Source organism: Listeria cossartiae subsp. cayugensis (assembly GCF_014229095.1).
GTDB lineage: Bacteria > Bacillota > Bacilli > Lactobacillales > Listeriaceae > Listeria > Listeria cayugensis.
Genome location: NZ_JAARZC010000002.1, coordinates 346,028 through 403,698, shown reverse-complemented (window position 1 = coordinate 403,698; position 57,671 = coordinate 346,028). Strand labels below are relative to the sequence as shown.

57 protein-coding genes and 1 riboswitch (1 of these 58 cut by a window edge) are annotated in these 57,671 nt (G+C 39.4%); of the genes, 9 read left to right on the top strand and 48 right to left on the bottom strand.

The features are described 5' to 3' along the window. The 10 genes from dinG to HCB49_RS09050 all read right to left on the bottom strand — a co-directional run. Positions 1 to 1,954: the 5' portion of an ATP-dependent DNA helicase DinG, 3'-5' exoribonuclease type gene (dinG, locus tag HCB49_RS09095; RefSeq protein ID WP_185604748.1), read on the bottom strand. It extends 833 nt beyond the left edge of the window; the window shows 1,954 of its 2,787 coding nt (coding positions 1-1,954); its start codon is at positions 1,952 to 1,954; the stop codon falls past the left edge of the window. A 96-nt stretch (positions 1,955 to 2,050) separates the two neighbouring features. After that, on the bottom strand, positions 2,051 to 2,434 hold the full coding sequence (gene panD / locus HCB49_RS09090) for an aspartate 1-decarboxylase (protein WP_185604747.1): 384 nt from the start codon (positions 2,432 to 2,434) through the stop codon (positions 2,051 to 2,053). A 3-nt stretch (positions 2,435 to 2,437) separates the two neighbouring features. Then, positions 2,438 to 3,295, bottom strand: coding sequence for a pantoate--beta-alanine ligase (gene panC, locus HCB49_RS09085; RefSeq protein ID WP_185604746.1), 858 nt, complete (start codon positions 3,293 to 3,295; stop codon positions 2,438 to 2,440). A gap of 3 nt (positions 3,296 to 3,298) precedes the next feature. Continuing rightward, positions 3,299 to 4,132 (bottom strand): 3-methyl-2-oxobutanoate hydroxymethyltransferase, encoded by an 834-nt coding sequence (panB, locus tag HCB49_RS09080; RefSeq protein WP_185604745.1) that lies wholly within the window; start codon positions 4,130 to 4,132, stop codon positions 3,299 to 3,301. Between the two features lie 172 nt (positions 4,133 to 4,304). Beyond that, positions 4,305 to 4,772 carry a thioredoxin family protein gene (locus tag HCB49_RS09075; protein ID WP_185480882.1) on the bottom strand — a complete coding sequence of 156 codons (468 nt, stop codon included), beginning with the start codon at positions 4,770 to 4,772 and terminating at the stop codon, positions 4,305 to 4,307. Positions 4,773 to 4,919: 147 nt separating this feature from the next. Continuing rightward, a complete protein-coding gene (locus HCB49_RS09070) occupies positions 4,920 to 5,897 on the bottom strand; it encodes a biotin--[acetyl-CoA-carboxylase] ligase (protein WP_185604744.1) in 978 nt (325 codons plus the stop codon). Beyond that, positions 5,887 to 7,068 carry a CCA tRNA nucleotidyltransferase gene (locus tag HCB49_RS09065; RefSeq protein WP_185604743.1) on the bottom strand — a complete coding sequence of 394 codons (1,182 nt, stop codon included), beginning with the start codon at positions 7,066 to 7,068 and terminating at the stop codon, positions 5,887 to 5,889. The genes HCB49_RS09070 and HCB49_RS09065 overlap by 11 nt, the downstream gene beginning before the upstream one ends. Positions 7,069 to 7,083: 15 nt before the next feature. Next, the gene (gene mgsA, locus HCB49_RS09060; protein WP_185604742.1) at positions 7,084 to 7,488 is read right to left on the bottom strand and encodes a methylglyoxal synthase; all 405 of its coding nucleotides are present in this window, start codon (positions 7,486 to 7,488) and stop codon (positions 7,084 to 7,086) included. A gap of 15 nt (positions 7,489 to 7,503) precedes the next feature. After that, on the bottom strand, positions 7,504 to 8,295 hold the full coding sequence (gene dapB / locus HCB49_RS09055) for a 4-hydroxy-tetrahydrodipicolinate reductase (RefSeq protein ID WP_185480885.1): 792 nt from the start codon (positions 8,293 to 8,295) through the stop codon (positions 7,504 to 7,506). Beyond that, positions 8,292 to 8,627, bottom strand: a complete 336-nt coding sequence (locus HCB49_RS09050) for a nucleotide pyrophosphohydrolase (RefSeq protein WP_185480886.1) — start codon at positions 8,625 to 8,627, stop codon at positions 8,292 to 8,294. Before HCB49_RS09050 ends, dapB begins: the two co-directional genes overlap by 4 nt. A gap of 140 nt (positions 8,628 to 8,767) precedes the next feature. Here HCB49_RS09050 and HCB49_RS09045 point away from each other — a divergent pair, with 140 nt between their 5' ends. Further along, complete coding sequence (locus HCB49_RS09045; protein WP_185392075.1) at positions 8,768 to 9,634, top strand: YitT family protein; 867 nt, start codon at positions 8,768 to 8,770, stop codon at positions 9,632 to 9,634. On the opposite strand, the gene HCB49_RS09040 is transcribed toward HCB49_RS09045, so the two are convergent. Further along, positions 9,624 to 10,730, bottom strand: coding sequence for an NAD(P)/FAD-dependent oxidoreductase (locus tag HCB49_RS09040; RefSeq protein ID WP_185604741.1), 1,107 nt, complete (start codon positions 10,728 to 10,730; stop codon positions 9,624 to 9,626). The genes HCB49_RS09045 and HCB49_RS09040 overlap by 11 nt on opposite strands. A 319-nt stretch (positions 10,731 to 11,049) precedes the next feature. On the opposite strand from HCB49_RS09040, the gene HCB49_RS09035 reads away from it, so the two are divergent. The 7 genes from HCB49_RS09035 to pflB all read left to right on the top strand — a co-directional run bounded on the left by HCB49_RS09035 (position 11,050) and on the right by pflB (position 20,306). Next, entirely contained in the window at positions 11,050 to 12,186 is a 1,137-nt protein-coding gene (locus HCB49_RS09035) for a GGDEF domain-containing protein (RefSeq protein WP_185604740.1), read from the top strand. 25 nt (positions 12,187 to 12,211) lie between these two features. Next, positions 12,212 to 13,339 carry a GGDEF domain-containing protein gene (locus tag HCB49_RS09030; RefSeq protein WP_185480889.1) on the top strand — a complete coding sequence of 376 codons (1,128 nt, stop codon included), beginning with the start codon at positions 12,212 to 12,214 and terminating at the stop codon, positions 13,337 to 13,339. Beyond that, the gene (locus HCB49_RS09025) at positions 13,336 to 14,340 is read left to right on the top strand and encodes a glycoside transferase (RefSeq protein ID WP_185604739.1); all 1,005 of its coding nucleotides are present in this window, start codon (positions 13,336 to 13,338) and stop codon (positions 14,338 to 14,340) included. Before HCB49_RS09030 ends, HCB49_RS09025 begins: the two co-directional genes overlap by 4 nt. Before the next feature lie 18 nt (positions 14,341 to 14,358). Then, complete coding sequence (locus HCB49_RS09020; protein ID WP_185604738.1) at positions 14,359 to 15,042, top strand: EAL domain-containing protein; 684 nt, start codon at positions 14,359 to 14,361, stop codon at positions 15,040 to 15,042. Positions 15,043 to 15,153: 111 nt separating this feature from the next. Further along, the gene (locus tag HCB49_RS09015; RefSeq protein ID WP_185604737.1) at positions 15,154 to 16,797 is read left to right on the top strand and encodes an NAD-dependent malic enzyme; all 1,644 of its coding nucleotides are present in this window, start codon (positions 15,154 to 15,156) and stop codon (positions 16,795 to 16,797) included. A 2-nt stretch (positions 16,798 to 16,799) separates the two neighbouring features. After that, positions 16,800 to 17,807 (top strand): serine hydrolase domain-containing protein, encoded by a 1,008-nt coding sequence (locus HCB49_RS09010; protein WP_185604736.1) that lies wholly within the window; start codon positions 16,800 to 16,802, stop codon positions 17,805 to 17,807. Positions 17,808 to 18,026: 219 nt separating this feature from the next. Next, complete coding sequence (pflB, locus tag HCB49_RS09005) at positions 18,027 to 20,306, top strand: formate C-acetyltransferase (RefSeq protein WP_185604735.1); 2,280 nt, start codon at positions 18,027 to 18,029, stop codon at positions 20,304 to 20,306. A 46-nt stretch (positions 20,307 to 20,352) separates the two neighbouring features. Here the strand turns inward: pflB and HCB49_RS09000 are convergent, their stop codons facing one another. The 26 genes from HCB49_RS09000 to HCB49_RS08875 form a co-directional block, all read right to left on the bottom strand. Then, on the bottom strand, positions 20,353 to 21,618 hold the full coding sequence (locus HCB49_RS09000; protein ID WP_185604734.1) for a BaiN/RdsA family NAD(P)/FAD-dependent oxidoreductase: 1,266 nt from the start codon (positions 21,616 to 21,618) through the stop codon (positions 20,353 to 20,355). 111 nt (positions 21,619 to 21,729) lie between these two features. Further along, entirely contained in the window at positions 21,730 to 22,413 is a 684-nt protein-coding gene (locus HCB49_RS08995) for a zinc metallopeptidase (protein WP_185604733.1), read from the bottom strand. Positions 22,414 to 22,498: 85 nt separating this feature from the next. Beyond that, complete coding sequence (locus HCB49_RS08990; protein ID WP_185604732.1) at positions 22,499 to 23,095, bottom strand: DUF1405 domain-containing protein; 597 nt, start codon at positions 23,093 to 23,095, stop codon at positions 22,499 to 22,501. An 88-nt stretch (positions 23,096 to 23,183) separates the two neighbouring features. Beyond that, the gene (gene reoY, locus HCB49_RS08985; protein ID WP_185604731.1) at positions 23,184 to 23,729 is read right to left on the bottom strand and encodes a proteolytic degradation factor ReoY; all 546 of its coding nucleotides are present in this window, start codon (positions 23,727 to 23,729) and stop codon (positions 23,184 to 23,186) included. Between the two features lie 35 nt (positions 23,730 to 23,764). Beyond that, the gene (locus tag HCB49_RS08980; protein ID WP_061665367.1) at positions 23,765 to 25,018 is read right to left on the bottom strand and encodes a tetratricopeptide repeat protein; all 1,254 of its coding nucleotides are present in this window, start codon (positions 25,016 to 25,018) and stop codon (positions 23,765 to 23,767) included. 129 nt (positions 25,019 to 25,147) lie between these two features. After that, complete coding sequence (gene aroA, locus HCB49_RS08975) at positions 25,148 to 26,434, bottom strand: 3-phosphoshikimate 1-carboxyvinyltransferase (protein ID WP_185604730.1); 1,287 nt, start codon at positions 26,432 to 26,434, stop codon at positions 25,148 to 25,150. Positions 26,435 to 26,447: 13 nt separating this feature from the next. Beyond that, positions 26,448 to 27,551: a prephenate dehydrogenase gene (locus HCB49_RS08970; RefSeq protein WP_185604729.1), complete on the bottom strand. Its 1,104-nt coding sequence runs from the start codon at positions 27,549 to 27,551 to the stop codon at positions 26,448 to 26,450. 20 nt (positions 27,552 to 27,571) lie between these two features. Then, on the bottom strand, positions 27,572 to 28,654 hold the full coding sequence (hisC, locus tag HCB49_RS08965) for a histidinol-phosphate transaminase (protein WP_185604728.1): 1,083 nt from the start codon (positions 28,652 to 28,654) through the stop codon (positions 27,572 to 27,574). Continuing rightward, a complete protein-coding gene (gene aroH / locus HCB49_RS08960; protein ID WP_185480903.1) occupies positions 28,654 to 29,028 on the bottom strand; it encodes a chorismate mutase in 375 nt (124 codons plus the stop codon). Before aroH ends, hisC begins: the two co-directional genes overlap by 1 nt. After that, positions 29,025 to 30,122 carry a 3-dehydroquinate synthase gene (gene aroB, locus HCB49_RS08955; protein WP_185604727.1) on the bottom strand — a complete coding sequence of 366 codons (1,098 nt, stop codon included), beginning with the start codon at positions 30,120 to 30,122 and terminating at the stop codon, positions 29,025 to 29,027. The genes aroH and aroB overlap by 4 nt, the downstream gene beginning before the upstream one ends. A 2-nt stretch (positions 30,123 to 30,124) precedes the next feature. Continuing rightward, positions 30,125 to 31,291 (bottom strand): chorismate synthase, encoded by a 1,167-nt coding sequence (gene aroC / locus HCB49_RS08950; protein ID WP_003723911.1) that lies wholly within the window; start codon positions 31,289 to 31,291, stop codon positions 30,125 to 30,127. 204 nt (positions 31,292 to 31,495) lie between these two features. Then, positions 31,496 to 31,939: a nucleoside-diphosphate kinase gene (gene ndk / locus HCB49_RS08945; protein ID WP_185480905.1), complete on the bottom strand. Its 444-nt coding sequence runs from the start codon at positions 31,937 to 31,939 to the stop codon at positions 31,496 to 31,498. 18 nt (positions 31,940 to 31,957) lie between these two features. Further along, a complete protein-coding gene (hepT, locus tag HCB49_RS08940; RefSeq protein WP_185604726.1) occupies positions 31,958 to 32,923 on the bottom strand; it encodes a heptaprenyl diphosphate synthase component II in 966 nt (321 codons plus the stop codon). A gap of 10 nt (positions 32,924 to 32,933) precedes the next feature. Then, entirely contained in the window at positions 32,934 to 33,647 is a 714-nt protein-coding gene (menG, locus tag HCB49_RS08935) for a demethylmenaquinone methyltransferase (RefSeq protein WP_185480907.1), read from the bottom strand. A gap of 22 nt (positions 33,648 to 33,669) precedes the next feature. After that, the gene (locus HCB49_RS08930; RefSeq protein WP_185604725.1) at positions 33,670 to 34,437 is read right to left on the bottom strand and encodes a heptaprenyl diphosphate synthase component 1; all 768 of its coding nucleotides are present in this window, start codon (positions 34,435 to 34,437) and stop codon (positions 33,670 to 33,672) included. 58 nt (positions 34,438 to 34,495) lie between these two features. Beyond that, entirely contained in the window at positions 34,496 to 35,065 is a 570-nt protein-coding gene (folE, locus tag HCB49_RS08925) for a GTP cyclohydrolase I FolE (protein WP_008948265.1), read from the bottom strand. A gap of 234 nt (positions 35,066 to 35,299) precedes the next feature. Then, entirely contained in the window at positions 35,300 to 35,575 is a 276-nt protein-coding gene (gene hbs / locus HCB49_RS08920) for a non-specific DNA-binding protein Hbs (RefSeq protein WP_003720260.1), read from the bottom strand. Between the two features lie 402 nt (positions 35,576 to 35,977). Further along, complete coding sequence (locus HCB49_RS08915; protein WP_185604724.1) at positions 35,978 to 36,958, bottom strand: tyrosine-protein phosphatase; 981 nt, start codon at positions 36,956 to 36,958, stop codon at positions 35,978 to 35,980. A 102-nt stretch (positions 36,959 to 37,060) separates the two neighbouring features. Beyond that, the gene (locus HCB49_RS08910) at positions 37,061 to 38,077 is read right to left on the bottom strand and encodes an NAD(P)H-dependent glycerol-3-phosphate dehydrogenase (RefSeq protein WP_185392097.1); all 1,017 of its coding nucleotides are present in this window, start codon (positions 38,075 to 38,077) and stop codon (positions 37,061 to 37,063) included. A 22-nt stretch (positions 38,078 to 38,099) separates the two neighbouring features. Beyond that, the gene (der, locus tag HCB49_RS08905; protein ID WP_185392098.1) at positions 38,100 to 39,410 is read right to left on the bottom strand and encodes a ribosome biogenesis GTPase Der; all 1,311 of its coding nucleotides are present in this window, start codon (positions 39,408 to 39,410) and stop codon (positions 38,100 to 38,102) included. A 143-nt stretch (positions 39,411 to 39,553) separates the two neighbouring features. After that, complete coding sequence (gene rpsA, locus HCB49_RS08900) at positions 39,554 to 40,699, bottom strand: 30S ribosomal protein S1 (protein WP_185392099.1); 1,146 nt, start codon at positions 40,697 to 40,699, stop codon at positions 39,554 to 39,556. Positions 40,700 to 41,058: 359 nt separating this feature from the next. After that, the gene (gene cmk, locus HCB49_RS08895) at positions 41,059 to 41,733 is read right to left on the bottom strand and encodes a (d)CMP kinase (RefSeq protein WP_185480911.1); all 675 of its coding nucleotides are present in this window, start codon (positions 41,731 to 41,733) and stop codon (positions 41,059 to 41,061) included. Between the two features lie 15 nt (positions 41,734 to 41,748). Continuing rightward, positions 41,749 to 42,711, bottom strand: coding sequence for an asparaginase (locus tag HCB49_RS08890; RefSeq protein ID WP_185604723.1), 963 nt, complete (start codon positions 42,709 to 42,711; stop codon positions 41,749 to 41,751). 80 nt (positions 42,712 to 42,791) lie between these two features. Next, a complete protein-coding gene (locus HCB49_RS08885) occupies positions 42,792 to 43,514 on the bottom strand; it encodes a LysM peptidoglycan-binding domain-containing protein (protein WP_185480912.1) in 723 nt (240 codons plus the stop codon). Between the two features lie 319 nt (positions 43,515 to 43,833). Continuing rightward, complete coding sequence (locus HCB49_RS08880; RefSeq protein ID WP_185604722.1) at positions 43,834 to 45,237, bottom strand: RecQ family ATP-dependent DNA helicase; 1,404 nt, start codon at positions 45,235 to 45,237, stop codon at positions 43,834 to 43,836. Then, positions 45,234 to 46,241 (bottom strand): YpbB family protein, encoded by a 1,008-nt coding sequence (locus tag HCB49_RS08875; protein ID WP_185604721.1) that lies wholly within the window; start codon positions 46,239 to 46,241, stop codon positions 45,234 to 45,236. Before HCB49_RS08875 ends, HCB49_RS08880 begins: the two co-directional genes overlap by 4 nt. A 155-nt stretch (positions 46,242 to 46,396) precedes the next feature. Between HCB49_RS08875 and HCB49_RS08870 the strand changes: the two genes are divergently transcribed. Next, positions 46,397 to 46,621, top strand: a complete 225-nt coding sequence (locus HCB49_RS08870) for a ferredoxin (protein WP_185392104.1) — start codon at positions 46,397 to 46,399, stop codon at positions 46,619 to 46,621. A gap of 42 nt (positions 46,622 to 46,663) precedes the next feature. Here the strand turns inward: HCB49_RS08870 and ribU are convergent, their stop codons facing one another. The 11 genes from ribU to xerD form a co-directional block, all read right to left on the bottom strand. Then, positions 46,664 to 47,275: a riboflavin transporter RibU gene (ribU, locus tag HCB49_RS08865; protein ID WP_185480916.1), complete on the bottom strand. Its 612-nt coding sequence runs from the start codon at positions 47,273 to 47,275 to the stop codon at positions 46,664 to 46,666. A gap of 188 nt (positions 47,276 to 47,463) precedes the next feature. Then, a riboswitch (FMN riboswitch) is annotated at positions 47,464 to 47,586 on the bottom strand. A gap of 131 nt (positions 47,587 to 47,717) precedes the next feature. Next, entirely contained in the window at positions 47,718 to 48,236 is a 519-nt protein-coding gene (locus HCB49_RS08860) for an acyl-CoA thioesterase (RefSeq protein ID WP_070234200.1), read from the bottom strand. 15 nt (positions 48,237 to 48,251) lie between these two features. After that, positions 48,252 to 50,042, bottom strand: a complete 1,791-nt coding sequence (locus HCB49_RS08855) for an ATP-binding protein (RefSeq protein WP_185604719.1) — start codon at positions 50,040 to 50,042, stop codon at positions 48,252 to 48,254. Between the two features lie 100 nt (positions 50,043 to 50,142). Next, positions 50,143 to 50,859 (bottom strand): response regulator transcription factor, encoded by a 717-nt coding sequence (locus HCB49_RS08850; RefSeq protein ID WP_008948281.1) that lies wholly within the window; start codon positions 50,857 to 50,859, stop codon positions 50,143 to 50,145. 172 nt (positions 50,860 to 51,031) lie between these two features. Continuing rightward, entirely contained in the window at positions 51,032 to 51,766 is a 735-nt protein-coding gene (locus tag HCB49_RS08845) for a pseudouridine synthase (RefSeq protein ID WP_008948282.1), read from the bottom strand. A 2-nt stretch (positions 51,767 to 51,768) separates the two neighbouring features. Further along, a complete protein-coding gene (gene scpB / locus HCB49_RS08840) occupies positions 51,769 to 52,365 on the bottom strand; it encodes an SMC-Scp complex subunit ScpB (RefSeq protein ID WP_185392108.1) in 597 nt (198 codons plus the stop codon). After that, positions 52,362 to 53,111 carry a segregation/condensation protein A gene (locus HCB49_RS08835; RefSeq protein ID WP_008948284.1) on the bottom strand — a complete coding sequence of 250 codons (750 nt, stop codon included), beginning with the start codon at positions 53,109 to 53,111 and terminating at the stop codon, positions 52,362 to 52,364. The genes scpB and HCB49_RS08835 overlap by 4 nt, the downstream gene beginning before the upstream one ends. Before the next feature lie 15 nt (positions 53,112 to 53,126). Further along, on the bottom strand, positions 53,127 to 54,437 hold the full coding sequence (lysA, locus tag HCB49_RS08830; RefSeq protein ID WP_185392110.1) for a diaminopimelate decarboxylase: 1,311 nt from the start codon (positions 54,435 to 54,437) through the stop codon (positions 53,127 to 53,129). Positions 54,438 to 54,617: 180 nt separating this feature from the next. Then, entirely contained in the window at positions 54,618 to 55,436 is an 819-nt protein-coding gene (locus tag HCB49_RS08825) for a purine-nucleoside phosphorylase (RefSeq protein WP_185604718.1), read from the bottom strand. A gap of 18 nt (positions 55,437 to 55,454) precedes the next feature. After that, entirely contained in the window at positions 55,455 to 56,639 is a 1,185-nt protein-coding gene (gene deoB / locus HCB49_RS08820; protein WP_008948287.1) for a phosphopentomutase, read from the bottom strand. Positions 56,640 to 56,667: 28 nt separating this feature from the next. Continuing rightward, entirely contained in the window at positions 56,668 to 57,561 is an 894-nt protein-coding gene (gene xerD, locus HCB49_RS08815) for a site-specific tyrosine recombinase XerD (protein ID WP_008948288.1), read from the bottom strand. Positions 57,562 to 57,671 lie beyond the last annotated feature (110 nt).

Genomic DNA, 57,671 nt, shown 5'->3' with positions numbered 1-57,671 from the left:
CTTTCAGACGTATACTCGATATCGAATGATTTTTATCAGCTTGCAAATAAATCGTCAAAATAGGCGATTTTTTATGCAACATTTGTTCCAGCTGCTTCACCATATTTTTCCAATCTAGTAAAAAAGCATACATTTCTTCTAAAAAGGCACTTTCTGCCTCGCCTAGCTCATTTTCTTCTCGTTTGCCTTGCTCTAATAATGTTTCCATGTTTTTTTCAGATTCTTGCAGTAAGTACAACACTTTTTCAGCAGCGTAGTATACGTTGTCATTCCAAGCATCTTTTTCACTGTTTTCCACTAAGACCACTTCTTGCAAGTTTTTACGCGCAACGTTCAACTGCATTTTTAGGAGCGCAAAAAATTCTTCTACAGCTTCACCTAGCTTCATCGCTGCAATATCTAAATCATACAAACTATCCGCTTCTGGAAAAGCCATCGCTAACCTTGTTAAAAGAGAATATTTTTCTAATGAACCTAACTGATTCAAAAAGTATTTTAATTTTCGGTAAGAAAGGATAAAGCTTCCTTGCGTGCGGGCACTATCTGCAAAATGATGGGCTTCATCAATTACGGCAAAAGCATACTTAGGCAACGTTTCCCTTCCAGAAAAATGGTCGTTAAGTAGTAAGGCATGATTGACGATGACTAAATCAGCATTTTTCGCTTGTTTAATGTTGAATTTATAGAAATCGTGTACAAGCCACGGGTCATGTTTTTCCGATAAAAACCAGCCAGTGTGCTTCATTCGATTCCAGAATAGCTCGCCGCCACTGGATAAATTCACTTCATCAATATCGCCAGTCGTTGTTTCCGTCAGCCAAACAAGTAACTTTAGCTTCGTAACAACGACATCATATTGCGTGTCACCTTCTTGCAGCAACTGCTCAAATTTAAATAAATTCAAGTAGTGGTCGCGCCCTTTAAGTAAGCTTGCTTTTACTTTGAAGCCTGTTAATTTCGTTAAAAGTGGCACGTCTTTTTCATACAATTGGGCTTGGAGTAAGTTCGTATATGTACTAATGACGACCGGTAATTCGGCTTGTTTTGCTTGGTAAATCGCTGGTAAAAAATACCCTAACGACTTCCCAATTCCCGTTCCTGCTTCAATCAGCGCATGCTTGCCTGACTTCATCGCTTGGAAAACAAGGTTCATCATTTCAAATTGGCCACTTCTAGCGTAAAGCGGCGCCCCAGCCTTTTTGAATAAAGCCATCTTAGCCTCATCTGTTTCCGGAAATTCGAGTAAATCCGCTCTGCTATATGTCGGCTTTTGGACTTCTTTTTTGCGAATTACTAACCCGCGATGCTCTACAAAAGCTGGATCAAGTGGCTGATTAGCTCGTTCTTTTCTCATTTCGATTTCAAATAACAGTTCCGGTAAATAACTTTTTAGACTACCAGAAATAGTCGTCATTTGTCGAATAACTGGTAATGGTAAATTTTCTAGTTTTGCTAATAATAAAAGTAGCAAATCAGCCGTTACTTCCGCATCACTATCCGCGCGGTGCGGTTTGTCATGACCCAAATTAAATTCGTCCGATAAATCTTGTAATTTATAACTATCAATACCCGGATACATTATTCTAGCTAATTCCACGGTATCCAGTTTTTTCATTTTGCCAAGTGATATTCCCGCACGCGTCATTTCTCTTTCTAAAAAGGTCCAATCAAAAGAAACATTATGCGCCACAAAAATAGTATCTTCGAGTAAATTTGCAATAATCGGTGCGACATCTTCAAACAGTGGCGCATTTTTCACATCTTTTGGAGAAATCCCCGTTAATTCTTGAATAAAAGCAGGAATCGGTTTTTCTGGATTTAAAAAGGTGGAGTATGTTTCCAGCCGTTTTCCGGACTCGACAAAGCAAGCAGCAAACTGGATTATCCGGTCCTCGCGTGAAGCTTGATTTCCTGTTGTTTCTAAATCGACGACAATATAGCGTTTCTGTTTCATCTGCTTCACCTCTTTCTTTCACTGCTTTTATTCAAAAATAACGTTTCAAACAAACGAGTAGCTTGAGCAGAAATCCACTCAAGCTCCCCGAACTGATTATAAAGTCGTATGCGCTTTTTCTTCTGGAAGTACCATTTCAATATGATTTTTTTCATCTAATACGACGATTTTTGGTTCATGTGCTTTTGCTTCTTCCGCAGTAAACATGCCGTAGCTCATGATGATAACTACATCGCCTACTTGGACGTGTCTTGCGGCAGCGCCATTTAGACAAATTACGCCACTACCCGGCTCCCCTGGAATAATATAGGTTTCAATTCTTGCACCATTATTATTATTTACAATTTGGACTTTTTCATTTGGAAGCATATCCACCACTTCTAAAATAGCAGAATCAATCGTAATACTTCCTACATAATTCAGATTGGCTTCTGTTACAGTCGCTCGGTGAATTTTGCCATTCATCATTGTTCTAAACATTTTTTACCGCCTCTTCACATTTATTAATTCATTATCGATTAAACGAGCTTTCGAGTACTTCACTGCCGCCGCAATAATTATCCCTTTGGACCAATCTGTTACTGGTGTAAATTCGGGATAAGCATATAACGCCAAATAAGCAATTTTCTCGTGGGATGTTTGCTCGTTGATTTTGTCTGTCATTACTTGCACGATTTTTGTTTCATCTGTTTCACCGGATTCAATAAGCGCTCGGCCCAATTGTAAAGCGGCGTGGATTACTGGAGCTTCTTTGCGTTCTGTTTCTGTTAGGTACACATTGCGCGAGCTTTTGGCAAGTCCGTCCGCTTCCCTTACAGTAGCAATAATTCGCAAGTTCACTGGGAAAAAGTAATCTTCTACTAAGCCAGAAACAACTGCTACTTGCTGGGCATCTTTTTGACCAAAGTAGGCATTGTCTGGATTAACTAAATGAAACAGTTTCGTTAAAACCGTTACTACGCCGTCAAAATGGCCTTCTCGGTCAGCACCGTCGAGTACGGAAACACGCTTAACGACGTGCAGTTTCGTTGCTAATTCAGTCGGATAGATTTCTTCTACAGTAGGTATAAATAAAATATCTACACCACCTTGTTCCGCAAGTTCAGCATCGTGCGCTTCATCTCGTGGATAGGCATCAAAATCTTCATTTGGACCGAACTGGGTTGGGTTGACGAACACGCTCATAACGACAAAATCGTTCTCTTTTCTCGCATGGCTGACAAGTGTCATATGTCCTTCATGTAAAAAGCCCATTGTTGGCACGAAACCAATCGTTTTATTCGCTTGTTTTTGTTTTAAAATCGCTTCTTTGAGTTCTTGTTTAGTTCGAATGATTAACATCTGCTATTCCCTTCCATAAAGACCTTTTAAGTCTTCTTCGGCCATCGTAAAGCTATGTTTCACTTCTGGAAATGCTTGTGCTTTTACTTCTTTGACATAGCTTGCAAGAGCTGGTTCGATAGTTTCGTCAATATCCGCATAAGCTTTCACGAATTTGGCACGGCGAGTAATTCCATAACCGATAATGTCATGATAAACAAGGACTTGACCATCTGTTTCCACGCCTGCTCCAATACCAATTGTTGGAATAGAGAGTGCTTTCGTTACTTTTTCCGCTAGCTGACGAGGAATGGCTTCTAAAACGAGTGCAATTGCTCCAGCCGCTTCAACCGCTAACGCATTATCAATTAACTCTTGCGCTTCTTGTGTCGATTTGGCACGAACTTTATAGCTTCCTGTTAAACCAACGCTTTGTGGCGTTAAACCAAGGTGCGCAACAACCGGAGCACCGGCTTCTGTTAAACGAGCAATTTTGTTCACGACTTCGCCTGCGCCTTCTAATTTGACTGCATGCGCGCCACTTTCTTGAATAATTTTACGTGCGTTTTGGATTGTTTCGTCTACTGATCCGTGGTAAGTCATGAACGGCATATCGGTGACAACAAACGTATCCGGAGCCCCACGCTTCACGGCTTTTGTATGATGAATCATGTCTGCAATCGTGACTGGCACGGTTGAATCGTAGCCTAATACTACCATTCCAAGTGAATCACCGACTAAAATCATATCTGCCTCTGCTTGTTCTACATTCTTAGCAGAAGGATAGTCATAAGCGGTAATCATCGTGATTTTCTCTCCGTTTTCCTTCATAGCAAAAAAGTCTACTGGTCTTTTCATTTTCTTAGCTCCTTTTCGTCCCTGTTAAATTACTTTAATCAAGGCAAAAAACATATTTTATTAGTAGCATTAGTATGATCCAATAAAGGTATCATCCATTCATTGCTACCATATGTATAATAACATAAATAGATGCTTACTTAAAGTATGCAAATTGAAGAGAGGTCTATGCTCAGACCTCTTTACTTACTTTATCCATCCATTTGGTTAATTTTTCTGGTTCATCTGTTGCTGCATAGGTTGAAACCACTTTTCCGTCCTTTAAATAGACCATTGTTGGGACAGAATCAATATCCATCTCTTTTAAAAGGGCAATCATGTCATCTCGGCTTTTTTCGGATGCTTTATCTGTGTTGTAGTAAGCCATTTTTTGATCTGGTTGTCTTTTTTCCAGTTCTTTCTTTAGGATTGGTTGGAACGCTTGGCAATCCTCGCATGTTGGGCGGCCAACGTAAACGAATCCAGTTGTTTTATCGGCCATTTTTTGTTTGAAATCTTTGGTTGAAATGGTATTTAAAAAGGTCGAACTTTCTTTTTCGGTTTGGCTCGCCTTCTCTTCGGTTTCTTTTTTATTATCGCCACATGCTCCGAGCGTAAGAACGACGGTAATCAGCGCTAATAGTAATAGGATTTTCTTCATCAAAACAGCTCCTTCGTGTTTATTATACTTGATTTTTTTCAAAAAAGAAAAACTCGAAAAAGTGATTTTCACACTGTGTTTTCGAGTTAAAAGATATGTTTTCGGTTACTTTTCTATGGTTAAAACATGCTTTTTCAGGCAGTTTCGTTATTTTTCATTATCTAGCAAAATATCTGCAGAATAGATGGAATGCACCTCGCCCAGTGAATCTTGTAGTAAAAGGACGCCTTCATCAGAAATACCTTTTACTTGTCCGTGGATTTTGCCTTTTGTTGTACTGGCGGTTAGCTTCTCGCCAAAGGGAATTGCTTTTGTTTCCCAAAGTAGCTTGATTGGCGCAAATCCTTTATCAAGGAAAAGTTCATAGTATTTCTCTAAAGCTACTAGAATTTCTTGTAATAGTGCTTTTCTGGATATACTTTCGCCAAGTTCCAGTTTCAGTGAACTAGCTTTGTCTTTGATTTCTTCGGGGAATTCTTGTTGATTTACGTTGATACCCATGCCAATAATGACAGCATGAATAGTTTCTGCTTCGGCTTGCATTTCTGTTAGCACACCGCAGATTTTACGTTTACCGATGTAAATGTCATTGGGCCATTTGATTTTCGGTTCTAGTTTTGTGACATTTTCAATCGCTTCTGTGATAGCCAGCGAGGCGATAAAAGTGAACTGCGGTACTTTTTGGATTGGGATTTGTGGTTTTAAAATCACGCTCATCCAAATGCCTTCCCCTTTTTTAGAACTCCAAGGGCGAAGTAAGCGACCTTTTCCCGCGGTTTGCTCATCGGCTACAATGACGGTTCCTTCTGGGCTTGCTTCGATTTGTTGGTGGGCGATGATTTGTGTCGAACTCACCGACTCATGTATTTCTAAATGCTGGCCGATGAATGTTGTCTCTAAACCGAGTAGGAGTGCATCTTTCGTATACTGTTCTGCTGTTGCGGATAAACGGTAACCACGATTTCTGACTGCTTCGATTTCAAAACCTTCTTTGCGGAGCGCCTCCATTTGTTTCCAAACAGCAGTACGCGAGCAACCTAGGCTATCCGCAATTTCTTGCCCGGATAAATAAGTGCCCGTACTTTCGGTAAATAATGCGAGCAATTTTTCCCGATTATTCTTCATGATAGCCTAGCCACCTTTTCAGTTGATTTTTTTCATTGTTAACTTCATTTAAAAGAACCACACGCTCCACGTTAGCGAGCGTTTCCTTTACCCAAGGACCAGCGTTTTTTCCGGACCATTTTAGCAAATCAGCGCCCGTTATTGCGAGGTCTTTTTTGGAGTGAATTGGTAGGGCTTCGTATGCTTTTTTGAGCGCTTGTTGCTTATCTTCTTGCCCACGAAGGACATTTAGCTCATTCACTAAGGAAAAGACTGATTGCCCAGCATGGTAAAGTTCCTCTGTTTGCCATGTTTCTTTCATATCAAGCGCATCTTGATAAGCTTTGTTTACAAGTTGAATAGTTTTATTTGGCAGTTTCCAAGCTTTCAAAAACGAGGTAACATTGCTTGGCTTCACGGCAACGACAAGTCCAAGCCAAATAGCCTCCTCGGTTGTCCGTTTTGCCCAGTTCCAGCTAGCAAATTCGGTCAGCGCGGCTTTTTCCCCTTGTAAGCCCGGCAAATATGTTTCCATTTCGACTTTTACAAGTAAATCTATCGCTCGTTTTATAGCTGGACCTTTAATCATTTTGATCCATTCAACCGTGATTCGTTCGACGGAAGTGTGCTGTAATAAGGATATTTGGCTTCCTAAAGCATTTTCCGTTTCTTTATCAAGCTCAAAATCAAGCTGGCTCAAAAAGCGTACGGCACGCATCATTCGCAAAGCATCTTCATGAAAACGTTCGGAAGCTTTACCAACTGCTTTGATTTCTTTATTTTGAATTGCTAATTGTCCGGCAAATGGATCGTGTAAATCGAAATGTTCGTCCATCGCTATCGCATTCATCGTAAAGTCGCGGCGTAGTAAGTCTTCTTTTAACGAGCGAATAAACGTTACTTCACTTGGACGCCTAAAATCCTCATACGTTCCTTCTGTTCGAAAAGTGGTTACTTCATAACATTCTTTATTTTCTCTAACGGTAACCGTCCCGTGCGCAATCCCGGTATCGTAGGTTGATTGGAAAATTTCTTTTACTTCTTCTGGGAAAGCACTGGTTGCAATATCCACATCGGAAATCGTTCTATTTAGCAAGTAATCTCTGACAGATCCGCCAACAAAATACGCTTCAAATCCCGCTGTAGTTAATTTTTGCAATACAGGAAGCGCTTTTAGAAAAACGTCATTCATCTGTCATCGCTCCTTTTATTCATCATTCCGTCTTAAATCTCGCCAATCGAGGAAACCTGCTCCTAATCCGCGAATTAAAATTTCTGCTGTACCAATATTTGTTGCTAAAGGAATTTCGTATACATCGCATAATCGAATAAGCGCCGTCACATCAGGTTCATGTGGCTGGGCGGTTAATGGATCGCGCAAGAAAATAACGAGGTCCATTTTATTTTCGGAAATACGCGCGCCGATTTGTTGATCTCCACCAAGCAGGCCTGATTTAAAACGATGCACCGTTAAGCCTGTTGCTTCGATAATTCGTAAACCTGTAGTCCCGGTTGCATATAATTGATGCGGTTCAAGCAAATGTTTATATGCCGTTGCAAATCCAACCATCAAATCCTTTTTTTCATCGTGCGCGATTAATGCGATATGCATCTCATTCACCTATCCTTAGTCTAAAATATTTTCTAAGCCATAAATAAGTGTTTCTAATTCTTTTGTTTTACGAACCGAAAGTGCTACGCCAGACATAAAGGAAATTCGGTCATAAGAGTCATGACGAATCGTTAGACCTTGTCCTTCTGCTCCGAAGATCACTTCTTGGTGCGCCACAAGTCCTGGTAAACGGACACTATGGATACGCATGCCTTCATATTCGGCTCCTCTTGCACCTTCAATAAGTTCTACTTCATCTGTTGCACCTTGTTTAACAAATTCGCGAGTTTCTGCCATCATTTCTGCTGTTTTTACAGCTGTACCACTTGGCGCATCTAATTTATTATCATGATGTAACTCAATAATTTCGACGTTCGGAAAATACTTAGCTGCTTTTTGCGCGAATTGCATCATTAAAACCGCACCTACAGCAAAGTTTGGCGCGATTAATGCACCGATTTTTTTCGATTCTGCAATTGATCTTAGTTCGCTAATTTGTTCTGGTGTAAAGCCTGTTGTACCAACAACCGCACGTACGCCGTGTTCTAGAATTGTTTTCGTGTTACTATACCCTACTTTGGGTGTTGTAAAATCAACGACGCAATCTGGTTTTATTTCTTCTAACAGCTCGCTTAAATCAGCATAAACTGGTACGTCTAATGAGCTAAACTCGACGATTTCGCGGATATTTTTTTCTTTCGGCTCGTGGTCAAGTACCGCCACTAATTCCAAATCTGCTTCTCTTAAAACGGTTTTAACAACCTCATGTCCCATTCTTCCTTTAAATCCAGATACTGCTACTCTCATTTTGTTTTTTCCTCCTTTTTTGTCCAACGATCTTTATCTCGTTCTTTAAACTTCGCCATAACCGTGTCATGTGCTTTTTCCATATCGATATCAAGTGAGTTGGCCATACACGTAAGGACAAACAGGCAATCGCCCAGTTCCTCTGCAACGGTTTTGGTTGGTTCACTTGTTTTCTTCGGTTTTTCGCCATAATAATGATTGATTTCTCTGGCTAATTCTCCCGTTTCTTCTGTAATTCGAGCCATCATTGCTAGTGGGGAAAAGTAACCTTCCTCGAACCCACCAATGAAATCATCCACTTCTTTTTGTATTTCTGCTATTGTTTTCGCCATCGGTTTTCCCCCTTTTTGTGGTAAACTAAAATTGATTTTACGACTAATTGTTAACTTCATTTCATTATACCTAAACAAATACATCCAAGTCCATGATTTTTTACTTACATATTAAATAGGTTCCAGAGAGGGGAAAAGCTATGCTAAAAACATTACGCACGAAAAACATTTGCTTTATTATGCTTGGTACGGCGATTTACGCATTTGGCTTAGTTAATTTTAACATCGCTAATAATCTCGGAGAAGGCGGACTAGCTGGGGTGACTCTATTCCTGCTCCACTTTTTCCAAATTGATCCTGCTTACTCTAACTTAATCTTGAACATCCCTTTGTTTATTTTAGGTTGGCGGGTGCTTGGTAATCGTTCGCTTATTTATACTGGTATTGGCACAGTGAGTTTGTCGCTATTTTTATGGATTTTCCAGCGTATTCCTTATACGTTAGATTTACATAGCGACTTGCTACTCGTAGCCCTATTTGCTGGTGGTTTTAGTGGTATCGGGCTCGGGCTTGTGTTTCGTTACGGCGGGACAACTGGCGGCAGTGACATTATCGCTAAGTTGCTTAACCATACGAAAGGAATTAGTATGGGACGAACGTTGTTTGCAATTGATGCAATCGTGCTCGTAGCCTCGCTTTCCTATTTGGATGTCCGCCAAGTGATGTACACGCTTGTTGCAGTATTCATCGGTTCGCGGGTAATCGATTTTGTCCAAGAAGGAGCTTATGCGGCTCGTGGCGCACTGATTATTTCCAAAGATAATGACGCGATTGCTTCCCATGTGATGCTAGCGATGAACCGCGGTGTGACGGTACTTGAAGGCCGCGGCGGTTTTTCGAAAAATGAGCAAGATGTCCTTTATATTGTTGTTGCGAAAAATGAAATTATCCAATTAAAAAATATTGTGCAGGCGATTGATCCGCACGCTTTTGTTTCGGTGAGTGTCGTTCATGATGTAATGGGTGAGGGCTTCACGCTGGATGAAAATAAAAATCCTATTTACTAATGTATTTACTTGGTTCGTAGTTTTCTAAAGCTAAATCAACTGTGTTCCCAAGAGCCAAGTTTGCCAAAAGTTTACCGACATATGGTCCAGTTGTTAACCCAGACGCACCCAACCCGTTCGCTAAAAAGACCGATTCAAAACCCGGTAACTGACCAATTAGCGGCGCGAAATCTGGTGTATACGGTCTCGTTCCAACAGCGACATGCGCAACTTTATGTGCCAAATCGCCTTCCATAAATTGACTAACTTCTGTTATTATTTCTGCTTTACCTGCAGCTGTTGGCTCTGTATTGAAGCCAGCAGCTTTTTCATGTGTTGCGCCAACAATAACTTTTCCATTATCAAAAGGAACAATCGATTTTGCGCTAGGCGGTAATATCACTGGCCAATCATCCGTTTCAAACTCGCTAAAATCAAGTTCCAACAACTGTCCTTTTTGTGCTAAAACCTCTGTATGAAAACCTGACTCCGCTAGCAAATCTGCCAACCAAGCGCCCGCTGCAATAATTAATTTATCGTAACTTTCTTTTTCCCCGTCTACAAACACTTCTCCATTTGCTGTAAATCGAGCCCGACCTGATTTGATTTTCACGCCATTTTCTTTCGCAGCGGAAAGTAACGTTTCACAAAATAAGCCGCCATTCACGCGCGCTGCTCCACTAACATAAACTGAACCAAAGCCCGGCTTAACAATTGGAAATTTTTGCTTTGTTTCTGCTTCCGATAATCGTTCAATCTCACCCATGACTTCCGCGTCCAAACGTCTTTCCTTTGCGAGGTTAAACAGCTCGGTTACTTTTTCTTCTGTCTGCCGAAGTGCGAGTACGCCGACTTGCTTGTAACCCGAATCACGTCCCGTTTCATGTTCGAGCATTTGCGCTATTTCCTTATAAAAAGCCGCACTATTTTTCGCCAGTTTATACCAATATTTATTCCGTCTTTTGGAAAGCCACGGGCAAATAATTCCCGCCGCCGCACGGGTTGCTTGCCCCGGTTCACCGGAATCAATTAATGTTACTTCTACCTGTTCTTTTGATAATAAATATGCTGCGCTGGCTCCAACAATTCCTCCGCCGATGATGACTATTTTTTGCATGCTTACACCCCTCTATATCAATTGTGACACAAGTTGACTTTTTCAAGACTCTTTGTAATAATATGTGAAAATAGTTAAGTTTACAAACTACTAAAAATCCTCTACTTCATTCTATCCATTGTACTGAAATCCAGCTTTAATTACAAAAAGGCAGATTTTGGCTTATCTCGTTGTCATTACCACATATCCTCTTAGAGATCGCTTTCGCCTATTGGTTGGTTTTTTGCACTGCGTCTCAGCTAAAAATTCATTTCTTTTTTATTCTGCCTATATTAACTGTTCAGCTGATTAATTATGCTGAGATATGGGAGATTTTTTTATGCCAAATATTCTTGATTCATTATGGAACAGCATGGCGCTTTTTTTATCAGCGCTTTTTTTTCACGGAATGGCGCTTCGGTCAATTAGAGAAAAAAAGCCCGCTTGGTTCCAAATAAAATTTGCTAATGAAATTATTAATTACGCACTGGGCATTTACTACGGCCTTCTAGGTGTTTATTTTATTATCCGCGGATTGCCTGGTACGGACTCGGGTATTTATACAGATATGCTACTCAATATTTTAATCGTGTTGCATTTGTTCTCCTCGGCCGGTCCAGCTACTATCGCCCTATTACTTATCGTCATAGGAAAACTGTTTCTTGGTGATGCGCTATTCGCCAATTTTATTTATGTTTTTTTAATTATCGGCTTTCACTTTATTTGTATGGAAGTGGCCAAATTACGCCTTAGTTCCGTGCAAAAAGTCGTCTTAGTCAAACTCAGTGCCATCCCGCTAATGTTATTTTATTTACATCAAAAAATACATTTAGCCTATACGCTAGAAGATTTACCAGTTTGGATACTCTACTTTGTGGTTTCTTTTTTTATTACCTTCATTATTATTTCAGCATCTTATTATATCGATACGTCCAACAAATTAATATACGACTTGCAGCAATCCACCATTCTTGATCCGCTTACCGGTTTGACGAACTTCCGCCACTTTGAAAAAACATTTGAAGCGGCTTTTAACTATGCTACTTTAAAAAAATCGAATTTAAGTGTCATTATTATTGATATTGATTATTTTAAACGGGTAAATGATACATATGGCCATTTAGCTGGAAATGGTGTTTTATCTACTTTTAGCCAAATGCTGTTAAAGATTAGCTTCCCGCCGAATACGGTTATTTCAAGGATTGGCGGCGAGGAATTTGCGATTGTTTTGCCGAATATTAATGTCAGTGAAACACAGCATTTAGCAGAAAAAATCCGCCGAAAAGTGGAGAAAATCGATGTACCGATTGTTGCTTCTGGTTCGGTTATTACTATTTCTGCGGGAATTGCGAATTATGATGGTGAAAATTATCCGAGCGCAAATGAACTACTTCATGCCGCCGATCAAGCCCTTTATAACGCAAAACGAAATGGACGAAACCAAGTACATATTCGCGAAACAGAGCCAATTATTTAAGAGAGTAAAAAGGAGATGAGTCCATTTGTTCGAGCTAATTAATTCATACATAGATAGTTTAGCGCTCTTTCTTGCTATCCTTTTTATCCAAGGGATGTCTTTTCGGAAAATCAGACAATATCGTCCAAATTGGTTCCAAAATGGCAGTAGACGACTATTTCTTTCTATCCTCCTCGGTGTCTATTATGGTTTAGCCGGTATTTACTTTATTTATGAAGGTGCCTATGAAAATAATCCCGTTATTTATACGAATATGCGGATTTTGATTTTAATGGTTACAAGTGTTTTCGGTGGTCGTGTGCCACTTATTTTTGCTTATTTGGTTATGCTTTTTGGGCGAATTAGTTTTGATATCGCGTCCCCGATTACAAGTCGCTATATTATTTTAATGACGTTGATTTTCGCCGCTTGTTTACTTATTACCTTTTGGAAAAAACAGCGCTTTTCGAAATTTGTCGCGTTGATTATTCTAAATTTCCCGGCCATCCTGTATTATTTCGTGAACAATTTTGACGAAGGGCGGATTTTGCGTGGCTTTGAAATTCTCGAATACTTCTTGTTGTTCTTCGTAACCGCTTTGCTAGTATTTTATGCGTGTAACTATATCGATAAAAGTAATCTGGTCATTCAAAATTTGACCGAAACAGCGATGACCGATAGTTTGACAAATTTACCAAATATGCGTTTTTTCACGCAACAATTTGCATGGATTTTCGCTAAATCGCAGAAACGAAAAAAAGCATTGTCACTCTTCATTATTGATATTGACCATTTTAAAGAAATTAATGATTTTCATGGGCATCAAGCTGGCAATACCGTCCTTGCGCAGTTTAGTAGCATTCTTAAAAATCGAACCTTTCCACCAAGGACGATGTTTGCGCGAATTGGCGGCGAAGAATTCGCTGTTTTACTGCAAAATGTCGGTACCGAGCAAGCGGCACTCATTGCTGATTTTTTCCGGGAAGAAATTGAACGGGCCAAGTTCCCTTACAATCCGGCTAGTGGCAAAGTAACGGTATCCATCGGAGTTGCTTCTGCCAGTTCCAAATTTGCAACTACAGAATCTTTATTTGAAGCCGCCGACCAAGCGCTTTATCAAGCAAAACAAAGCGGCCGCAACCAAATCGCTGTTCATCAGGGGGAAATCGAATGAAACGAATGATTCTCATCTTAATTTTACTCATCGCACTCGGCACTGGTCTCTACTTTTCCCTCCGAACCGAACCGAAAGAAACCTTAAGCGCACCAAAAGAAACAACGCCCACTTCAACTGCCGTACAAAAGTATGTAAAAGAAAACTACACCGCCAAAAACGGTTTGATTATTGATTATAAAAATGCCCAAGAACCGCATTATTTAGCCGAGAGCATCGGGCTTTACATGGAATATTTAGTCGAGGTTAACGATAGCAAAACTTTCCAAGAACAAGTAACTAGCTTGCAAAAAAACTTTATAACGAACGATAACTTTATCAAATGGGAAGCGACAGACTCGACCACGACCAATGCGATTGTAGACGACTTCCGTATCACCGACGCCCTTTATCAAGCGAGTGACAAATTCGAGCATGATGCCTATAAAAAACTAGCAGACAAACTGCTAACCAACACGAAAAAGTATAGCGCTGTTCAAGGTACACCAGTAGATTTCTATGATTTCGTTCATAAGAAAAAAGCAGATACACTCCATTTAAGCTATTTAAATATCGAGGCGATGCAACACATTAACTACCGCGACAAAGCTTATCTACCCATTCAAACCGTGAACGCCGAACCATTTTTTACAGAAGTGTTTCAAAATGGACAATTTCACTATGCTGATGCAAATGAAGTTAATATGATTGATCAAATGCTCATCGCGATTGCTTACTACGACGAAAATGGTGATATAGAGCCAAATTTCGATAATTTTTTACAAACCGAACTCGCTTCTAACGGGAAAATTTATGCGCGTTACCAACGAGAAACAAAGAAACCTAGCTCAGAAAACGAATCCACCGCCGTTTACGCCTTTTTGACACAGTATTTTAACAAGACAAATCAAGCTAAAAATGGTAAAATCACCAAAGAGTTATTAGAGAAAATGGACACGTCGAATCCTGAAACGACCCATTTTTTCGATTATATAAATAAAGAAATAACTCTAAAGAAATAACGGAAAGAAGTTGGACAAATGAAAAAGCCCTCTGTAAGTGAGATTATTGATCAAAATCATTTTGATACAATATATGAACCGATTGTTGCTGTTGAAAATACGGAAATTTTCGGCTATGAGTCACTCACCCGCTTGAAAACAGATCACTGGAATGCAATTAGTGATTTTATTGAAGAAGCGGAACAGGATGGTCTGCAAAAAGCATTTGAACTGCTCACGCTTCATAATGCAGTGAAACGCTTTAACAAAAGTGGAGATACGCCATTATTTGTCAATATTTCCTATGATACCTTTTTAGAAAATCAAGAAGAACTGCATGATACCCTTCTTGATAACGGGAAAATAGTTTTTGAATTTTTGGAAACATCCAAGTTACCACAAGAGCGAATGAACGACTTAGACAAACAACTACAGCTATTCCAGAAAAAACACGAGACTAAATTTGCTATTGATGATTTTGGCTCCGGATATGCGGACTTGCATCGTGTCTTTGCGCACCATTCTGATTTTGTAAAAACCGACCGCTTACTACTTCGGGATTTATTCGAAAGCGACGGCAAAAAAATCTTCTTTGAGCAACTGCATAATTACGTCAAAAAACATCACAAGTCCTTGATTGTCGAAGGTGTCGAAACAAAAGAACAGCTCAAATTCCTCCAAGAGATTGGCATTCCTTACGCGCAAGGTTATTATTTTCATTAAGTTTAACAAAAGAAAATCTGATTGTTTTCAGGTTTTCTTTTTATTTTGAATCAGTTGTTATTCCTCTGTCGCCCATGTAAAATAGAATAGAATGAAAAAGGAGTGCTGAAAATGACTTTAAAATCAGGTTTTGACTATCTGAATAATCCATTATTAAACAAAGGAACCGCTTTTACAAATGAAGAACGGGTAAGCTATCACTTAGACGGATTACTGCCGCCATTTATCGAAACAATCGAACAACAAGCGGCGCGCATCGAAACACAAATAGAAAATTTAGAAACAGCTTTACATAAACATCAACTTTTAACCAACTTATATAACGAAAATCGTACACTTTATTATTATGTTGTTACCAAAAATGTCACCGAGTATCTGCCACTTATTTATACGCCAACCATTGGCGATGCTGTCATCCATTATCATACAGACTACACTGCTCCAGATGAAGCATTATTTATCGATGCCTTTGCTCCAGAAAAACTACGCACATCGATTGAAAACTATGCTAAAAACAATCCAAATATCGATATGATTGTCATTACAGATGGTGAAGGCGTGCTCGGGATTGGCGATTGGGGCGTGAATGGCGTGAAAATTGCAGTTGGCAAATTAGCTGTTTATACAGTTGCCGCTGGACTTGCACCAGACCGCGTGCTCCCTGTTGTGATTGATGCAGGTACTAACAATGAAACACTCCTTGAGGATCCACGCTATTTAGGCAATAAACGCCCCCGACTTTCAGAAAATGAATACGATACATTTATCGCTCAATTGGTCGATGCAATGACAAGCGTTTTCCCCAAAGCCATCCTTCACTGGGAAGACTTTGGTCGCGCAAATGCAAGTCGTATTCTGCATAATTATCGCGAGGAAATTTGTACTTTTAATGATGATATTCAAGGAACCGGTGCGATGGTCGTTGCCGCCGTTCTTGCCACGATTCAAGTTTCCCACATTCCACTAAGCGAACAAAAAATTATTATTTTCGGCGCTGGAACTGCTGGTATCGGTATCGCTGACCAACTGAGCGGACAATTAATGCGTGAAACTGGCCTTTCTTTTGACGCAGCTAGAAAACACTTTTATTTAGTCGATCGAAATGGTTTAGTGCTTGATCACATGACTGATTTAACTGCTGGCCAAAAGAAATATGCGCATCCCGCTTCTGACTGGGAAAATACGCCGGTAGATACATTAGAACATTTAGTTGAAGCTGTTCATCCAACCATGCTAATCGGCTGTTCTGGCGTTACTGGTGCGTTTAAAGAGAGCATCGTCAAAAAAATGGCGGAGCATACCGAACGACCAGCTATTTTACCACTTTCTAACCCAACAAAATTAGCCGAAGCAACTGCCGCAGATTTGATTCAGTGGACTGGTGGAAAAGCACTTATCGTCACAGGTAGTCCCTCAAAACCAGTAGAGTATCAACATACTACCTATGAAATTGGCCAAGCAAACAATGCGCTACTTTATCCAGGACTTGGACTAGGTGCGCTTGTTACTCGCGCCAAATATATTACCGACGGCATGCTCGCTGCTGCATCCATGGCTGTCGCTAACCAAATTTCGCCAAACGAACCCGGTGCTGCTCTTTTACCACATGTCCGCACCCTTCGTGAAACATCCCGCGCAGTCGCGATTGCAGTTGCCAACCAAGCTATAAAAGAAAATATCCACCAAACGAAATTAACCAACGTCACCGAAGCCGTAGAGCTTGAAATGTGGCAACCTACTTATAAAGGAGTTTAGTTATGTTCTATAAAACGAAGCAATCACTAGATCAACTCGTCCAAAATGGCTCCACTCCCGGAATTAGTTATCAAATTAAAACAAACCAACTAGAAGAAAATAACATCATGGGATTAAAAGCTGTTTTTCCAGAAGCAGAAATTTTACCACGAACAACAGAAAACATTTATGACATCGCTTCTTTGACCAAAGTAATTGCTACGACTACTCGTATTTTGCAACTTATCGAACAACAAAGATTCCAATTAAACGACCCTATTCAAATGTATTTGCCAGATTTCCGATACAAAAACGTCACGATTTTACATTTGCTAACACATAGCTCCGGCCTTGCCCAAAACATCCCTAACTTCCAAATGACTGCACCCGAAGATGTGATGCGTTATGTTTACGCTACTAAACAAATTAATCCACCCGGAACGGAAGTCACTTATGCGGATGCTAACTTCTTACTACTAGGTTATTTAATTAGCAAAATCGACGGCAATTATGAACAAACCATTCAAAAACATATTCTAGAACCCCTAAAAATGACTCAATCAGGGTTTCAGCCAACAAATAAAAAACAAGTCATCCCGACCGAACTTGATCAAACACGTGGCTTAATCCAAGGCGATGTCCATGATTTCAAAGCTTGGACCGCCAAATCAGGCACCGGTCACGCTGGGCTTTTTAGCACGCTAGCTGATCTTTCCAAGTTCCGCGATGCACTTATTTTACAGCACGGGTCACCAATCCTTTCTGAACAAATGTTGGCGCTCATGCAAATAAACCATACTCCTGGTCTCAACCGAAGTCGCGGACTAGGCTGGGACCTACGCGGCGATTCTGTTTTATATCACACCGGATTCACTGGAACTTTCATGGTGCTCGATTTAAAACACCAAGCCAGCTTAATCGTCCTTTCTAACCGCGTCCATCCAAGCCGAGCCAACCCAAATTTCGTTGACAAACGTGACAGCATTGTCGACACTTTTTTAGAAGAAGTTGCCAACATAACGGAAGTCTAGCACACTAGCTAGGCTTCTTTTTTATCCGTTCGTTCCTAAAAAACTGTATTAACACAGCATTTGAAAGCCTTTTCTAGTTATATAAAAGAAATTTATTTTCTTTCTCGTTTTATATTGTTTTCATTTTCACAAAGGAGTATGCTGTTCAATGAAGAAAGATTCTAAAGACTAGTTTCTGGCTTTAAGTGAAAAGAAACACAATTGAAGGAGGAAATTATAATGACAAAAGCATGGGATGGTTTTAAAGGAACCGCATGGCAAGAAAGCATTAGTGTAGGACAATTCGTCCAAGATAACTACACTCCTTACGATGGCGATGAAAGCTTCTTAGAAAAAAGTACACCAAGAACAACTAAACTGAACGAAAAAATAAATAAATTAGTAGAAGAAATGGATGCAAAAGGTGGCGTGCTCGATATGGATAACGCTATCGTTTCCAACGTTGCATCTCACAAAGCAGGCTACGTTGACCAAGAAAATGAAGTCATCGTTGGTTTACAAACAGATAAACCATTCAAATTAGCTTTCATGCCAAACGGTGGTCTTAGAACTGCAGAACAATGTTTGACTGACAACGGCTACTCAATCGACCAAGAATTGCACGATTTTTACGTAAAAAACCGCTCAACTGCAAATGATGGTATTTTCAGAGCATATACAGACGATATCAAACGTGCGCGCCACTCCCATATCGTTAGTGGTCTTCCAGATGCATACTCGCGCGGAAGAATCATCGGCTTGTACCAAAAACCAGCACTTTACGGTGTGGATCGTTTAATCGCTGAAAAACAACAAGACTTGAAAAAAATTGCCATTTCTTCTGATGAAAATATTCGTTTACGTGAAGAAATTTGGTTACAAATCAAAGCACTTAAAGACTTAATCATTTTAGGTAACGAGTACGGTTTAGAACTTGGCCGTCCAGCTGAAAATGCAACCGAAGCTGTACAATGGACTTACATGGGCTACCTCGCTTCTATCAAACAAGCAAACGGTGCTGCAAGCTCATTCGGTCGTATTCCGATTTTCCTTGATATCTACATCCAACGCGATTTAGAAAAAGGCATTATCACCGAATTCGACGCACAAGAATTAATCGAACAATTAACCCTTAAATTAAGAATGGTTCGTTTTGCAAGAACAGATGGTTATAATGAACTTTACGCTTCCAACCCTACTTTCGTTACAACATCTATGGCTGGTATGGGTGCAGATGGTCGTCATCGTGTCACAAAAACAGACTATCGTTTCTTACATTGCTTAGACAACCTAGGAAACTCCGCAGAACCAAACTTAACGGTCCTTTGGGATGCTCGTTTACCAGAAAGTTTTAAAGAATATTGTATGAAAATGAGCGTGAAACATTCCTCCATTCAATACGAAAATGATAAATTAATGCAAGAAGAAGGCTACGGCGATATGCAATGTATCAGCTGTTGTGTTAGCCCACTTAACCCAGAAGCGGACAAAGACAAAGGCGAAACACATAACCTGCAATATTTCGGCGCTCGTGTTAACGTCCTTAAATGTCTTCTTGGTGCGATTAACGGCGGTAAAGATGACCTTCACAAAAACCAAGTATTCGATGTAGTAGAACCAATTACAACCGAATACCTTGAATACGAAGAAGTACTAGAAAAATTCGATAAATCAATGGACTGGTTAACAGATACTTACGTAGATGCAATGAACATCATTCACTTTATGACAGACAAATACAACTACGAAAGCATGCAAATGGCCTTCTTACCATCTAAAGTAACAGCCAACATGGGCTTCGGTATTTGTGGATTCGCTAACGTAGTAGATAGCCTAAGTGCCATCAAACACGCCAAAGTAAAAACTATCCGCGACGAAGACGGTTTTGTATATGACTATGAAGTAGAAGGCGACTTCCCTCGTTACGGTGAAAATGATGACCGTGCCGATGATATCGCTGTAATGGTTCTTAAAATGTTCAAAGACAAATTAGATTCCCATAAACTTTACAAAGATAGCGAAGCAACCGTTTCTGTTCTAACAATCACTTCCAACGTTGCTTACTCTAAACAATGTGGTAACTCCCCAGTGCATAAAGGACCTGTATTCGATGAAAATGGTAAAATCATCAAAGAACCAGAATTCTTCAGCCCAGGAGCTAACCCTTCTAACAAAGCAAAAGGTGGTTTCTTAGATAACCTTGCAAGTCTTTCTAAATTACCATTCCACTATGCTAATGACGGAATTTCCTTAACTATCCAAGGAGCTCCAAAAATGTTCGGTAAAACAACTGAAGAACAACATCATAATCTAGTTGGTATTCTTGATGGTTACTTTACAAAAGGTGGGCAACATATCAACTTGAACGTTCTTAACCACGACGAAGTAATCGAAAAAATAAAAGCCGGCATCCCAGTCATCTTACGTATCAGCGGCTACTGCTTAAATACGAAAGATCTAAACGAAGAACAAAAAATGGAACTTTGCCAAAGAATGTTCCACGAAAAATTAATCGGTTAATAATGAAAAAGGACCAAATCTGCGAATAACAGATTTGGTCCTTTTTTTACGCGTTCGAAACTTCCGCCGCGTAAGCTCCTGCCGTATGTCCAGTCACTAGCGCACACGTAATATTATATCCACCCGTATAGCCATTGATATCCAGTATTTCCCCGCAGAAAAATAATCCTTCCATCAACTTCGACTGCATCTCTTTCGGTTTGATTTCCTTCACAGAAACCCCACCACCAGTCACAAATGCCTTTTCAAAATCAAGCGTACCATTCACTTCAAAAGTAAAATCTTTTAATAACTGAATAAACTGCTCGATTTTTTTCGGACTAACTTGCTTATATTCAGCCGTTTCATCCAGTTCAGCCTTTTCCAGTAAAAATAACAACATTTTCTCTTGTAAAAGCGAACTTAACGAATTTTTCAACGCTTTCTTCGGATTTTCCTCTAATAATTTATACACGTCTTTCGAAAGTTCCCCAGCTGATACATTCGGGAATAAATCAAGACGCATCTTCACTGTACCAGCGCCCGTTTTCTTCAATTCACGAAGCACAAACATACTACAACGAAGTGCTGCTGGTCCTGACACACCAAAATGCGTGAAAATCATATCCATTTGATGCGTAATAATCGGCTTCCCTTTTGCATTTAAAACAGAAAGGGCCACATCACGAAGCGACGTTCCTTGTAGCACTTTTTGCTTAATAAAAGGTTCGCTCGAAGTAATCGGTACTTCTGTTGGATATAGTTCTGTGATAGTATGCCCCGCTTTTTTCGCCCAAGCGTAGCCATCTCCAGTCGAGCCTGTCCGAGGAACAGATTTACCACCCACGGCAACAATCACCGCGCTTGCTGAAATTTCTTGACCATCTTTGAGCGTCACGCCTTTGACATGTCCATCCTCGTAATCGACTTGTTTCACAGGTGTTTGCATGTAGATTTTCACGCCAAGTTTTTCCATCCGCTGAATCATCGCCTCGGCAACAGAACGCGCGCTATTCGATACAGGAAACATTCTGCCGTGGTCTTCCTCTTTTAAAGCCACGCCCAATTTTTCAAAAAAGCGAATAATATCTTCATTATCAAACGCATGAAACGCACTATATAAAAAGCGACCATTGCCGGGAATATGCTTTATAATTTCTTCTGCTGGTCGTCTGTTCGTTACATTACAACGCCCGCCACCTGACATAATTAATTTACGTCCCAGTTTCGGCCCTTTTTCAATTAATAGTACTCGTTTATTTTTCTCTGCTGCACTGATTGCCGCCATAAGTCCAGATGGCCCGCCACCAATGACAATTACATCATAATCCATTGTCCCGCTCCTTTACTTTATCCGTGTATAAGTATAGCAAGCATTCGGCTCACTGCCAAGCCTTTTTCACCAAACAAAAACCTGAGATAGCTCTCAGGTTTGTTTTAAAATCTAATTTCGATTCATATTCGTAAAAATAAGTAATAATCTTAGAAGTTCCAGTACAGCTACGGCCATCGCAGCAACATACGTCATTGCAGCGGCACTTAATACTTTTTTCGCTTGTGGAAGTTCTGATGATGCGACCAGTCCACCGCTCTCTAATTGAACAAGTGCCCGTTTACTAGCGTCAAATTCAACTGGCAATGTAATTAATTGGAAAAGTACGCCTACTGCCATCAAAATAATCCCTAGTAACATCAAACTAGCAAAGTTCGCGAGCATTCCGATAATTAAGAACACCCAAGAAATATTGGAACTAAACATTGTTATCGGAACAAGTGCCGAACGAAAACGCATAAACGCATAATCTTGTTGATCTTGAATCGCGTGTCCTACTTCATGGGCTGCAACTGCTGCCCCGGCGATAGAACGACCGCGGAAATTAGCTTCAGAAAGAAAAACCGCTTTTTTACGAGGATCATAATGGTCACTTAATACTCCTTTTGTTTCATGAACAGGAACATTGGTTAATCCATTGGTATCCAAAATACGACGTGCAACCTCGGCACCAGTTAAACCATTTGCCACACCAACTTTGGAATAATGTGCATAGGTAGTTTTTACCCGATATTGTGCCCAAAGTGGGATTGCCGCGACGATAATAAAATAAATAATATACTGACTAAATGACATCTAATCATCTTCCTCCTACTACTTTTTTTCAGTGAATATCCTTATCTCTTAGTATAAATTAACTACCATTAAGACTCAACCTCTTTCACTCATCATGAGGAAATTCTAATGTAAAGTGCCCTTTTTTTATGGTTTTTTCATATACAAACCATAAAACTACTACTGTTAGCCAAAAAGTCGCGTAACCAATTTCCGGTAAGAATTTTTCTAGTCCCATATAAATCGGCATTTGACCAAATAAATAATCAATCACATCATTATGAAAAACCCAAACAGCCGCAATCATAAAATGACCCAGTCGAAAACGATAAAACGGAGCATAAAGAATACCTTCCACAGCCATAAAACCATGCGTCAAAATTAGCGCTACTGAGCCCCAAACTAGTATTCCTTGATCCACCATATAAAAAATATTCATCCCAACTGCCCACAAACCATACTTCACTAAACAAACAAATCCTAGTGCCTCCATTAAAGGCCAATGCTTTTTCCCAAGAAAAGCAACTAGTGCTAAAGTGAAAAACAACATCGCAGTTGGACTATCTGGCACAAATAGCCAAAAACGCGGCTCTGTTATTTGTAATTGCGGCAAATACCATATGTATCCATAAATCACGCCAAGTAAATTCCCGAAAAAAAGTACTCGTAAAAAGGTTCGATTAGCGAGTAAACTATATAACAACGTATTCCAACTCCCTTAAAAAAATCCTAGCAAAGCAAGGAAATGATGCGATTTCCACACCATTCCCCTACCAACTAGGATTTATTCCTTATTCTTTTTCCGTATCCATTTGTTGTAAAATACGAACTAACTTATGAAAAGCTACTTCATCACGCGAATCAAGTGCCTCATCAATTTGTTGCAATACTTTCTCTCTTGAAAATTGGTGCACAGATTGATAAATAAGTGCATCTGCCATTTCCTTTTCCTCATCAGCGAGTTTCAGTGCTGTGAAAGGATTATCTTCACGAACAAGCGCGTATTCTGGAGAGCTCATTGCATCCTCAAAATGAAGTTCAACATACAATTCTTCATCCCAGTTCAACCGAATATCGTGAAATGCTTTTTCTGGATCAGTCGTCATAATGTTACCTTTAAAAAATAGGAATGGCTCGGATTCAACGCCGTGAGCACTAAGTGAAAGCCCACGCGCACACCCTTCCAAATTATCAACAAAATGAACATATTTTACAATTTGATCATGGCCAGCAATGTAATTTAAAACCCACATTGCTTCTCTAGTTTTCATCTGGTGTTTATTTAAAAACCAGCGAATAAAATCTTTCTTCTCGTCTATTGAAATGGATGCCTTCATCTTTCCTCAGTCCCTTCCTTTATTCTTTTTAGCGTTTAATCAAATAATGATAAGATCTCTGTGTCTTCTGGCTCTAGTTCCAAATAATTACGCAAAATTTCTTGTGATTTTGCGTGTTCGCCTTCTTCTCTTAAAAATAAACCATATTCTTTTAAGAAGGTAGGATTATTTGTAAAGTGCGAATAAGCCAGTTCATAATTTGCTTTTGCTTTATTATATTGTTCTGTTTCCTGATATGCAACACTTACGTCCCAGAAAATTTGTGGTTCAGAAACAACTTCTTCCCCAAGGCCTTCTACTAATTCGATGACCCCTTCATAGTCTTCCTTCGCAAGTAATAATTTGTTCAGCTGCATAATTGCTTCCGAGTACTCCTCATCCAGCACAATCGCCTGACGATAAAATTCTTCTGCTTCTTCTGGCAAACGTAACGTAACAGCCAGTTTCCCAGCTTCAAGGAACATTTCTTTATTAAATTCATCTTGCGTTAAACCGTCTTTAAGTACCGCAATTGCTTTTTCCGGTTCGCCATTTTCTTCGTAGCTTTTTGCTAAATAAGAATAGAGCGTTGTGTAAGAAGGATCGTGTTCACGCAAATGTTCCAGCGCATGAATCGCTTTCGTGTAATCTTTGGCCTGATAAGCCGTTAATCCCATCCCGAAAAGAGTATCGACCGACTCTTTATCCTCAAGTGCCCGCTCGTAGTAAGACAGCGCTTCTTCAAACGCTCCACTAGCAGCAAACGCCTCGGCAATCCGTTCATAAACAGACACCGCACCATTCGAAATAATCGTTAACCCAGCTTCAACAGCCGTTTGATAAGACTGCACAGCGGACGCGAATCTTGCTTGCGATAAATAATATTCCCCAAGTGCAAAATCAATAATCGGCTCATTTGGCGCCATTTGTTTGGCTTCTAGTAATTTTTGCTCACTTACTTCAAACAACCCTTGCATTTGATATAAATCAGCTAATACGAGTAAACTTTCAATATATGCTTCATCTTCTTTGTTTACTTTTTCTAAATAATCTTGCGCAGAATCGATATCATCTTTTTCAAGTGCGACCTCGGCTGCTCGGACAAGTAACTCGCCCTCATCCTTATATTTTGCTAACAGAAGCTCGTATAAATCCTCTGTTTCATCTAAAAATCCGAGGGAAAATAATTCTTCTGCTAAATAGTATTGTTCCTCATCTGTCCCCGCTTGCACAACTTCATCAAAATACTTCTTCGCAAGCGCCATATCTTCATGCTCTAATGCATGTAACATTTTATTAGCTAATTCCATTTCTGCACCTTCTTTAATAATAAGTCGTTTTTCTATTATACCATTACTTTACTTATAAGAAAAAGTGATTGCCTCTCTGAAATAAAATACCAGCGCCGATATTTTCGTATTCAGCACTGGTAGAAATTATTATTTTAAAAGGGAACGAATATCTTCAAAGAAAGTCGGGTAAGAAACAGAAACTGCTTCCGGACGTTCTAACTCCACATCGCCTTCTTCCACAAGAAGTGCTGCGATTTGAAGCATCATACCAATACGGTGATCGCCGTAACTCGTTACATTAGCCGCATGAAGTGGTGTTTTTCCGCGGATAATTAAGCCGTCTTCTGTTGGCGTAATATCGGCACCCATTTTATTTAGCTCTGTAGCCACAGCATCAATCCGGTTCGTTTCTTTGACTTTTAATTCAGCTGCATCTTTAATGATTGTCGTTCCTTCTGCTTGCGTTGCTAAAAGCGCGATAATTGGAATTTCATCGATTAAACGAGGGATAATATCTCCACCGATTTCAGTTCCTTTTAACTCGCTCGTTTTCACAACAACTGTACCTGCTAATTTTCCGGTACTTCTGCTGGAATCTTTGACAACTAAACTGCCGCCCATTTGCTCGACCACATCAAAAATTCCCGTTCTAGTAGGATTTAAGCCAACATGTGTTAGTTCAATTTCACTTCCTGGCGTGATTAAACCAGCGACGATAAAAAATGCTGCGGAAGAAACGTCACCCGGTACAGTCATTTCTTGCCCCGTGAATTTTTGCCCACCTTTTACACGAATAGTTAAGCCGTCCATTTCGATCTCACCGCCAAATTGGCGAATCATGTGCTCGGTATGGTCACGCGTTTTTTCTTTTTCATGGATAATTGTTTCGCCTTCTGCTTGCAAGGCTGCGAAAATAATCGCACTTTTCACTTGCGCACTAGCAACAGGCATATGATATTCCATGCGTTTTAGCGTTTGCTTGCCATTAATTGTAATCGGCGCAAATTCCGAGCCATCTTTGCCATGCATTTTTGCCCCCATTTGTTGTAGCGGCAGCATGACGCGGTTCATTGGACGTTTCGCAATCGATTCATCGCCTAAAATGACAGTATCAAAATCTTGTCCAGCTAAAATCCCCATCATTAAACGAATTGTTGTTCCCGAGTTACCAATATCAAGTGGGCCATCCGCTTGTTTTAAGCCATCAAAGCCAGTACCGTGAACAATAATTTCTTCTTCGGTTTCTTCAATTTTTACGCCTAGTGCTTTAAAAGCTTTAATAGTTCCAAGGCAATCATCTGCACGTAAGAAATGACGAATGACCGTTTTTCCTTCTGCAATTGCCCCAAACATAATGCTGCGGTGGGACATCGATTTATCTCCAGGGACTGTGATTGCACCAACCAGCCCTTGTTTATTTGTAATTAATTTCATCGTCATTTCGCTCCTATTCGTAATGGCATGTATAGTTACTTCTCGTTTCAATGCAACGTTTCGCCCGGTCCCTGTCTTCATCCGATTGGAAAGTAATTTGTAATACACCGAAAATATCTTCGCGTGTTTCCAAAATCTTGATGTTCGTTAAACTAATTTCTTCTTCACCGAGATACCTAGTCACCTCAGAAATAACCCCGGGATAATCTGGTACATCAACAAATAAATCATAAAAAGAAGGAATCGCGCCCCCTTGATGAACGGGCAAGGAATCGCGAAATTCTTTTGCGTCATCAAAAAAGGTATAAATCGAAGTAGCATCTTCACTTTTGAGCATTTCTAGTGCTTGGTTCATACTATCGCGCCAAATCGTCAGCTGCTTCGTTAACGTTTTTTGGTTGCTGATAGAAATGTCCGTCCACATTCTCGGATCAGAAGAAGCAACCCGCGTGATATCACGAAAGCCTCCTGCCGCCAGTCGAAATGCCGCTGGATGTTCTTCTGTAAAACTTTGCGTCTGATTAACTAAAGCAGCCGCCACAATATGCGGTAAGTGACTCAGCATCCCTGTAATTTCATCATGTTCATTCGGTGATAACACCAAAAATTTAGCATTCGTTCCAGACAGCCACGTTCTAAGCTCCGCGACTTTGTCTTCTGCGACATCTTTCGTTGGTGTTAACAAGTAATAGGCATTTTCAAACAACAATTCTTTAGCAGCGCGGACACCACTTTTATGCGAGCCTGCCATTGGATGGCCACCGATAAAAGTAATACCACTTTCCCGAAGTGCCGTGGATGCTTCCATAATTGTTCCTTTTGTACTACCTGTATCAGTTACAATCACATTTTTCTTTAAAGTAAGTCCTGGTAAGCGTGTGAGTAATTGTTCTGTTTCTTTTACTGGACAACAGAAAATAAGTAAATCTGCTTTTGGTCCATCTATTAAAATACTTTCGCCAATTTCATCAATGACGCCAAGAGACTTCCCAACTTCTAACGAATGATAGGAAACGTCAATTCCGATGATATGCGCTTCTGGATGTTTGGCTTTAATTGCCAGAGCAATAGAACCACCAATCAACCCTAGCCCAACAATAACTACCGTCCCTTTCATTCAAAAACGCCTCCAAACACTTACAATAATTTTTCTAAAAGTGCAATTACCGCACTATTTTCTTCTTCTTTTCCGATCGTAATTCGGACAGCAGTTGGAAAACCAAGCGCTGCGCCGGAACGAGTAATATAGCCGTTTTTTTCCAAGTAGCTAAAAATAGTTCCTGCTTCGATTCCTAAATCTATTAAAACAAAGTTACCTTTCGCCGGATATAGTTTCACTTGTTCAAACTGTTTCGCGAACGCTTCGTATTGTTTAATTCCGTTTGCATTGGAAATTCGACATGCTTCTATAAAAGCTTGATCTTTTATTGCTTCAATAGCTAATTTTTGACCGATACTCGTCGTGTTAAATGGCGGACGAACAATATTTAGTTGGTTAATAATTTCTTTATCCGCGATACCATAACCGACACGCGCACTAGCCAAACCGTAAATTTTACTAAAAGTCCGGGTAATAATTAAATTTTTATAAGTCCGAATTAGCTTTTCATGTTTTTCAGGTTGAGGTGTCACGTATTCAATGTACGCCTCATCCAAAACAACGAGCACATCGCTCGGTACTTTGTCTAAAAATGCTTGAATATCCGCTAAGTCAATATAATTTCCGGTTGGGTTATTCGGATTACAAATCCAAACAATCGTCGTGTTTTCATCTATCGCCTTCAACATACTAGCTAAATCATGCGCGCCATCTTCAAGAAGTGGAATTTCTCTGACTTCCGCACCTTCAATTAACGCGTTTTGACGATACTGTACAAACGTTGGTGTCGCCATAACCGTATTTTTCGTCGTATCCAGTAAAACCCGCGTCAACAACTCAATCAATTCATCCACACCAGCTGTAAAAATCAACTCTTCTTCTTCCAATTGATAAAAATCAGCTACTTCTTTACGTAAGCTAGAAGCCCAGCCATCAGGATAAATTTCTGTTTCCACGCTAGAATTGGCTTGAAGCGCCGCCACTTTTGGAGAAGTTCCTAGTGGGTTTTCATTAGATGATAGTTTGGTAATTTTCGTTAAACCAAGTTCTGCCATCACTTCTTCTTCGCGTTTCCCAGGTTTATAAGAAGATAGACCTGCAAGTGATTTTTTCCATTTCATTACGCATCCTCCTCTTTTACTAAATCTGGGCGTAGTACTTTTGCTCCTCGTAAGTAGACATGGTTGATGGCTCCGAGTGGTTTATGTAAATCTGTGAATACCATGAAACGAATACACATTGGAAGCGAGTTTGGCACCGGAATTTCTTGCATTCCCATCACAGGAACAAATTCAAAACCTGGTGTTTCACGCACGGCCTTCGCTGGAAAAGCAGCAAAAATATCTTCTGTCACCGTAATAATAACCGATGTCAGTTGCTCACTATCTGTTATCTCATTTTGAGTTAAGATTTCCTCAAATAATTCTTTCGTTGCCGCATAAATTTCTTCTGCTGTATTATGTTCTATTGTTGTTGCCCCACGAATCGCTCTCAAAATATATCGCCTCCATTTCGCATCACACGTTTGTATGTTTCAAAAATCAAATCATCTTCTGCTTTAAAAATGACTGGTTTACCAATTTCTTCCAGTAAAACCATGCTTATTTCATTAAAAGTTGTTTTTTTATCATGGCGCATATTTTCCAGTATCTTGCTAAAAGGCACGCTCGTATCAAAAGTCGTATCGTAACCTAACTGGCCTAACCACATTTTAAACTCTGCTAAATCAAAATCCAGTCCGTAAACCGTCTCACTCATTGCGAGCGCATAAATCATTCCGTAAGTAATCGCCTCACCGTGCAGCCATTTGCCAAAGTTGCCGTAAGCTTCTAGGGCATGACCAAACGTATGACCGAAATTCAAATACGCGCGAACACCTTGCTCGGTTTCATCTTGCGCAACGATATTCGCCTTAATTTCAATCCCGCGTTGTAAAAACGGCGTCAAATCCTTCGTATAAAAATCTTTCGGCTCCGTAAAAGTGTCCATTAAAGCTCGTAGTAAAGTCTGGTCGCTAATTAGCGCATGTTTAATCATTTCCGCAAAACCAGAGCGCATTTCCCGTTCTGGTAAAGTAGCAAAAAACTGCGTATCATAAATGACCGCTTCTGGCTGATAAAAGTTACCAATCATGTTTTTGCCAAGCGGATGATTAATCGCGACCTTACCACCAACTGCACTATCATGCGCAAGAACCGTTGTAGGAACCTGATAAAACGGAATCCCTCTCATATAGGTAGCAGCGACAAAACCGCCTAGATCACCAATAACGCCTCCACCAAATGCAATTAAAACGGCTTTACGATCAAGTCCTGTTTCAATCATTTTTGTCATCACGTCTTCGTACACACGGAACGTTTTTGCTTCTTCCCCGTTTGGTGCCACATAATAAGTGACTACAGGTAAGTCAGCGAGAACCGCATCAAGTTTCGCTTTATGAAGTTCCGCCACGTGTCCATCCGTTAAGACAAACACGTGAGAAAACTTAGCTAGGCTCTCTGTCCATTTTTCCCGAACGTCTTCAAGTGCGAATTCATTAATATATACTGGATATGTTTTACTTTTAGCACGGACTGTAATTTCTGGCATGTTTAAAACTCCTTCGTTAAGTTTCGGTGTTCCTCCACATGTTTTTTAAGCGTATCAAAACGATCACCATCAAATTTTTCTAAAACAGCGACAGCAACTTCCCAAGCGACAACAGCTTCAGCTACTACGCTTGCAGCAGGTACTGCACAACTATCGGAACGTTCTACACTGGCATTAAATGTTTCTTTAGAATCAATATCCACACTTTGAAGTGGTTTGTATAAGGTTGGGATTGGCTTCATTACGCCGCGAACAACGATTGGCATGCCATTGGTCATTCCGCCTTCAAATCCACCTAGATTGTTTGTACGTCTAGTGTAGCCATCTTCTTTACTCCATAAAATCTCATCCATCACTTCGCTACCAGGTTTTCTAGCAGCTTCAAAACCGACACCGAATTCAGCGCCTTTAAATGCGTTGATACTTACAATCGCGCGAGCAATTTTCGCATCTAATTTTTTGTCCCATTGTACGTAGCTACCAAGTCCAGCTGGCACACCGCCAACAACAACTTCAACAATTCCACCAATTGTGTCGCCATTTTTCTTCGCGTCATCAATTTTTTGCATCATTTCTTCTGCAGCCACGCCATCTAAACAACGAACTGGGGAAGCTTCGGATGTTTCTTGGATTTCTGCAACCGCGTAATCACGTGTTAAATTCGCACGAGTCCCGCCAATTTCAAGTACATGTCCGGCAACTTCAATGCCAAGTTCATGTAATAGTTTTTTCGCTACTGCTCCTGCTGCCACGCGGACAGTCGTTTCACGCGCGCTAGAACGTTCTAGTACGTTACGCATATCGTTATGACCATATTTCATGCCACCAACTAAATCCGCATGTCCTGGACGCGGACGAGATACGCGACGAGATTTTTCATTTTTTTCAGGAACTGGTTCAATGCTCATTACCGTTTCCCAATGTTTCCAGTCTTTATTTTCAACAAACATCGCAACCGGTGCGCCTAATGTTTTACCATGACGAATTCCTGCCGTGATTTGTACTTGGTCTTTTTCGATACGCATACGCGCTCCTCGACCATGTCCACCTTGTCTTCTTTTTAGTTCTTTATTTACGTCTTCTGCAAGTAGAGGCATTCCTGCTGGTAACCCTTCAATAATTGTTGTAAGCCCCGGTCCGTGTGATTCTCCTGCCGTTAAGTATCTCATCTGCTCATCTCTCCTTTTTCTATTTCAGCTAGGTATTTCTAGCGTTTATATTTTAGCGCTTTAAAGTATATGTGTAATATCTTAACATATGCCAAGCGAGAACACAATACTTTAGTTTCATTCTTTCATCTTATCAAAAAACCGCATGAAATGGTAATTTCTATATGAAAAAAGAGCCTAGGTTTCCCTAAACTCTGAGCTATGTTAAATCCAAGTGTCGACAGCTTTTTGATAACTTAAAATTTCATGGGGTGCAAAAAACAATTGAATTTCGCGTTTTGCACTTTCTGGGCTATCTGAACCATGAATCACATTTCGATTAGTATGTATCGCATAATCCGCGCGAATAGTTCCAGGATCCGCTTCTAAAGGATTCGTTTTCCCCATCATTCGGCGCGCAGTTGTAATCGCCCCGTCACCTTCTAACACCATCGCAAATACAGGGCCAGAAGTGATAAAGCCAATTAAATCCTCGAAAAAAGGTTTTCCGATATGTTCCGCATAATGTTTTTCTGCTAGTTCGCGGTCAATTTGCATTAATTTTCCAGCAACAAGTTTCAAGCCTTTTTTCTCTATTCTTGCTACAATTTCACCAATAAGTCCTCGTTCCACGCCATCCGGTTTAACCATTACATAAGTTTGTTCCATAAAGAATCCTCCCTCACGTTAATAATTTCTTTTATCTAAAACACGAACGATTTGCTTCAGTGGTTTCAATTCAGGCACTTGCGGTAACGAATCGAGTATTGCTACTGCTTTTTTTAAGTAAGCTGTGGCGATATCTTCGGCCTGTTTTGCCCCGGCTTTCTTGACAGCTTCCACTAAAACGGCAATTTCTTCTGCTGGCGTTTCCTCTGTAACTTGGCTGATCCGTTTTTTTAGAAAAGGATCTTGCATTGCGAAAAATACTGGCAATGTCACATTTCCTTGTCTTAAATCTTCTCCAGCTGGTTTACCGAGTTCTTTTTCTGTGCCAACAAAATCAAGTACATCGTCCTTAATTTGAAACGCCATACCAACATAATAACCAAAACGATATAACTTCTGATAATCTGCTTCACTTTGACCAGAAACAACGCCACCAAGTCCACAACTAGCTGCAATAAGTAAGGCTGTTTTTCGTTTAATACGACGCAAATAATTACGTACACTTTGATCAAAATTGTATTTATCTTTTAACTGTTCGATTTCACCAGTAGAAAGTTCTACGGTAACATGTGATAACATTTTATGCGCGGCAACGTCTTTAATTTCCGTCATATACTCCAGTGACTTGGCAAACAAAAAGTCGCCGGTATACATCGCAATATGGTTGCCCCACTTCGATTTAATTGTCTCGCGTCCACGTCTTAAATCAGCATCATCGACCACATCATCATGCACAATCGATGCCATGTGGATTAATTCAATTGCTACACTTGCATTTTTCACTGCATCAAAATCCGCATCCGAAGCAAGTCTGGCAGACAAACAAACGAACATCGGTCTAATTCGCTTTCCGCCTGCTTCTAGCAAATGAAGTGCCGCATCCGAAGTCGTTTCAGCAGCTGCGCCAGAAAGAGCTTTTTTAAGTTCTTTTTCCACTGAGTCAATGTCTTTTTGCATATTTGCATATAAAAAGTTAAGTTTCATGCTTGCCACCTTATTGTTCCTTCTTTTTAAATCCAAAGTGGGTTGCACTCGCGCCGCCACTGTGTGAAATATATCTTACGTATGAAAATCCGGCTTCTTGAAACATTTCCGCAAGTCTAGCCATTCCTGGAAACTCACGCGTTGATTCCTGTAACCAGCTATATTCTTTATAACTTTTCGCAAAAAACTTCCCGAAAACAGGCATCACGTAACGGAAATACGCATTAAATACTTGTTTCCATCCGGGAATATTTGGTTGCGACGTATCGATACACGCAAGCTGTCCGCCCGGTTTTAACACACGGTACATTTCCCGAAGCACTTGCATATAATCCGGTACATTTCGAAGCCCAAAACCAATCGTCACATAATCAAAACTATTATCCGGAAAAGGTAATTCCATTGCGTTCCCGTGAATAAGTTCCACATTGTGCAAATCCGCTTCAGCTACTTTCTCGCGACCAACTTTCAGCATATTTTCACTAAAATCAAGTCCAGTCACATGACCTTCTGGGCCAATTTCTTCCGCCATCATAATCGACCAATCTGCCGTTCCACAGCAAACATCCAGAACATTCGTCCCTTTTTGAACACGCATTAGCTTCATTGTTTCTTTGCGCCATTTCACATGTAGTTTAAAACTAATTACACTATTCATTCGGTCATAACTGGGGGAAATTTTCTCAAATACTTTATGTACTTTTTCTTCTTTAGTTTCCGTCATATCCCGAATCTCCTTCTATTTATCAGTCGTTAAGAACTTCGATGATTCTTTTTTCCAGTATATTAGAAAGCGGTTCAGACTCCTCTTTTAGTCGTTCCACTTCACTTTTCACATCACGAATAATCGCTACTAGCCAACTTTCAAAATTCGTTACAGCTTCTTTCGCAAAATAACCATGGTCAAACGCCCGCTTCAATCTAGACGCACCAATTTCCTTGTAAGTAGCAAGTTCCATTTGAAGTCTTTTAAGCAAAAAGAACTGGCAACCAAGCGCGATAAAAGTTTCATCTTTCATAAAGTACTTCGCAAACTTGGCAAAAATCGCCGCATTCGTCATAGTAAGCTGAGATAAATATTCTTCATCTGTCGCTACATGTAATTGGTAAATATTGGTTTTTGCTGTATTTGTTTCTTGTACACCACTTTGCAAAGCCCGCAGTAGTGGAATCATTTCTAATTCAGCAAGCGTGCGATAATAGAGAGCACTATAAAAATCTCCAGCTAGAACCGTCAGCTCTTGCTCTTTGCGAGTCAGCTTTACAACATCACCCGGCTCATCGATTTTTTCATGTGTATCATGCGCTAAAATCATGTACAGCGTTGCACTAACGACGCGATATGCAGAAGCATCAGTCAAATCAGAGCCAGAAATTGCTTCATGAAGAAATAGCATTTGATCTTTGTCCATTTGCCCGCCTTCATTATTCTCTTGTAAATACTGATAGACTGCTTGCTCATGTACCAACTGCTCCACTTCCTTTAGCCCAGCCTCTCTTGCCTGATAAGTCATTTAACAATCCCCTTTGAATCTCCTTATTACGTAAAATAAATTATACCATAAAGGATATTTAATTATGCTTAATTAAAGCCAAAACTTCACTTCTAAGCTTATCGTCATTTTTAAAAGCGCCACGAACAGCACTTGTAATTGTTTTTGTTCCTGGTTTATTGACACCGCGGATTGTCATGCACATATGCTCTGCTTCCATGATGACCATCACACCAAGTGGTTTTAGTTTGTCCATCATAATCTCTGCAACATTCGTTGTAATGCGTTCTTGCAGTTGTGGACGACGACTCACATCATCTACCACACGCGCAAGTTTGCTAAGTCCAGCAACTCTTCCATTTTGTGGTAAGTACGCAACGTGAGCTACTCCGAAAAAAGGGACAAGATGATGTTCACACATAGACGAAAAACGAATGTCTTTCACAAGCACTAATTCTTCATGTTGTTCTTCAAAAATGGTATCGAAATGAACAGAAGGATCTTTTTTAAGTCCAGAAAATACTTCTTCATACATACGAGCTACTCGCATTGGTGTATCAATCAGTCCTTCACGTTCTGGATTTTCTCCTACTGCTTCTAAAATAACTTTTACCGCGTCAGCAATCTTTTGTTTGTCTATTTGCTCCATCCTTAATTCCCCTATCTTTTTAGCATTATATACCTTGTATATCTTAACACAGCCGAACTTCAAGGTAAATTTAATTTGCTTGAATTAGTGATAATAATAGGGTTTTTTTGCTTTCGTAATTATATTCCCTATTTCTAAAACAGAAAACCACTAAAAATGGACATAAAAAAACTAGCCTAGCTTAATTATAAAATTAAGGCCAGACTAGAGTTAGTGCTTAAAAGTCTATGTAGCTTATTTAACAGCTTCTTTAAGCGCTTTACCAGGTTTGAAAGCTGGTACTTTACTTGCAGGGATGTCGATTTCTTCTTTAGTACGAGGGTTACGGCCTTTACGGGCAGCACGTTCACGTACTTCAAAGTTACCAAATCCGATTAATTGAACTTTTTCACCTTTAGATAAAGAAGTTTGAATAGTTTCGAATACAGCTTCAACTGCTTTCGCTGCGTCTTTTTTAGAAAGATCAGCTAGTTCAGCTACGCTATTTACTAAATCAGTTTTATTTGCCATTGTGTTTTCACCTCCTTCACAGAATACTACAAAATAAGCAGGCACTAGATGATACCTGTATTTCTCTTTTTTTCCAAAAACTTGGAAATTTAAGGAGAATCATGACTGAAATGGCTTAACTACAAGCCTTAACAGTAATTCTGATAAAAGATTATCACATAATCCTTACAACTGCAAGGAATAATGCCAAACTGACACCGTTTCTTAACATTTTCAATCACAAACTTTTTTCTTTAAATGCTTGAAAACGTGATAGTATCAACCTGTTATCCATAATACTAACTTGGAAGCCTTAGAATAGCAAGCGATACCACTACAATCAGCTAAAATAGTTCTTTTTTCATAAAAATATGTGTAAATTTGTGGCTATTACCTGAAAACTCTAGGTTTCTGAGCCTAGTTTTATTCTAACATTTCTTTCTGGAACGCTGCTTTTTCTGCCGCAGTAATTCCAATTCCTTTTTCTAAATAATTCGCTACAGAACCATATTGTTTCTTCATTTCATCAAAAGCAATTTCCAAATACTCTGGACGCGCTTCTGCCATTGGACGGAATGTTTCTAAGTCGATTTTTTCAGCTCCATTCGAAAACAGTGCCACAATTCCACCCATTTCTTGTAAAATGTCATCCTGATAGCGATTAGTGATGGCATAATCGTCGAAAATCGTTTTTTCTGGCACATCTAGCAATGTTAATAATAATGCTCCTAAGACGCCTGTACGGTCTTTTCCTGCGGTGCAATGAAATACGAATGGAAGTCCCGCTTTCGCATCTTCTAAAACTTCTGTAAAAATTTCTTTAAAACCTTCAACCGATTGAACGAATACACGATAACTTTCGCCCATGAGCGGCTCATAAATAGTTTTGTCGTCTGTAACTGGTAGCTTAGTTTCTTCATTTTTGGCTGTACCAATTGGAATATGCTTATTTAGTACCCCTTCAATTGCCGGCGTAGGTTGCGCTTTTACTTCCGAACTACTGCGCAAGTCACAAATCCATTTAATATGTAATTTTTGAAGCAATGCTGCATCCGCTTCGTTAATATTTACTAAATTAGAAGAACGATACAACTTGCCCCATTTCACATGTTTACCATTTTTGGACTCGTAACCGCCCATATCGCGAAAATTAAAGACACTTTTGAGTGGTAAAATCCGTTCTGAAACAACTGTCTTGTCTCCGTTTGGCGCCTGTAACAAGAAATACACAGGAATATCCTTTGTATCATAAGTAAAGTGATTGACCTCACTGGTCACCTTAAAAACAGGCTCACTTGTTGTTTCTAGGCTAGGACTACTGCTTACAAAAACCTCTGTTCCTGCGCTGACTTCTTCTTTTTCCCACGTTAATGTTACGGCTTTATCTGTACGAGTAACTTCCATATTTTCCACCTACTTTGTATTATTTGGCTCTTCTGCTTCATTTTAGCATATTTCACAAAAAAAGAGCCAAAATAAGCGAGTAGCCTATCTTGACTCTTTCTATTAAAACGATTCTTTTTCGATTTTCTTTTTACGACCCATTAATAAATCAACTGCTTCACGAGCATCTTTATTTTCAAATAAAATCGCGTAAATCGATTCGGTAATTGGCATATCAATATCTAGTTTTTTCGCCCAACCATGTACTGCTTTGGCTGTTCGAACACCTTCCACGACCATACCCATTTTTTCTAATACTTCATCTAAATTCTCGCCTTTACCAAGCATGTTACCAGCGCGCCAATTACGTGAATGCACACTCGTACAAGTAACAATTAAGTCACCAATACCAGTTAACCCGTAGAAGGTTTGCGGGTTAGAGCCCACAGCAACGCCGAGACGAGTGATTTCTGCCATTCCGCGAGTCATTAGTGCAGCTTTCGCATTATCGCCGTAACCAAGGCCGTCAGAGATTCCTGCGCCTAGTGCAATAATGTTTTTCAGCGCGCCACCAATTTCCGCACCAATCACATCATCATTCGTATAAATACGTAAGTTGTTATTGATAAAACGATCTTGAACGATTTCTGCCGCCGTTAAATCTTTACAGCTCGCACATAGTGTTGTTGGATGACGAAGCGCCACTTCTTCCGCATGACTTGGTCCAGAAAGAACAACAAGTGCTTTGCGTTTTGCTGCATCTACTTCTTCTTCAATCACTTCGGACATTCTAAGATTTGTTTCAGGTTCAATACCTTTACTTACATGTACTAAAATAGTCGGTTCTTTCAACGCTTCATTCAGCTGCTTACAAACGATACGCATCGCATTTGTTGGAATAGCAATCACGACAATTTCTGCACCATCAATCGCTTCATCAAGTGACAATGTCGCTTTTACCTCAGTTGGTAAAATAATATCTGGCAAATAGTGACTATTCGTGTGCGATTCGTTAATTTCATTCACAATTTTATCTAAGTTTCCCCAAATAACTGGTTTATGATTATTATCGGCTAGGACAAGTGCAAGACCTGTTCCCCAACTTCCAGCGCCAAGAATAGCTACTTTTTTCTGTGTCATTATATTTTTCCTCCCGAAAACTTTACTTACGCTTACGAGCAATTACTCGAATTGGCGTACCCTCAAACGGAAATGCTTCTCTAATCCGGTTTTCTAAGAAACGTTCATAAGAGAAATGCATTAGTTCTGGATCATTAACAAATACAACAAATGTCGGTGGTTTAACGGCCACTTGTGTTGTATAGAAGATTTTAAGTCGCTTACCTTTGTCCATTGGTGACGGGTTCATTGCAACCGCATCACTAATAACATCATTTAGCATACTTGATTGTACACGTAATGAATGGTTGTCGCTTACTTGGTTAATGAGTGGGAATAAGTTATTTAAGCGTTGTTTTGTTTTAGCAGATACATAGACAATTGGTGCATAGCTCAAGAATTGGAATTGCTCCCGAATATCTTCTGTCCATACGTTAATTGTTTTTTCATCTTTACTAATTGCATCCCATTTGTTTACAACGATAATAATCGCACGTCCGGCATCATGCGCATATCCAGCAATTCGTTTATCTTGCTCACGAATGCCTTCTTCTGCGTTGATAACCACAAGAACAACGTCAGAGCGTTCAATGGCTCTCATTGCACGTAAAACACTATATTTCTCTGTGCTTTCATACACTTTCCCACGTTTTCTCATTCCGGCAGTATCAATCATGACATAATCTTGGCCGTCGAATGTATAAGTTGTATCAATGGCATCACGTGTCGTTCCAGCAATATCTGAAACAATCACACGGTCTTCTCCAAGCAGTGCATTTAGAATGGAAGATTTCCCAACATTTGGTCGACCAATCAAACTGAATTTCACTGTATCATCTGGATACTCTTCCTCTTCTTCTTTTGGAAAATGAGCACGAACAGCATCAAGCATATCGCCAAGCCCTAAACCATGCGAACCAGAAATTGGATACGGCTCACCAAACCCAAGCGCGTAAAAGTCATAAATCTGATCACGCATTTCTGGGTTATCTACTTTATTAATCGCTAAAACAATTGGTTTATTAGACCGGTAAAGAATTTTTGCTACTTGTTCGTCTGCATCGGTAACCCCTTCACGACCATTGGTAATAAAAATAATTACGTCTGCTTCATCAATTGCGATTTCCGCTTGTGCGCGAATTTGCTCTAAGAATGGTTCATCGGAAAGATCAATACCACCTGTATCAATAATGTTAAATTCTTTTCCAAGCCATTCCGCTGAATTATATATGCGGTCACGTGTCACACCGGGAACATCTTCCACTATGGAAACACGTTCACCAACGATTCTGTTAAAAATAGTCGATTTGCCTACGTTTGGACGTCCGACAATCGCTACAACTGGTTTTGCCATTATTTCACCTTCTTTTTTCTCGAATCCTATTTATCAAACTTTCTTTAGTTTATCAGTAAAATAACTTACTGGCAATGAAAAGTTCGATTTCAAAAATAAAAAGAGCCTACGGGAACAGTCTCCCTAGGCTCTTTTGGATACAATTATTTATCGTCGTTTTGCAGACCTTTTAGTTTATCACCAATTAAATCGCTCATTTGGAATCCAGTATTTTCTTCTGGAAGTTCATAATCAGCTTCTTCTACAGGTGCATCTTGTAAATCTTTAATACTTAAAGATAAGCGTTGATCTGCTTCATTTACTTCAAGTACTTTCACTTCTACTGTTTGGCCTTCTGAAAGGACTTCTTGTGGTGTCCCGATATGTTCGTGCGAGATTTGAGAAATGTGAACCAACCCTTCTACTCCAGGGAAAATTTCCACAAATGCACCAAACGTAACTAGACGCACTACTTTACCTTCTAAAACTGAACCAACTGGCGCTTTTTCAGCAATGCCGTCCCAAGGTCCAGGTAAGTTCGCTTTAATAGAAAGAGAAATACGTTCGTTTTCAGGATCAATCCCGATAACTTTAACGGTTACTTTTTGTCCTTCTTCTAGAACTTCTTGTGGTGTTGCAATATGTTTATAAGAAATTTGCGAGATGTGAACTAATCCATCCACGCCACCGATATCAACGAATGCGCCGAAATTAGCAAGACGTTGAACTGTACCTTCAATCACGTCGCCTTCTTTGATTTCGCTTAGTAGCGCTTGTTTTTGACTAGCTTTTTCTGTTTCCACAACTGCACGGTGGCTTAAAATTACTCGGTTGTTTTCTGGTTCAAATTCTACTACTTTGAAAGTAAGTGTTGTCCCTTTGTAGTCAGCAAAATCTTCCACAAAATGATCTTCTACTAGAGAAGCTGGAACAAATGCACGAACACCAAGATCAACAACTAATCCGCCTTTTACAACGTCACTAACTACTGCTTCGAATACTTCACCAGATTCAAATTTAGCTTTAATATCATCAGATGCTTTTTCGGCATCCACTTTTCTTTTAGATAAAACAAGTACATCGTCTTCTACTTTAGTGACAATCAAATCAAGTGTGTCGCCTACGCTTACAACGTCAGAAGCTGTCTCCACATGTATATTGGAAAGTTCACTTATTGGAACGACACCATCCAGTTTGCTATCGGGAATACCAACATAAACTTGTTTATCTTCCACGCTTGTAACTGTGCCAGTGACTTTGTCTCCTTCTTCAAAATTTCTAACTTCTACATCAAATAAATCTTCAGACATGTGTAGCCCTCCATTCGTTAGTCGAATTTTAGGAGTTTCTAATTCAGAAGCAACCTTCACGCTCGCCTCATCTGCTTGACTAGTTTTCCTAGATAGGCAAATTCCGATTAATTAAAGAAAAAATATCAAATACACCTTCTGTAAAACTGATCTTCCAGCTAGAAAATCCTATCAAGATACTTTTCACAAAGTAAAAAATCTCTCTTATAACATCCTACAAATCAGCACATTTGTCAAGCTCTTTTAAGGGGGTGAAAATGCCTATAGGGCGTGAAATCGCTCAGTTTGTTTAGGCTTTCAAGCTTAAATTAAAAAAGTGCTCCATTCCTTTTTAGTTAAGAAAATGTAGCACTTTTTCATCAATTATTGATTTTTAGTTCAGCTAGTGAAAGAATTTTATTGGCAACTTCATCAATCGACATGGATGTTGTATCTACCTCGATCGCATCGTCCGCTTTTTTCAGTGGAGAGTGTTCTCTGGTATAATCTAAATGATCGCGTTCTTCAATTTCTTTTTTGAGTTGATTTAAGTCTCCGGCAAAGCCTTTCGCCATATTTTCTTTATAACGACGTTCTGCTCGTTCTTCTACACTCGCTAGTAAAAAGATTTTTAGTTCGGCATTTGGAAGAACCGCTGTGCCGATATCGCGACCGTCCATGACAATCCCACCTTCTGTCGCAAAAACTTGTTGGCGTTTTTGCAAAGCTTCACGAATGGCTGGATGCGCCGCAACGATGGATACATGATTCGTTACTTCTAATGAGCGAATCACATCTGTTACATTTTCCTCGCCTACGAATACTTGTTGTACTTCGCCTGGTTCAAAACGAATAACCGTTTTTTCTAATAAAGCCGCAATAGCTTTTTCGTCGTCATATGCAAGGTTATTTTGTAAAGCGATATACGTTACCGCGCGATACATAGCTCCCGTGTCGATATAAACAAAACGCAATTTTTTCGCAACGATTTTCGCTACAGTACTTTTCCCTGCTGCAGCTGGTCCATCAATGGCGATACATATCTTTTTAGTCATAGAATAAAACTCCTTTTATCTGAAATTGGTTTGATTAATTTCTTCTTGGGATGCTAAAAGTACCATTAGTTTCATCCGCGCTTTCTTACTATCATAATCTTTTCCTAAAATAACGCCCCGATTATACAAGTCGAATGTGCTACCTTCATAATCATAGGTCGTGTACACATTACCTTCTTCCGCGCTCGTTGTAATAACAACTGGAATCCCCGCATCTAAAGCGCGAATAATTGCTGGCATCATTTTGGGCGCAACCTGTCCGCGACCAACACCTTCTAAAACAATACCTCCAACGCCTTTATCAATTGCTGCATCGATAAACAAACCGTCTGCACCTATGTAACATTTAATCACAACCACGTCTGGAAGATCTAGCCGAATATCAAAACACTCATGCTCAAGCGGTTTTTGGTAAAGGAAAACTTTGTCATTATCAATGATGCCCAGATAACCAAAACCAAACGCGCTAAACCCTTGGATATTAGACGCATGGACTTTTTTAACATATCTCGCTGCGAAAATCCGTTCATTGAAAACAACAACGGTACCCGCTTGACGTAAATTTATTTCACATGCCGTGTAAATAGCATGACGAATATTAACATAAGCATCAGTCCCTGGTTCTTCTGGTGCGCGTTGTGAACCAGTTACAACAACTGGCCTCGCATCAGTTACTGCAAGATCGAGAAAATAAGCTGTTTCTTCTAATGAATCTGTTCCGTGTGTCACAACAATACCATCGTATGTTTCATCCATGAAAATAGATTCAATTAGTTGTTTTAAACTGATTAAATCTGGAAGTGTAATATGCATAGATGGGAGTTGAAAAGTCGAATAGATATCTATTTGAATTTCTGTTGGTAATTGGCATAACGCAGCTAATTCTTCTCCAGATAATTCACCTGATGCAAGTTTTCCTGATGCTGTTTTCTTGCTTGCAATCGTACCGCCTGTTGTAATTAGTGCCACTTTTGCCATGGTTATTTCCCCCTACATTTTCCATTTAAACAAACAAATGAGTCTCGGAAGCGTTTCCCAGACCCATTCAGTGTTGTTTATTACTGTGGAATTGTTAGAACTGTGCCAACTGGTACATTATTACTTCCCAGTCCATTGGCTTGTTTAATTTTTTCTACACCTGCAGCTGCTCCAGCTTGTCCATATGCAGAACGCGCAATGCTGTATAACGTATCGCCAGCTTTAACTGTGTGAGAGCCACCAGATTTTTTCTGTGTGGATTCACTTGCTTTTTTCTGTGCAGCTTTCTCTGCGGCAGCTTTGTCGGCTGCTGCTTTTTCTTCTGCGGCTTTTTTCTCTGCGGCAGCTTCTTGTTCTTTTCTTGCATTAGCAGCTTTAACAGCCTCTTCTTCTTGAACTTTCTTATCTGCTGCTGCTTTTTCTTCGGCCGCTTTCTTTTCTTCCGCAGCCTTTTCAGCAGCTGCTTTTTCTTCTGCGGCTTTCTTCGCTTTTTCTTTATCTTCTTTCGATTGTGTGTTGTCAGATACATTGACAGTCGATTCTGTCTCTGTTTTCACTTCATTTGATGAACCCATGTTTTGTACTGTTACAAATACAATTACTATAACGATTGGAATTAATAAGAAAAACACAATCAATAAATTCAGTAATGGGTATCTAAAAATAGTTTTCTTTTTAACTTTTCTGCTATCAGAACGGGATAACATCGGCGGTTCATTATTAAATTCATCCTGCCCTTCAGCATTCATATCATAATCAGCCGGTTCTTCATATTCCCGTTTTTCTTTTCTTGTTTTTACCACTCAAAGTTCCTCCTTTAGTGCTTTCTAAAATTATCCTATGCACTATAATTGGCACAGAGAAGTGTTACATAAGATGTTAATAAATGAAATACCTTTGAAATAATTATACCCATAAAAACAACATACAACAATACTTAAAACGCTTTTTTAGAAAAAAAAGCAATAATCATTATAAATTAGTACTTCTGGCATATAACCATTCTTTGCTTTTTACAGATTACTGAACAAAATAATAACAATTTTTTTGCTATTAGACAAGTCTTTTTTTAGAAAAAAATGTGAAACTATCTACTTTTTGTCGAATTTCGTAACGCTAAAACTATTGCAGTAAATAAGCTAAATAGGTTTCCCATGTTGGAATTTCTTTTTGGGAGATTTTTTCTCGTTTTTCAAAATCGATTATTTCAGCCCCATCCAAATCACAACAGTTATCTGCAGTGGCTTCTAGTGGAGGTTCTTCAAAATAACGCATAATATAATTACGACGACAATCTTCAGTATGTAGGTAACCAATAAATTGCTGCAAATTAGCTCGCTTCCATTTTTTTCGGTAGTCCATCTTGGCGGTTAATTCTTGCGCGCTTAAACCACTTTTTTGATAGTATTCGATGAACCGCTGCTCTGTCTCTGGTAAAGTTTTGCGCTGTTCGGGGGACAGGTTGATTAAATTAGCATCTGGTATATCTTGATCTGCTAGTTGCATTTGGATAAATTCGTCGCCATTTGCATATAGTAAAATAGCGATACTGTTCTGACCATCACGCCCTGCCCTTCCAATCTCTTGCAAATAAGCTTCTAAATCCGCCGGCATATGGTAATGAATAACAAAACGAATGTCCGCTTTATCTATGCCCATCCCAAATGCGCTAGTCGCACAAATAATATCTAATTGTCCATAAACAAATTGCTGCTGAATAACAATTCTATCCTCTGTTTCCATATCGCCATGATAATAAGCGACTCTCAATTCAGCAATTTCACTTAATTCATGCGCCACACTTTCGGCTAACTTTTTGCTTGAAAAATATATAATCCCTGGCGTTTGCAGTTTGCAGGCAAGCTCATATAAACGTTCTTTTTTCAGTTGCTGATTAGAAAATTTCTCTACTTGCAAAGAAATATTCGGTCGATTAACCGAGTAAATAATCTGTTCACAATCAGTTAGCTCCAATTGCGTTAAAATGTCTGCCCGGACTTTCTTTGTTGCTGTTGCCGTAAGCACCATCGACACCGGAAAATTCGCTTCTTTAATAAACTGTCCTAACATTAAATAATCCGGGCGGAAATCATGCCCCCACTGAGAAATACAATGCGCTTCATCAATAACGAACAAGCTGATTTTTTGTTTTAAGAGCAAGCTTTTCACGGATTCATTATTTAGCATTTCTGGTGATAAAAAAAGAAACTTATATAAATGAATGTTCGCAAGGATTTGGCTCTTCTCATCTCGTTTCAAAAAGCTATTAAGTGCCGCCACTCGCTTTTCCCCGTGAGCGCGCATTCGTTCCATTTGGTCTTGCATTAATGAAAGAAGTGGCGACACAATCAACACTAATCCATCCATCAAATGACCCGCTAATTGATAACAAATTGTTTTCCCAGTTCCAGTCGGTAACATCGCAAAACAGTTCCGCTTCGCTAAGGCCGTTTCAATGACTTCTTTCTGACCAGGGCGAAACTCGTCAAAACCGAGATAGTTTTTTAATTCCTGTTCTAAATTCACTGCTCGCCCTCCCTACTAACGACCGCTAACCGAATTTGATAATAATCTAAGTCTGGAAATTCCGCTTTTATTTCACGAAGCAAATTCCAATTTTTCATATTAATTGTCTTTATAGTGGTTTCTTCTGGTAAATACGGGACATCAGCATCCTTCAAAGTAGCCCGAATTTCCACAAAATGATCTTGGATTGTGCTTGTTTTCAAATTACGAATTCGTTCAATCGCTTCTAAATCTGCCCCATTTTGCCAAAGTGTATATGTTTGCATGGCCGAACTTGTGAGACATGTTAATTCATCTGGTACGAAACTCGCTAATAGTGTCCACTCGTCCGGATATGCTCTAATCGCAGTTAAAAGACGATGGATTTCATGAAGCACCTCAAAATAAACATCCCACTTCTCTACTTGATACTTGGTGGCAATCTGTTCAGTCGTATAGCCCATTAATTCTCCACCTGAAAAACGCTCCACTAAAAATCCCGGCCTAGTAACTGCTAATTTTTCAAACCAGCGAATGAGTTCCGCATACAAATCATCTGCTAAATTCGCGTTGTCTTGCTGTTTTAGCCAATACTTAATAAACTGCTGTACTTTCTTATCACGAATAACAGGTAAGTAATAACTCTCTTGATGATGCTTATTACTAACTACTTGCACCGCGAGCCGCAAATGTGCAAAAAAATCAAATGCTTGCCGCTGCAACGCAAAACCTTGAAAATCCGGATAAGTATTAGAAAAAGTACCCGCTAAGTTTGCCTCGCTAAGATAACCATTTTCCGTAGAAATAATAGCCCCTTGCCGCACTAATTCCGCGAGTCGAATTTCCAAATAATTCGCCTTCAGATTGGGTACAAGACCAAATAAATGCTGCATCTGAAAAAGATGGATATCTTGAACAGCTTGCCCCGTTCTCCGTCCCGCTAAAACCGTATGAATAAACGGTAATTTTCTAGGTGTTACACTTTTTTCTAAAATCGTCCGTATATAATTATCAAGCATATCCAAGACATTTCCACCACCTTTTTTGTTCCTACAATCATACCACAGAAACACTTGTTCTACATTAGTTTTACCGAAAAAAACTTTTTCAAAATATGTTACAATAGAAAAAGAAAAAAATCTGGCTTCAAATTGTTATTTTAGAAAGGAAGCGTAGAAAATTGAAGTATTCCCTTGTCGAAAAAGACACTTGTATCGCTTGTGGAGCTTGTTCCATTCATGCGCCTGATGTTTTTGATTATGATACAGAAGGTCTTGCCTTTAATATATTAGATGATAACACTGGAACAAAAGAAATCCCTGAAGACTTGGTCGAAATGGTGATTGACGCTGAATTTGCTTGTCCTTCGCTTTCTATCAAAGTTTCTGATAGTCCATTTCATTAAAAAAATCCGGCAGCCCATTTAGAGACTGTCGGATTTTTTTATTTAATGGCTTGTTTCTTGTTGCCTTTTTTCAAATTTGCGCCGTTCTTTTATTGTTTGATTTTTAGCAATCCAGTTTTTCAATCTAGAGTATAGCAATAAGAATACAGCGCTAACGATGACTCCTTTTAATAAACTAAATGGTACAATCGTATATGTGACTAACCAAGCAACATCTGTATCCGCCGGAAGTCCACCAAGTTTAATGTAAAATGGTAATAGTACAAAATAATTAAATACCACCATTGCGCCTGTCATTACTAACGTTCCAACTGCTGTTGAAAGCACCATTCCTTTTGTTGAGCGAAACCAATGAAATAAATAATAAATCGGTAATACATAAAAAATACCATTAATAAAATTGGCTAATTCTCCAACAGGAACTCCGACTGGACTACCTGACACAATGTAAAGTAGCACATTTTTGATTAGTTCTACTAAAATCACTGCGAGTGGACCGAATAATAAGCCACCAATCAAAGCTGGAATATCACTAAAATCAAGCTTTAAAAATGGTGCACTCGGTAGTAGCGGAAATTGCAGCATCATTAAAATAAATGCTAATGTGCCAAGAACCGCCACGCTTACAAAAACCTTCATTGAATAATTCTTCATTGTCATTTCTCCCTTGATGTTCACCAAGAAGCGAGGACATCACTTAACGAATGCAACCCAAGCAAATAAAAAACCTCAACTAAAAAAAGTTGAGGGAGAGTTTGTGAATTAATAAACAAGCACTGAATACTCAAATAAGCATCACAGCTTGCTAACACATGCTCGTGAAGACAAACGAAAAGGTCTGCCAACATCTTCTCCCATCCAGACTATACTGTCGGTCCTGGAATTACACCAGAGTCAACTGCTAAAAAAGCAGATCGTGGACTTTAACCACCGGTCGGGAATTACACCCTGCCCCGAAGATGAACGAATATTTTATTACAATTTTTATTTTACCATGAAAAAATTTTTTCGCAAGTCCTTTTGTATGTTTTTTCACGTAAGCGCTTTCTTGATTTACATAAATAAAAAACCAGACTAAGTATCTGGTTTTTATTTATTACCACGGAATATCGGTAGACAATGATTCCGCTAATGATTGATTTTCTTTTAAACGAATTTTACGCGCGATACTTCTTGCTTCTGCTCCGGCATGAATTCTTTTTTGTTCTTCTGTTTCTGGTTCAACAAGTGGTACTTCCACTGTTTTGCCGTCTGAATCTAACGCAACAAATGTCAAAAAGGAAGTTGCGGCTAAATAGCGTTCGCCTGTTTTTAAATTTTCCGCAATGATTTTAACGAAAATTTCCATTGAACTTCTTCCAGTAGACGCAACATAAGATTCTAAACAAACTGAGTGGTCATTTTTAATTGGTTTTAAGAAGTCTACCGAGTCTGTGGAAGCTGTTACGATTTCTGTGCGACAATGACGAGATGCACTAATCGAAGCTGTATCATCTATATAAGTCATCAATCTCCCACCAAAAAGGGTGTTATGGTTGTTCGTATCTGACGGGAAAACCCGGCTCGTTTTAATAACTAAAGATTCTTTACAAAATTTTGTTTGTCTTTTTTCCATGTTTTTCGCTCCATTCTATTTATAGAGAGGCAAGGTGATAATAAAATCCGATCCTTTACCAAGTTCACTTTCAACTGAAATTTTTCCGTTGTGTGCTTCTACAATGTTTTTCACTATCGCAAGGCCAATTCCTGTCCCCACTGCTTTACCACGTTTTCTTGCTTTATCGACTTTATAAAAACGTTCGAATAAATATGGGATATCTTCTTCTGCAATCCCGCTGCCATTGTCGGACACCGTAATAACAAGATTACTCTGTGCTTCATCAATCGTTTGTTTTAAAATTACTTTTCCAGCATAGCCCTCTTTACCGGTATGGCGAATCGCGTTCATAATTAAATTAATTAATACTTGCTCCATCCGGTCCGGGTCAAATGAATATTCTAAATCTGGCGTTTCTAATTCTAAGCCTAATTCTACAAAGTTCTCTTTGGCGAGCACATCAAAATTAGAAATAACTTTTCGAAGTAATGGTGCCAGTGGTAATTTTTGATTATCCATTTGATTAAATCCGGCTTCCATTCTAGCGAGGTCCAGCATATCATTGACCAAGCGTCCGATACGAAGCGATTCATCATAAATGATTTGCGCAAACTCCCGCACTTCTTCATCCGACTGAGCAACCCCATCAATAATCGCTTCACTATAACCTTGTAGCATAGAAATTGGCGTTCTGAGTTCATGCGACACATTATTAACAAAATCACTTTTCATTTTTTCCAGTTGTTTTTCTTCTGTCATATCACGAATAACCGCAACAATACTACGCACATGTTCCCCCGTATAAAGCAACGTTAAAATCGCGACATACGTACGGTCAGCGAATGTAATCTCACCGACTTGGGATTCTTTCTTTTCTAGCGTATCATTTAATAAATCATTTAAGGCTACTGGAATCAGTACTTTTTCCGTATTTTCAGGAGAGAAGAACCAATTATGCAGAAATTCTTCTGCTGGCGGATTACTAAGAATAATCGTTTTATCCACGCTAAATTTAATAACGCCATCTGCCATCCCAACTAAAATATTCGATAGTTGCTCCTTCTCTTGCCTAAGAGCGCTAATATTATACTTTAATTGTTTCGCCATATCATTAAATGCGACGCCAAGCTCCCCAATTTCATCATGCGTATAAGTCGGCACACGATTGTCAAAGTTCCCCTTCGATACAGCTATCGCAATTTTTTTCATTTCACGAAGCGGAAAGGCCATTCGGGAAGAAAAGACGAAAGAGAGGATAGAGGTTATAACAATCGCAATGATCCCAGAAATAATTAGTGTACTCATAGTCTTCTGGTTAACTTTCAAAATATCATGATACGATTGATAGACATAAACAACACCCGTTTCGCCATTCGCTAGGGTGAATTTTTGAGCTGATACTTCGACTGGCAAAGAACCGTTCCCTGTTTTAAAATTATATTTCATCGTGACACTATTATCTTTATCTAGCGCTTTATCTAATGTTTTATCTTGAATTAATTTATTCGCCGATGCTGTGGAAACCGTATCTGGTGATTGCGATTGATAAATGCTTTTTCCATCTTGTTCAATAATTACACCCATCGTATCATCCAGCAAAATAAGTGCAGAATCATTTTGATTTTCTGTGGAAATTACTTCATCATTTTCTTTCATCACGGTAATAATACTAGAGGTTTTTTCTTCCAATTCTTTGGTAATTTGGGTAATATTATTTTTTTCATAAATCATCGCAACGAGAAATCCAGAAATAACCAGAATCCCAATTAATAACAGGATTATCGTACTCCAAATTTTTCCAACGATACTATTCCAAATCTTCATCTTTTCTCACCTCGATTCGAACAAAAAAACAACGAACAAAGCACGTGCGGCATAACACTTGCCGATTAAACGTCTTTGCCCGTTATCTTAGTCTGTTTTATTAATCTTCTGGAATTTCAAATTTATATCCAAGACCCCAAACTGTTACAATCATTCTCGCAGCGTCTTCTGATACGTCATGTAATTTTTCACGTAATCGTTTGACGTGTGTGTCAATGGTTCTTAAATCACCAAAGAATTCATACCGCCACACTTCTTTTAAAAGCGACTCACGATCAAACACTTTATCTGGGGATTTCGCTAAATAATACAGTAAATCATATTCTTTCGGCGTTAAACCAATTTCTTTCCCATCGACAATAACACGATGAGCTTCGTTATCAATTTTTAAATGTGGGAACGTAATAATATCTCCCGGTGTTCCACCAGCCGATTCTTCCGAAGATTGTTTCGCACGACGAAGAACAGCCTTCACTCGCAGTACAACTTCTCTTGGGCTAAATGGTTTCACGATGTAGTCATCTGCACCAACTTCAAAGCCTTGAACGCGATTAGCTTCTTCTCCTTTTGCTGTCAACATGACAACAGGTGTCGATTTAAACTCCCTCAGTTCTCGACAAACTTCAATGCCATCTTTACCAGGCATCATTAAATCAAGTAGGATTACTTCATAATTGTTGTTTAGCGCCATGCTTAATGCTTGATCACCATCACTAGCTTCTTCAATACGATAGTTCTCTCTTTCAAGATACATCTTCAGAAGGCGGCGTATCCGGTCCTCATCATCCACAACAAGCACTCTAACTTGTTCACTCATAAGTACTCATCCCCTAACTCTCATTTACATAAAATGATCATTCAAATAAATGGAATCTTCCGTACCCACATACGAAAAAACCATACAATTGCCTATACCAAATTTCCTACGATTTAAATTATACATGTTTTTCACAAAACACGCTATTAGAAAGTATATTTTGGCCGAAAAGTCACTTTTTATTTTTACCGAATCTTGCTTCTGTTTTTAATTGTTTTACTTCATGATGGGACAATTCTCGTCTTTCCCCTGCGTTCAAACCACGTAAATTCAAGAACGAGTATTCTTCCCTTGATAGTTTTTGCACTTCAAAACCGACTGCTTCAAACATTTTACGTACTTGGCGATTTCGTCCTTCGTGAATGGTGATTTCAACAATTGCTTTGTCTTTTGTTTTGTCAGAAGAACGCACTTTTACTTTTGCTGGGGCTGTTTTACGACCATCAATAACAACTCCGCGCTCTAATTGACGAATCACTTCACGTTCAGGAATTCCTTTAATACGTGCAATATATGTTTTGGAAACTTCATTTTTCGGGTGCATTAGCAAGTTCGCAAAATCCCCGTCATTGGTCATTAATAATAAACCAGATGTATCATAATCAAGTCGTCCTACTGGATACAGTCGTTCTGGAATATCAGCAAAGTAGTCGGCTACCGTTGTGCGGCCTTTATCATCCGTTACAGCCGATACTGTTCCTCTTGGTTTGTAAAAAAGGAAATAGCGGTGTTCTTCTTTTGTTAGTTGGATTCCTTCTACTTCGATTCGTTCTGTACCACTAACTTTTACACCTAATTCTTTCACTACTTTCCCGTTCACTGTTACTTTACCTTCTTGAATAAGCTTCTCTGCTTTCCTTCTTGAAGTAATACCCGCATTTGCAATTACTTTTTGTAAACGTTCCATTCTTATTCCTCCTCCTGTTCTTTACTTTGGTTAAACCGGTCAAAAAACAGGTCCATTTCATTCTGATCTGGTTCATCTGCCGCTGGATCAGCAAGCTTTGGTAAATCCTCTAAAGAATTAAGTCCAAAAGCATCTAAAAACTCACTTGTTGTAACGTAAAGTTTTGCCCGCCCAGCTCCGTCGACACGCCCTTTATCTGTTACGAGTCCTTTAGCAACAAGGGTTCTAATCGGACCATCTGTTTGAACGCCGCGCACCTCATCGACTTCCATTCTAGTTACCGGTTGACGATAGGCAATAATCGCTAATGTTTCTAGTGACGCTTGCGACAGAACGGTGTTGCTAGGAACTTCGACTAACTTACGTAAAAATTCCGCGTGTGCTTTTTTGGTAGCTAATTGAAACGATCCAGCTAACTCTAATAAAATAAGTCCTCTGTCCGCATTTCCGTTGTATCGTTCACTTAAAAGCTCTAATAAATTGAGCGCTTCAATATGCGTGATTTCCATGACTTCCGTTAATTGTTCCGTGGAAAGCCCGGCATCTCCCGCTGCAAAAAGCAAACTCTCTAATACGCCTAATTGTTGTTCTCTGTTCACGATAGTTCTTCCCCTTTACCTTGCACATATAAATCCGCAAAACTTTCCGATTGCTCTACTTCGACTAATTTTCGTTTCATTAGTTCTAATAGTGCTAAAAACGTAACGACCAATTGTTCTTTCGTTTGTTCTTCAAATAGCTCGTCAAATCGTAAGCGGTGATTTACTTGTTGGTGTAATTTTCCTAAAACAGAATCCATTCTTTCGTCAATCGAAATTTCCTGTGTGGTAATTCGTGTATGAAGTGGTTTATTTAACTTTTTGCGTCGTAGCATTTTATTAAAAGCACTTAACATATCGTTTAAGGATACATCAAGTTCGGCTACTTTTGTTCCATCGTCGTATTCCGCTAAATCCATTGGCGGCTTGCTGAAATAAAAGCTTCGTTCGGCCTCTTTTTCTTTTAGTTCTTTGGCGGCTTCTTTAAAACGTTTATATTCCATTAGCTTTTCAACTAAAGCGTCCCGTGGATCTTCTTCCTCTTCTAGTGTATCATAGTCGATTTCTAGTTCTTGCTTTGGAAGTAGCATTTTACTTTTTATGGCTAGTAACGTTGCTGCCATCACTAAATATTCACTAGCAACATCTAATTCCATTTCTTGCATTGTATGAACAAATTCCATATATTGGTCCGTAATTTCAGCCATTGGAATATCATAAATATCAACTTCTAATTGTCCAATTAAATGAAGAAGTAAGTCAAGTGGTCCTTCAAAAGCATCCACTTTAAAATTCATTTCTACCATATCTGTCCCGCCCTACTATAATGAAAGATCATTTTGCACTAAATTTTCATAGGTTTCGCGGGCAACGACTAATTTATCGATTCCGTTTTCCACAAAAACTACTGGTGGTCTTGGGATGCGATTATAATTACTTGCCATCGCATAACCATAAGCACCTGTACAAAAGACTGCTAGCACTTCGCCGGCATTTGATTTCGGTAACGGTAAATCCCAAATTAACATATCACCAGACTCACAACATTTCCCAGCGATAGCCACCGTTTCTTCTGCGACTTTTTCCGGGTTGGCTGCAAGAACAGCATCATAATGCGCATCATATAGCGCTGGACGAATATTGTCTGACATACCGCCATCAACAGCAAGGTAATTCCGAATTCCCGGAACTTCTTTGCGCGACCCCACTTTATAAAGGGTTGTACCAGCTTCACCAACAAGCGAACGGCCGGGTTCAATCCAAATTTCTGGGATAGCGATATCATTACTATTCGCTACATCACGGACCTCATCCATAATTTGGCGTACATATTCACTCGGCTCCAGTGGCTCATCTTCCGCTGTGTAACGAACACCGAATCCGCCACCAAGATTAAGCACTTTTGAATCAAAACCAAGCGTCCCGTGCCATTCAACCAATTTATCCATAATCCGACGAGCTGCTAATTTAAAACCAGTTGTTTCAAAAATTTGCGAACCGATATGGCAGTGTAGCCCGATTAAATCAAAAGACGCACTTGCATGAAGTACTTGTTTAATCGCTTTCTCGGCTTGCCCATTAGTAAGACCAAAGCCAAATTTCGAATCATCTTGTCCTGTTAAAATATAATCATGTGTATGGGCTTCAATACCCGGTGTCACACGAATTAACACAGAAGCTTTTTCATTTCGTTCTATTAATATATCTTCTAATAAACTAATTTCATAATAATTATCGATAACAAAACAGCCGATACCATAATCAAGCGCCATATGTATTTCTTCTGCACTTTTATTATTTCCGTGAAAATGAATTCTTTCAGGAGGAAAATTCGCTTTAATTGCTGTATACAGTTCTCCGCCCGAAACCACATCAAGCGACAGGCCTTCTTCCGCCATCAGCTGGTAAATCGCTACAGCAGAAAATGCTTTACTCGCATAAGCTACTTGCGCTTTCACGCCTAACTCTTCAAATGTTTTCTTAAATCCTCTTGCTCGGTCACGGATTAGCGCTACATCATAAACGTAAAGTGGCGTACCATATTTTTCAGTAAGCTTTAAAGTGTCCACCCCTCCAATTTCGAGATGTCCTTCTGCATTTACATTCATTGTTCCAAGCCGTTCAAACGTCACGCCAATCCCACCTTTACATTATAGATTTTTAAAAGTTCTTTTATATAGTAGCACACTAAGAAGCCGAGCGACAATAACTATCTGAAAATAATATCAAATACGTAAAAAACTCAGCCCAAATCGATTATCTTCTTGCTTCAGAAAATAATAAATTTGGACTGAGGTTAGCTACCAATTATTTTAAGAAATTTTAGCAACAATTGCTTTTACATATTGTAAAAACGTGCTGCGAACTTTATCCGTTGTTTCAATAACTTCTGTATGAGAAAGTGGTTGGTCCAGAATTCCGGCAGCCATATTCGTAATACAAGAAATACCTAGTACGCGTAATCCAGCATGATTCGCAATGATTACTTCTGGTACAGTGGACATTCCAACTGCATCTGCTCCAAGCGTACGCATCATTTGAATTTCAGCAGGCGTTTCGTAAGTTGGACCGCTAAATCCAGCATATACACCTTCACGAATAGTTAAATTAAGTTCTTGCGCAATAAGTCTAGCATCGACACGTAGAGCTAAATTATATGCTTCGGACATATCTGGGAAACGTGGGCCAAAATGCTCGTCATTTGGTCCGATAAGCGGGTTCGTTCCAATAAAGTTAATGTGATCAGAAATCAACATCAAGTCTCCAGCTGAGTACAATTCGTTTACGCCCCCAGCTGCATTCGTCACGACAAGTACTTCTACACCAAGTTCTTTCATAACACGAACTGGGAAAGTAACGTCTTGCATCGAATAGCCTTCATAAAAGTGGAAACGGCCTTGCATGGCAACAACTTCTTTATTTTCTAACTCACCAAAAACAAATTGTCCAGCATGTCCTTCTACTGTAGAAACAGGAAAATGTGGGATTTCGCTATAAGAAAGTTTTGTTGGATTGTTCACTTCGTCTGCAAGAACACCTAGACCAGACCCAAGAATCAAACCGATTTTTGGCGTTCCAGCATAACTTTCTCTAATTTTCGCAACTGCTTCATTTACTTTTTCTAAACTCATTTTTGTTCCTCCCTTTTCCTATTTCAAGTCTTTTAAGAAACTTTGGCCATATTCCGGCATTTTTACATCAAAATTATCGGCAACAGTTGCGCCAAGATCGGCAAACGTTTTGCGTAATTCTAATTCTGAACCACCATTTTTGAAACGTGGTGAGTATACAAGTAATGGTACAAACTCACGAGTGTGGTCTGTGCCAGAGTATGTTGGGTCATTTCCGTGATCAGCTGTAATAATTAAAAGGTCATCATCTGTCAGCTTTTCCATTACTTCTACTAAACGACCATCAAAATCAACAAGCGCATCCGCATAACCTTGAGGATCACGACGATGTCCGAAAAGTGCATCAAAATCAACTAAGTTCAAGAAACTCATACCGTTAAAGTCTTTATCTAATACAGCGATAAATTGGTCCATTCCGTCCATATTGGATTTTGTACGGATAGATTCTGTAACACCTTCACCGTCAAAAATATCAGAAATTTTACCAATCGCAATCACATCTTTGCCACCATCTTTTAAAGCATCCATTACAGTTGGTTTAAAAGGTTTAAGCGCATAATCATGGCGATTTGGCGTTCTAACAAACGCACCTGGTTCACCAACGAATGGACGTGCGATAATTCGACCAAGCATATACGGATCATCCAAAGTGATTTTGCGGCAAAACTCACAAATTTCGTATAGCTCTTCTAAAGGTACAACATCTTCATGCGCCGCGATTTGTAAAACAGAATCAGCCGATGTATAAACAATTAACGCGCCAGTTTTAACGTGCTCTTCGCCGAGCTCATCCATAATTTCTGTGCCGCTTGCCGGTTTATTTCCGATTACTTTGCGACCCGTTTTTTCTTCAATTTGGTTGATTAAATCATCAGGGAATCCATCTGGGAAAACGCGGAAAGGCGTATCAATGTATAGTCCCATAATTTCCCAGTGACCTGTCATTGTATCTTTACCATTCGAAGCTTCTTGCATTTTTGTATAGTAAGCTAGTGGTTTTTCTGCTTTTTTAATTCCGTCGATTTCACGAATATTGGATAAACCTAATTTGCCCATTTCAGGCATGTTTAATCCGCCAACGTGTTTTGCAATATGTCCAAATGTATCGACATCAAAATCGCCAAACTCAGCAGCATCTGGTGCTTCTCCAATACCAACTGAATCCATTACAACTACATGTACTCGTTTAAATTTATCTGGCATATTTACTCATCCTTTTCCGTTATATTTTTTAAGCGCGCGGGTGAAATTGCTTGTAGACATCCTTTAGGCGCAGTTTTGTTACGTGTGTATAAATTTGCGTAGTGGAGATATCGGCATGACCAAGGAGCTCTTGTACTGATCTTAAATCAGCCCCGTTTTCAAGCAAATGGGTGGCGAATGAATGACGCAAAGTATGCGGTGTAATCGGCTTTTCAATCCCCGACTCTTTCGCAATTCCTTTTAAAATTTTCCAGAAGCCTTGTCTAGTCAGTCCTTGACCGTGGTGATTTAAAAAGACAAAATCATTTCGATATTTCGGTCTGCGAAGTTTTGGTCGTGCTTCCTCTAAGTATTGTTCTAAAACGGTTGTTGCCGTTTTTCCAAGCGGGATAATTCTTTCTTTATCGCCTTTACCAATTGTTTGAATAAAACCCATATGAAGGTGCAAATCATCCATTTTTAGTCGAACAAGTTCCGTTACACGAAGTCCTGTCGCATATAAAATTTCCATCATTGCTTGGTCTCTTAGTCCGAGCGGGGTACTAGTATCCGATGAACTAAGTAACTTTTCCACATCATCTAAATTTAAAACTTTGGGTAGGCTTTGCGCTTGTTTTGGTGTTTCAATTTGAATCATTGGATCATGTGACATTTTTCCATCGTGCATTAAATAATGAAAAAATGATCGTAGTGAGGCAATATATCGCGCGACACTTCTTGCTGACTTTCCTTCTTGCCTAGCAAACGCCATAAATCCTACTATATCGCTTCTTTCAAGTATATTGGGATCCGTTAAATTCTTAGAAGTTTCCATGTAAGAAACAAAATAGTGTAAATCTCGCTGATAAGCTTTGATAGTATTAGCGGATAAGCCTCTTTCTACAATTAAAAAATGTAAAAAATCTTCAATTAAATCATTCATAAGCATTTCCTCCACAAGACCTATTCTACCATGTTCCACTCTGACTGAAAACGTTTAATTAATAGAAAGAAACTTATAATACTTTTCAGGCAATTCAGTCCATCTTTAAC

Bases quoted from the DNA above. Each gene is read 5' to 3' on its own strand.
- HCB49_RS09000 (WP_185604734.1), bottom strand. From the start codon at position 21,618: ATGGATTATGATGTAATTGTCATTGGTGGCGGGCCATCTGGACTTATG.
- HCB49_RS08835 (WP_008948284.1), bottom strand. From the start codon at position 53,111: ATGGTAGAAATGAATTTTAAAGTGGATGCTTTTGAAGGACCACTTGAC.
- reoY (WP_185604731.1), bottom strand. From the start codon at position 23,729: ATGAAGGCATCCATTTCAATAGACGAGAAGAAAGATTTTATTCGCTGG.
- menG (WP_185480907.1), bottom strand. From the start codon at position 33,647: ATGACGGAAACTAAAGAAGAAAAAGTACATAAAGTATTTGAGAAAATT.
- panB (WP_185604745.1), bottom strand. From the start codon at position 4,132: ATGAAAAGACCAGTAGACTTTTTTGCTATGAAGGAAAACGGAGAGAAA.
- dapB (WP_185480885.1), bottom strand. From the start codon at position 8,295: ATGAGAGTAGCAGTATCTGGATTTAAAGGAAGAATGGGACATGAGGTT.
- hepT (WP_185604726.1), bottom strand. From the start codon at position 32,923: ATGAAACTTAACTTTTTATATGCAAATATGCAAAAAGACATTGACTCA.
- HCB49_RS08890 (WP_185604723.1), bottom strand. From the start codon at position 42,711: ATGGCAAAAGTGGCACTAATTACAACAGGCGGTACGATTGCAAGCAAG.
- pflB (WP_185604735.1), top strand. From the start codon at position 18,027: ATGACAAAAGCATGGGATGGTTTTAAAGGAACCGCATGGCAAGAAAGC.
- rpsA (WP_185392099.1), bottom strand. From the start codon at position 40,699: ATGTCTGAAGATTTATTTGATGTAGAAGTTAGAAATTTTGAAGAAGGA.
- HCB49_RS08980 (WP_061665367.1), bottom strand. From the start codon at position 25,018: ATGGAATTAGCTAATAAAATGTTACATGCATTAGAGCATGAAGATATG.
- HCB49_RS08855 (WP_185604719.1), bottom strand. From the start codon at position 50,042: ATGAAGATTTGGAATAGTATCGTTGGAAAAATTTGGAGTACGATAATC.
- folE (WP_008948265.1), bottom strand. From the start codon at position 35,065: ATGGAGCAAATAGACAAACAAAAGATTGCTGACGCGGTAAAAGTTATT.
- panC (WP_185604746.1), bottom strand. From the start codon at position 3,295: ATGTTAATCATTCGAACTAAACAAGAACTCAAAGAAGCGATTTTAAAA.
- aroA (WP_185604730.1), bottom strand. From the start codon at position 26,434: ATGAAATTAATTACAAATAAACAAGGGCTGGTTGGTGCAATCACAGTC.
- xerD (WP_008948288.1), bottom strand. From the start codon at position 57,561: ATGAATGATTTAATTGAAGATTTTTTACATTTTTTAATTGTAGAAAGA.
- panD (WP_185604747.1), bottom strand. From the start codon at position 2,434: ATGTTTAGAACAATGATGAATGGCAAAATTCACCGAGCGACTGTAACA.
- HCB49_RS08825 (WP_185604718.1), bottom strand. From the start codon at position 55,436: ATGAGTTTAGAAAAAGTAAATGAAGCAGTTGCGAAAATTAGAGAAAGT.
- HCB49_RS09020 (WP_185604738.1), top strand. From the start codon at position 14,359: ATGAAAAAGCCCTCTGTAAGTGAGATTATTGATCAAAATCATTTTGAT.
- der (WP_185392098.1), bottom strand. From the start codon at position 39,410: ATGGCAAAACCAGTTGTAGCGATTGTCGGACGTCCAAACGTAGGCAAA.
- HCB49_RS09010 (WP_185604736.1), top strand. From the start codon at position 16,800: ATGTTCTATAAAACGAAGCAATCACTAGATCAACTCGTCCAAAATGGC.
- cmk (WP_185480911.1), bottom strand. From the start codon at position 41,733: ATGACTAAAAAGATATGTATCGCCATTGATGGACCAGCTGCAGCAGGG.
- HCB49_RS09045 (WP_185392075.1), top strand. From the start codon at position 8,768: ATGCTAAAAACATTACGCACGAAAAACATTTGCTTTATTATGCTTGGT.
- HCB49_RS09065 (WP_185604743.1), bottom strand. From the start codon at position 7,068: ATGAATGACGTTTTTCTAAAAGCGCTTCCTGTATTGCAAAAATTAACT.
- mgsA (WP_185604742.1), bottom strand. From the start codon at position 7,488: ATGCATATCGCATTAATCGCGCACGATGAAAAAAAGGATTTGATGGTT.
- HCB49_RS09040 (WP_185604741.1), bottom strand. From the start codon at position 10,730: ATGCAAAAAATAGTCATCATCGGCGGAGGAATTGTTGGAGCCAGCGCA.
- HCB49_RS09075 (WP_185480882.1), bottom strand. From the start codon at position 4,772: ATGAAGAAAATCCTATTACTATTAGCGCTGATTACCGTCGTTCTTACG.
- HCB49_RS09025 (WP_185604739.1), top strand. From the start codon at position 13,336: ATGAAACGAATGATTCTCATCTTAATTTTACTCATCGCACTCGGCACT.
- ndk (WP_185480905.1), bottom strand. From the start codon at position 31,939: ATGGAACAAACTTATGTAATGGTTAAACCGGATGGCGTGGAACGAGGA.
- HCB49_RS08845 (WP_008948282.1), bottom strand. From the start codon at position 51,766: ATGGAACGTTTACAAAAAGTAATTGCAAATGCGGGTATTACTTCAAGA.
- HCB49_RS08930 (WP_185604725.1), bottom strand. From the start codon at position 34,437: ATGACTTATCAGGCAAGAGAGGCTGGGCTAAAGGAAGTGGAGCAGTTG.
- HCB49_RS08910 (WP_185392097.1), bottom strand. From the start codon at position 38,077: ATGACACAGAAAAAAGTAGCTATTCTTGGCGCTGGAAGTTGGGGAACA.
- deoB (WP_008948287.1), bottom strand. From the start codon at position 56,639: ATGCCAGATAAATTTAAACGAGTACATGTAGTTGTAATGGATTCAGTT.
- hisC (WP_185604728.1), bottom strand. From the start codon at position 28,654: ATGAAATGGAAAAAATCACTTGCAGGTCTATCTTCTTATAAACCTGGG.
- aroC (WP_003723911.1), bottom strand. From the start codon at position 31,291: ATGAGATACTTAACGGCAGGAGAATCACACGGACCGGGGCTTACAACA.
- ribU (WP_185480916.1), bottom strand. From the start codon at position 47,275: ATGAAGAATTATTCAATGAAGGTTTTTGTAAGCGTGGCGGTTCTTGGC.
- aroB (WP_185604727.1), bottom strand. From the start codon at position 30,122: ATGCCAGAAATTACAGTCCGTGCTAAAAGTAAAACATATCCAGTATAT.
- HCB49_RS08915 (WP_185604724.1), bottom strand. From the start codon at position 36,958: ATGGAAGTTACTCGTACAGATAAAGCCGTAACATTAACGTGGGAAAAA.
- HCB49_RS09050 (WP_185480886.1), bottom strand. From the start codon at position 8,627: ATGGCGAAAACAATAGCAGAAATACAAAAAGAAGTGGATGATTTCATT.
- HCB49_RS09035 (WP_185604740.1), top strand. From the start codon at position 11,050: ATGCCAAATATTCTTGATTCATTATGGAACAGCATGGCGCTTTTTTTA.
- hbs (WP_003720260.1), bottom strand. From the start codon at position 35,575: ATGGCAAATAAAACTGATTTAGTAAATAGCGTAGCTGAACTAGCTGAT.
- HCB49_RS08995 (WP_185604733.1), bottom strand. From the start codon at position 22,413: ATGTCATTTAGTCAGTATATTATTTATTTTATTATCGTCGCGGCAATC.
- HCB49_RS09015 (WP_185604737.1), top strand. From the start codon at position 15,154: ATGACTTTAAAATCAGGTTTTGACTATCTGAATAATCCATTATTAAAC.
- HCB49_RS09070 (WP_185604744.1), bottom strand. From the start codon at position 5,897: ATGAAGAATAATCGGGAAAAATTGCTCGCATTATTTACCGAAAGTACG.
- HCB49_RS08850 (WP_008948281.1), bottom strand. From the start codon at position 50,859: ATGAGTGAACAAGTTAGAGTGCTTGTTGTGGATGATGAGGACCGGATA.
- HCB49_RS08860 (WP_070234200.1), bottom strand. From the start codon at position 48,236: ATGGAAAAAAGACAAACAAAATTTTGTAAAGAATCTTTAGTTATTAAA.
- HCB49_RS08970 (WP_185604729.1), bottom strand. From the start codon at position 27,551: ATGAAAGGGACGGTAGTTATTGTTGGGCTAGGGTTGATTGGTGGTTCT.